The 57,671-nt window shown below is 32.1% G+C and carries 49 protein-coding genes (2 of these 49 running past the window's edge); 15 read left to right on the forward strand and 34 right to left on the reverse strand.

Translation table 11 applies throughout. The features are described from left to right. The 6 genes from rplD to rpsL all read right to left on the reverse strand — a co-directional run. Nucleotides 1–88, reverse strand: partial view of a 50S ribosomal protein L4 gene (gene rplD, locus BT107_RS07620; RefSeq protein WP_072303195.1) — the 5' portion only. Its footprint begins 542 nt before the window's first position; only the first 88 of its 630 coding nucleotides appear in the window; its start codon is at nucleotides 86–88; its stop codon lies off the left edge, out of view. Further along, nucleotides 88–705 carry a 50S ribosomal protein L3 gene (gene rplC, locus BT107_RS07625; protein ID WP_072303196.1) on the reverse strand — a complete coding sequence of 206 codons (618 nt, stop codon included), beginning with the start codon at nucleotides 703–705 and terminating at the stop codon, nucleotides 88–90. The genes rplD and rplC overlap by 1 nt, the downstream gene beginning before the upstream one ends. Before the next feature lie 160 nt (nucleotides 706–865). Continuing rightward, nucleotides 866–1,171 carry a 30S ribosomal protein S10 gene (gene rpsJ / locus BT107_RS07630; RefSeq protein ID WP_013621711.1) on the reverse strand — a complete coding sequence of 102 codons (306 nt, stop codon included), beginning with the start codon at nucleotides 1,169–1,171 and terminating at the stop codon, nucleotides 866–868. A gap of 10 nt (nucleotides 1,172–1,181) precedes the next feature. Next, on the reverse strand, nucleotides 1,182–3,314 hold the full coding sequence (gene fusA, locus BT107_RS07635; RefSeq protein ID WP_072303197.1) for an elongation factor G: 2,133 nt from the start codon (nucleotides 3,312–3,314) through the stop codon (nucleotides 1,182–1,184). 2 nt (nucleotides 3,315–3,316) lie between these two features. Then, nucleotides 3,317–3,793 (reverse strand): 30S ribosomal protein S7, encoded by a 477-nt coding sequence (gene rpsG, locus BT107_RS07640; protein ID WP_072303198.1) that lies wholly within the window; start codon nucleotides 3,791–3,793, stop codon nucleotides 3,317–3,319. Nucleotides 3,794–3,819: 26 nt separating this feature from the next. Further along, nucleotides 3,820–4,194, reverse strand: coding sequence for a 30S ribosomal protein S12 (gene rpsL / locus BT107_RS07645; protein ID WP_013621708.1), 375 nt, complete (start codon nucleotides 4,192–4,194; stop codon nucleotides 3,820–3,822). Between the two features lie 304 nt (nucleotides 4,195–4,498). On the opposite strand from rpsL, the gene BT107_RS07650 reads away from it, so the two are divergent. The 5 genes from BT107_RS07650 (at nucleotide 4,499) to rlmB (ending at nucleotide 15,135) form a co-directional block, all read left to right on the forward strand. After that, a complete protein-coding gene (locus BT107_RS07650) occupies nucleotides 4,499–7,729 on the forward strand; it encodes a SusC/RagA family TonB-linked outer membrane protein (RefSeq protein WP_072303199.1) in 3,231 nt (1,076 codons plus the stop codon). A 10-nt stretch (nucleotides 7,730–7,739) separates the two neighbouring features. Next, complete coding sequence (locus BT107_RS07655; protein ID WP_072303200.1) at nucleotides 7,740–9,164, forward strand: SusD/RagB family nutrient-binding outer membrane lipoprotein; 1,425 nt, start codon at nucleotides 7,740–7,742, stop codon at nucleotides 9,162–9,164. A gap of 381 nt (nucleotides 9,165–9,545) precedes the next feature. Next, nucleotides 9,546–12,839 (forward strand): SusC/RagA family TonB-linked outer membrane protein, encoded by a 3,294-nt coding sequence (locus BT107_RS07660; protein WP_072303201.1) that lies wholly within the window; start codon nucleotides 9,546–9,548, stop codon nucleotides 12,837–12,839. Nucleotides 12,840–12,852: 13 nt separating this feature from the next. Next, nucleotides 12,853–14,325, forward strand: a complete 1,473-nt coding sequence (locus BT107_RS07665; protein ID WP_072303202.1) for a SusD/RagB family nutrient-binding outer membrane lipoprotein — start codon at nucleotides 12,853–12,855, stop codon at nucleotides 14,323–14,325. Between the two features lie 72 nt (nucleotides 14,326–14,397). After that, nucleotides 14,398–15,135, forward strand: a complete 738-nt coding sequence (gene rlmB, locus BT107_RS07670; RefSeq protein WP_072303203.1) for a 23S rRNA (guanosine(2251)-2'-O)-methyltransferase RlmB — start codon at nucleotides 14,398–14,400, stop codon at nucleotides 15,133–15,135. A 3-nt stretch (nucleotides 15,136–15,138) separates the two neighbouring features. Here rlmB and BT107_RS07675 read toward each other — a convergent pair whose 3' ends face one another. Beyond that, nucleotides 15,139–15,885, reverse strand: a complete 747-nt coding sequence (locus tag BT107_RS07675; RefSeq protein WP_072303204.1) for a rhomboid family intramembrane serine protease — start codon at nucleotides 15,883–15,885, stop codon at nucleotides 15,139–15,141. Nucleotides 15,886–15,974: 89 nt separating this feature from the next. Between BT107_RS07675 and BT107_RS07680 the strand changes: the two genes are divergently transcribed. Further along, complete coding sequence (locus BT107_RS07680; RefSeq protein ID WP_072303205.1) at nucleotides 15,975–17,252, forward strand: replication-associated recombination protein A; 1,278 nt, start codon at nucleotides 15,975–15,977, stop codon at nucleotides 17,250–17,252. On the opposite strand, the gene BT107_RS07685 is transcribed toward BT107_RS07680, so the two are convergent. From BT107_RS07685 to radC, 6 genes are read right to left on the reverse strand one after another with little or no spacing between them, the layout of a single operon-like run. Next, nucleotides 17,249–18,037, reverse strand: coding sequence for a hypothetical protein (locus BT107_RS07685; protein WP_072303206.1), 789 nt, complete (start codon nucleotides 18,035–18,037; stop codon nucleotides 17,249–17,251). The genes BT107_RS07680 and BT107_RS07685 overlap by 4 nt on opposite strands. Before the next feature lie 9 nt (nucleotides 18,038–18,046). Next, nucleotides 18,047–19,474 (reverse strand): DUF5723 family protein, encoded by a 1,428-nt coding sequence (locus BT107_RS07690; RefSeq protein WP_072303207.1) that lies wholly within the window; start codon nucleotides 19,472–19,474, stop codon nucleotides 18,047–18,049. Continuing rightward, on the reverse strand, nucleotides 19,471–20,022 hold the full coding sequence (locus BT107_RS07695; protein WP_072303208.1) for a hypothetical protein: 552 nt from the start codon (nucleotides 20,020–20,022) through the stop codon (nucleotides 19,471–19,473). The genes BT107_RS07690 and BT107_RS07695 overlap by 4 nt, the downstream gene beginning before the upstream one ends. A 38-nt stretch (nucleotides 20,023–20,060) precedes the next feature. After that, nucleotides 20,061–20,750: a YjjG family noncanonical pyrimidine nucleotidase gene (locus BT107_RS07700; RefSeq protein ID WP_072303209.1), complete on the reverse strand. Its 690-nt coding sequence runs from the start codon at nucleotides 20,748–20,750 to the stop codon at nucleotides 20,061–20,063. Further along, entirely contained in the window at nucleotides 20,743–22,038 is a 1,296-nt protein-coding gene (locus tag BT107_RS07705) for a polysaccharide deacetylase family protein (protein WP_072303210.1), read from the reverse strand. Before BT107_RS07705 ends, BT107_RS07700 begins: the two co-directional genes overlap by 8 nt. Nucleotides 22,039–22,086: 48 nt before the next feature. Continuing rightward, entirely contained in the window at nucleotides 22,087–22,785 is a 699-nt protein-coding gene (radC, locus tag BT107_RS07710) for a RadC family protein (RefSeq protein WP_072303211.1), read from the reverse strand. A gap of 74 nt (nucleotides 22,786–22,859) precedes the next feature. Between radC and BT107_RS07715 the strand changes: the two genes are divergently transcribed. Together BT107_RS07715 and BT107_RS07720 are read left to right on the forward strand one after the other, a co-directional pair. Continuing rightward, nucleotides 22,860–23,153, forward strand: a complete 294-nt coding sequence (locus BT107_RS07715; RefSeq protein WP_072303212.1) for a hypothetical protein — start codon at nucleotides 22,860–22,862, stop codon at nucleotides 23,151–23,153. 6 nt (nucleotides 23,154–23,159) lie between these two features. Beyond that, entirely contained in the window at nucleotides 23,160–25,652 is a 2,493-nt protein-coding gene (locus BT107_RS07720) for an Hsp70 family protein (protein ID WP_072303213.1), read from the forward strand. A 75-nt stretch (nucleotides 25,653–25,727) separates the two neighbouring features. On the opposite strand, the gene BT107_RS07725 is transcribed toward BT107_RS07720, so the two are convergent. Both BT107_RS07725 and BT107_RS07730 read right to left on the reverse strand, forming a co-directional pair. Further along, nucleotides 25,728–27,833: a hypothetical protein gene (locus BT107_RS07725; RefSeq protein ID WP_139254296.1), complete on the reverse strand. Its 2,106-nt coding sequence runs from the start codon at nucleotides 27,831–27,833 to the stop codon at nucleotides 25,728–25,730. A 70-nt stretch (nucleotides 27,834–27,903) separates the two neighbouring features. Then, entirely contained in the window at nucleotides 27,904–29,262 is a 1,359-nt protein-coding gene (locus BT107_RS07730) for a UDP-N-acetylmuramate--L-alanine ligase (protein WP_072303215.1), read from the reverse strand. Nucleotides 29,263–29,514: 252 nt separating this feature from the next. Here BT107_RS07730 and BT107_RS07735 point away from each other — a divergent pair, with 252 nt between their 5' ends. Together BT107_RS07735 and cls are read left to right on the forward strand one after the other, a co-directional pair. Then, a complete protein-coding gene (locus BT107_RS07735; protein WP_072303216.1) occupies nucleotides 29,515–35,565 on the forward strand; it encodes an alpha-2-macroglobulin family protein in 6,051 nt (2,016 codons plus the stop codon). 49 nt (nucleotides 35,566–35,614) lie between these two features. Then, complete coding sequence (cls, locus tag BT107_RS07740) at nucleotides 35,615–37,072, forward strand: cardiolipin synthase (RefSeq protein WP_072303217.1); 1,458 nt, start codon at nucleotides 35,615–35,617, stop codon at nucleotides 37,070–37,072. Nucleotides 37,073–37,243: 171 nt separating this feature from the next. Here the strand turns inward: cls and BT107_RS07745 are convergent, their stop codons facing one another. From BT107_RS07745 to BT107_RS07765, 7 genes are all read right to left on the reverse strand, one after another. After that, nucleotides 37,244–37,993, reverse strand: coding sequence for a LytR/AlgR family response regulator transcription factor (locus BT107_RS07745; RefSeq protein ID WP_072303218.1), 750 nt, complete (start codon nucleotides 37,991–37,993; stop codon nucleotides 37,244–37,246). Further along, nucleotides 37,990–39,078 (reverse strand): sensor histidine kinase, encoded by a 1,089-nt coding sequence (locus BT107_RS07750; protein ID WP_072303219.1) that lies wholly within the window; start codon nucleotides 39,076–39,078, stop codon nucleotides 37,990–37,992. Before BT107_RS07750 ends, BT107_RS07745 begins: the two co-directional genes overlap by 4 nt. 148 nt (nucleotides 39,079–39,226) lie before the next feature. Continuing rightward, nucleotides 39,227–39,361, reverse strand: a complete 135-nt coding sequence (locus BT107_RS17730; protein ID WP_280173624.1) for a hypothetical protein — start codon at nucleotides 39,359–39,361, stop codon at nucleotides 39,227–39,229. 187 nt (nucleotides 39,362–39,548) lie between these two features. Next, the gene (locus BT107_RS17520) at nucleotides 39,549–39,686 is read right to left on the reverse strand and encodes a hypothetical protein (RefSeq protein WP_170854719.1); all 138 of its coding nucleotides are present in this window, start codon (nucleotides 39,684–39,686) and stop codon (nucleotides 39,549–39,551) included. A gap of 185 nt (nucleotides 39,687–39,871) precedes the next feature. Continuing rightward, a complete protein-coding gene (locus BT107_RS07755; protein WP_072303220.1) occupies nucleotides 39,872–40,399 on the reverse strand; it encodes a DUF4136 domain-containing protein in 528 nt (175 codons plus the stop codon). Between the two features lie 115 nt (nucleotides 40,400–40,514). Further along, the gene (obgE, locus tag BT107_RS07760) at nucleotides 40,515–41,516 is read right to left on the reverse strand and encodes a GTPase ObgE (protein ID WP_072303221.1); all 1,002 of its coding nucleotides are present in this window, start codon (nucleotides 41,514–41,516) and stop codon (nucleotides 40,515–40,517) included. Nucleotides 41,517–41,554: 38 nt separating this feature from the next. After that, the gene (locus tag BT107_RS07765; protein WP_072303222.1) at nucleotides 41,555–42,667 is read right to left on the reverse strand and encodes an adenylate kinase; all 1,113 of its coding nucleotides are present in this window, start codon (nucleotides 42,665–42,667) and stop codon (nucleotides 41,555–41,557) included. A gap of 128 nt (nucleotides 42,668–42,795) precedes the next feature. Between BT107_RS07765 and BT107_RS07770 the strand changes: the two genes are divergently transcribed. The 3 genes from BT107_RS07770 to BT107_RS07780 are packed head-to-tail and all read left to right on the forward strand — an operon-like array spanning nucleotide 42,796 to nucleotide 46,514. Next, nucleotides 42,796–43,950 carry a 5-(carboxyamino)imidazole ribonucleotide synthase gene (locus tag BT107_RS07770; RefSeq protein ID WP_072303223.1) on the forward strand — a complete coding sequence of 385 codons (1,155 nt, stop codon included), beginning with the start codon at nucleotides 42,796–42,798 and terminating at the stop codon, nucleotides 43,948–43,950. Between the two features lie 2 nt (nucleotides 43,951–43,952). After that, nucleotides 43,953–44,441, forward strand: a complete 489-nt coding sequence (gene purE / locus BT107_RS07775; RefSeq protein WP_072303224.1) for a 5-(carboxyamino)imidazole ribonucleotide mutase — start codon at nucleotides 43,953–43,955, stop codon at nucleotides 44,439–44,441. Nucleotides 44,442–44,498: 57 nt separating this feature from the next. Then, complete coding sequence (locus BT107_RS07780; RefSeq protein ID WP_072303225.1) at nucleotides 44,499–46,514, forward strand: M3 family metallopeptidase; 2,016 nt, start codon at nucleotides 44,499–44,501, stop codon at nucleotides 46,512–46,514. Nucleotides 46,515–46,600: 86 nt separating this feature from the next. Here the strand turns inward: BT107_RS07780 and BT107_RS07785 are convergent, their stop codons facing one another. After that, nucleotides 46,601–47,185, reverse strand: a complete 585-nt coding sequence (locus BT107_RS07785) for a DUF4494 domain-containing protein (RefSeq protein ID WP_072303226.1) — start codon at nucleotides 47,183–47,185, stop codon at nucleotides 46,601–46,603. 343 nt (nucleotides 47,186–47,528) lie between these two features. On the opposite strand from BT107_RS07785, the gene BT107_RS07790 reads away from it, so the two are divergent. Both BT107_RS07790 and BT107_RS07795 read left to right on the forward strand, forming a co-directional pair. Further along, the gene (locus BT107_RS07790) at nucleotides 47,529–48,545 is read left to right on the forward strand and encodes an LLM class flavin-dependent oxidoreductase (protein ID WP_072303782.1); all 1,017 of its coding nucleotides are present in this window, start codon (nucleotides 47,529–47,531) and stop codon (nucleotides 48,543–48,545) included. A 128-nt stretch (nucleotides 48,546–48,673) separates the two neighbouring features. Continuing rightward, a complete protein-coding gene (locus BT107_RS07795; protein ID WP_072303227.1) occupies nucleotides 48,674–49,258 on the forward strand; it encodes a hypothetical protein in 585 nt (194 codons plus the stop codon). 83 nt (nucleotides 49,259–49,341) lie between these two features. On the opposite strand, the gene BT107_RS07800 is transcribed toward BT107_RS07795, so the two are convergent. The 11 genes from BT107_RS07800 to BT107_RS07850 form a co-directional block, all read right to left on the reverse strand. Beyond that, nucleotides 49,342–51,081: a leucine-rich repeat domain-containing protein gene (locus tag BT107_RS07800; RefSeq protein ID WP_072303228.1), complete on the reverse strand. Its 1,740-nt coding sequence runs from the start codon at nucleotides 51,079–51,081 to the stop codon at nucleotides 49,342–49,344. Between the two features lie 31 nt (nucleotides 51,082–51,112). After that, entirely contained in the window at nucleotides 51,113–51,991 is an 879-nt protein-coding gene (locus BT107_RS07805) for a hypothetical protein (RefSeq protein WP_072303229.1), read from the reverse strand. A gap of 31 nt (nucleotides 51,992–52,022) precedes the next feature. After that, complete coding sequence (locus BT107_RS07810; RefSeq protein WP_072303230.1) at nucleotides 52,023–52,421, reverse strand: hypothetical protein; 399 nt, start codon at nucleotides 52,419–52,421, stop codon at nucleotides 52,023–52,025. A 19-nt stretch (nucleotides 52,422–52,440) separates the two neighbouring features. After that, the gene (locus BT107_RS07815; protein ID WP_072303231.1) at nucleotides 52,441–52,953 is read right to left on the reverse strand and encodes a hypothetical protein; all 513 of its coding nucleotides are present in this window, start codon (nucleotides 52,951–52,953) and stop codon (nucleotides 52,441–52,443) included. Nucleotides 52,954–52,967: 14 nt separating this feature from the next. Continuing rightward, nucleotides 52,968–53,486, reverse strand: a complete 519-nt coding sequence (locus tag BT107_RS07820; RefSeq protein WP_072303232.1) for a hypothetical protein — start codon at nucleotides 53,484–53,486, stop codon at nucleotides 52,968–52,970. A gap of 114 nt (nucleotides 53,487–53,600) precedes the next feature. Continuing rightward, nucleotides 53,601–54,104: an endonuclease V gene (locus BT107_RS07825; protein WP_072303233.1), complete on the reverse strand. Its 504-nt coding sequence runs from the start codon at nucleotides 54,102–54,104 to the stop codon at nucleotides 53,601–53,603. A gap of 4 nt (nucleotides 54,105–54,108) precedes the next feature. After that, on the reverse strand, nucleotides 54,109–54,903 hold the full coding sequence (locus BT107_RS07830) for an alpha-ketoglutarate-dependent dioxygenase AlkB (protein ID WP_072303234.1): 795 nt from the start codon (nucleotides 54,901–54,903) through the stop codon (nucleotides 54,109–54,111). Nucleotides 54,904–54,911: 8 nt separating this feature from the next. Continuing rightward, a complete protein-coding gene (locus BT107_RS07835) occupies nucleotides 54,912–56,144 on the reverse strand; it encodes a hypothetical protein (protein WP_072303235.1) in 1,233 nt (410 codons plus the stop codon). Between the two features lie 42 nt (nucleotides 56,145–56,186). Further along, the gene (locus tag BT107_RS07840; RefSeq protein WP_072303236.1) at nucleotides 56,187–56,696 is read right to left on the reverse strand and encodes a hypothetical protein; all 510 of its coding nucleotides are present in this window, start codon (nucleotides 56,694–56,696) and stop codon (nucleotides 56,187–56,189) included. A gap of 28 nt (nucleotides 56,697–56,724) precedes the next feature. Next, nucleotides 56,725–57,426, reverse strand: coding sequence for an SH3 domain-containing protein (locus BT107_RS07845; RefSeq protein ID WP_139254297.1), 702 nt, complete (start codon nucleotides 57,424–57,426; stop codon nucleotides 56,725–56,727). An 87-nt stretch (nucleotides 57,427–57,513) separates the two neighbouring features. After that, nucleotides 57,514–57,671, reverse strand: partial view of a DUF1444 domain-containing protein gene (locus BT107_RS07850; protein WP_072303238.1) — the 3' end only. It continues 463 nt past the right edge of the window; the window shows 158 of its 621 coding nt (coding positions 464–621); the start codon falls outside the window, past its right edge; it ends in the stop codon at nucleotides 57,514–57,516.

Below are 57,671 nucleotides of genomic sequence, written 5' to 3' on the forward strand. Positions count from 1 at the left end.
TATTAGGCTCTATTGCGAATACTGAATCAGAAAGGTCTACCTTTCTACCCGTATCTTTTCCTTTACTATCTAAAACTGCTACTTTCATTACTTCTGAATAGTTACGTAAGCGTTTTTATGACCAGGAACACAACCTTTTACTACTAAAAGATTTTTTTCTGGAACTACTTTATAAACTCTAAGGTTTTGAACAGTGACTCTTTCACCACCCATTCTACCTGCCATCTTCATACCTTTAAAAACTCTTGCAGGATAAGAAGCAGCACCAATAGAACCCGGAGCTCTTAATCTATTATGCTGACCATGCGTAGCCTGACCAACACCAGCAAAGCCGTGTCTTTTTACCACACCTTGAAAACCTTTACCTTTAGACGTACCAGCTACATCTACAAATTCACCTTCTTTAAACTGATCTACACCTACTGTATCACCAAGTTTAAACTCACCATCAAAACCTTGAAATTCAACGACTTTCTTTTTAGGAGAAGTACCTGCCTTTTTAAAATGACCCGTTTGAGCCTTATTAGCACGCTTTTCTGCCTTGTCATCGAAACCAAGTTGAAGAGCACTATACCCATCAACTTCTTCAGTTCTGACTTGGGTAACAACACATGGCCCAGCTTCGATTACTGTACATGGAATATTCTTTCCATTTTCATCAAAGATGCTGGTCATGCCAATCTTTCTTCCAATTAACCCAGACATATTTATTAATTATTAATTATTAATTACTTATTTGTTATTTCACTTTATGACAAAAAAACAGGGTCAAAAATAACTCAACCCTGAATTTATTTTTTCCGTCTTTCCCTCGCGAAACGCTCAGGACATGTCATCTACTCCACACAGGAGCAGACAGAGATACTTAAACCTTAATCTCTACTTCTACACCACTTGGCAACTCTAATTTCATTAGAGCATCAATAGTCTTCGAAGAAGAACTGTAAATATCAAGTAATCTTTTATAAGAACTTAACTGAAACTGCTCTCTAGATTTTTTATTTACGTGCGGAGAACGCAATACTGTAAATATTTTCTTGTGAGTAGGTAACGGAATTGGTCCTGTAATTACCGCTCCAGTAGTCTTAACAGTCTTAACAATCTTCTCAGCAGATTTATCCACTAAATTATGATCGTAAGATTTTAATTTTATTCTAATTTTTTGACTCATTTTCGTTAATTTAAGAGGTTGCTCCTTTTGCTGACTTAATTACTTCTTCAGATATATTAGATGGAGTTTCTGCATAGTGAGAAAATTCCATTGTAGATGTTGCTCTACCAGAAGACAATGTTCTTAATGATGTAACATACCCAAACATTTCTGATAAAGGAACTTCACCCTTAACAACCTTAGCGCCAGCTCTATCATCCATACTACTGATAACACCCCTTCTTCTATTAAGGTCACCCACTATATCACCCATATTTTCCTCTGGAGTTAATACCTCCATTTTCATTATAGGCTCCATTATTACAGCTCCAGCAGCCTTACCAGCAGCTTTATAACCCATTTTTGCAGCTAACTCAAAAGATAATGCATCAGAATCCACAGGGTGAAAAGATCCATCCTTAAGAACCACTTTCATTGTGTCCATTTCATAACCTGCCAAAGGACCATTCTTCATAGCAATATCAAATCCTTTCTGAACAGCTGGTATAAATTCTTTTGGAATACGACCACCTTTAATTTCATCAACAAACTGAAGACCTTCTCCTTCGAAATCAGAATCCGCAGGACCCATCTCAAATACAATATCTCCAAATTTACCACGACCACCAGATTGCTTCTTATAAGTTTCTCTGTGAGATGCAGTTTTCGTTAATGCTTCTTTATATTCAACTTGAGGCTCACCTTCGTTAACTTCAACTTTAAATTCTCTTCTTAAACGATCCACAATAATATCTAAGTGAAGCTCACCCATTCCAGAAATAATAGTCTGCCCTGAAGCTTCATCTGTTTTTACCTGGAAAGTTGGATCTTCTTCAGCTAATTTAGCCAAAGCCATACCTAACTTATCTACATCCGCTTTAGTTTTAGGCTCTACCGCAATACCAATTACCGGATCAGGGAAGTCCATACTCTCTAAAACAATAGGATGTTTTTCATCAGACATAGTATCACCTGTCTTAATATCCTTAAAACCTACCGCAGCTCCAATATCACCTGCTTCGATATAATCGATAGCATTTTGCTTATTAGAATGCATTTGATAAATACGAGAAATACGCTCTTTTTTACCAGATCTATTATTTAATATATAAGAACCAGCATCTAAACGACCTGAATATGTTCTAAAAAATGCCAAACGACCTACAAATGGATCAGTTGCAATCTTAAATGCTAATGCAGCAAATGGCTCCTTTACATCCGGCTTACGAGTTTCCTCTTCACCTGAATCAGGATTTACACCTACAATATCATCCTTATCCACTGGAGAAGGTAAATACCTACAAACAGCATCTAATAAAAACTGAACTCCTTTATTCTTAAAAGAAGAACCACAGATCATTGGTATAATAGCACGATCCATAACAGCAGCTCTTAATGCAGCATGCACTTCGTCCTCCGTAATAGAATCTTCATCCTCAAAGAATTTCTCCATAAGGTTTTCATCATACTCAGCAACAGCCTCAATCAATGCAGCTCTATACTCACGTACTTCAGCTTTCATCTCTTCAGGAATATCAACAACATCAAAAGTAGCACCAAAGCCCTCTTCATGCCATACAATAGCTCTGTTCTTCGCCAAATCAACTATACCTCTAAAATCAGCCTCATCACCTATTGGCAATACAATTGGAACTGCATTAGAACCCAGCATAGTTTTAACCTGCTTACAAACCATTAAAAAGTTTGATCCTTGACGGTCCATTTTATTAACAAAACCAATACGAGGTACCTTATAATTATCAGCTAATCTCCAGTTAGTTTCTGACTGAGGCTCAACACCATCAACAGCACTAAATAAGAAAACCAAACCATCTAAAACACGTAAAGATCTATTTACCTCTACAGTAAAATCCACGTGACCTGGAGTATCTATAATATTAAAATGATATCCCTTTGCATCTTCTGTAGGCTGACCGTTTTCCATTGGAAACTGCCAAGTACAAGTTGTTGCTGCAGAAGTAATTGTAATACCTCTCTCCTGCTCTTGCTCCATCCAGTCCATAGTAGCAGCACCATCATGCACTTCTCCTATTTTATGACTAACACCCGTATAAAACAAAATACGCTCTGTCGTTGTTGTTTTACCAGCATCAATGTGCGCAGCAATACCAATATTTCTTGTATATCTTAAATCTCTACTCATATCTAGAATCTAAAATGTGAGAATGCTTTATTCGCTTCAGCCATCTTGTGAGTATCAACTCTCTTCTTAACCGCAGCACCTTCTTCTTTAGCCGCAGCTAAAACTTCAGCAGCCAATTTCTGAGCCATTGATTTTTCATTTCTCTTACGAGAATAACTAATCAACCACTTCATAGCAGTAGAAATTTTACGATCCGGTCTAATTTGCATTGGAATCTGAAAAGTAGCTCCACCAACTCTCCTACTACGCACTTCTACGTGAGGCATAACATTAGATAATGCTTCTTTCCATAATTCTAAAGCTGACTTCTCCTCATCAGTATTTTTTTCTTCCACAATTGCAATTGCATCATAGAAAACCTTAAAGGCAACAGATTTTTTACCATCCCACATCATCATATTAACGAAACGTGTCACTAATTGATCATTAAATTTTGGATCTGGTAAAAGAGGCCTTTTTTTCGCCTGTTTTTTTCTCATTTCTTCTCTTTGTAAGTGTTAGTTAATTACTTCTTAGGGCGTTTTGCTCCATACTTAGATCTACGCTGAGTTCTCCCAGCAACGCCTGCCGTATCTAAAGCACCTCTAACGATGTGGTACCTAACACCTGGTAAATCCTTTACTCTTCCGCCTCTTACTAATACTATCGAGTGCTCTTGTAAATTGTGACCCTCTCCTGGGATGTAAGCATTTACTTCTTTTCCATTTGTTAACCTAACTCTTGCTACTTTACGCATTGCAGAGTTTGGTTTCTTTGGAGTAGTTGTGTAAACACGTGTACAAACCCCTCTTCTTTGAGGACACGAATCCAAAGCAGCCGATTTACTCTTCTTAGTAATTGAGACCCTTCCTTTTCGTACTAATTGTGAAATTGTTGGCATACTATATTTATATGTATATAAATTTTTTCCCTTCTTTTAAGGGCCGCAAATGTAGTAATTATTTATTAAACTTCAAATAGTTACACATTAATTTTCTCTTTTTATATAAATCTACAAATTAAAAGCAAAAAAAATGCAGTGCATTTTTTTTTAACATTCACTTAAAAATACCAATTATTAAGTATAAAGTAACACTTGTTAACCTTAGTATTTTCAATTGATACTTAAAATAATACCTTTATTATTTTTTTAATTAACATTATTTTTTGATTTTTGGCAGCGACTAATTCAAATTTTAAAAAAAATGAAAACAAAACAAAGAGGAATCTTAACGCTACTCCTAGCGTTTATTGTGCACTTAACATTTGCACAACAAAAAACGATTTCTGGTACAGTTACCGATCAAGACGGTATACCGTTACCAGGAGTAAACATCCTTGTTAAAGGAACAACTAACGGTACTCAGACAGACTTTGACGGGAAATATGCCATTTCAGCAGCAAGCGGTCAAGTACTTTTATTTACCTATTTAGGTCAAACACAAACTTCACGCAATGTTAGCAGCCAAAATGTTATTAACGTACAAATGCAAGAAGATGCAGAAGCTCTAGAAGAGGTAATTGTTACCGGACTTGGTATAAGTAAAAAAGAGAAGGCAATTGGCTATGCTGTTCAAAAAGTAACTGGAGAGAGTATTGACAACGCTAAAGAAGTCAACATTGTAAACTCATTACAAGGTAAAGTGGCCGGTGTACAAATACAAGGCAGCTCCTCAACACTTGGCGGGTCCTCAAGAATAACTATTAGAGGTTCAAACTCTTTCTTAGGAAACAACCAACCATTATTTGTTATTGACGGGGTTCCTGTTAGCAACCAAAGTTACTCCGACTCTGGACAAGAGAGAGGTTTTGGTGGAGGTAATTATGATTATGGTAACTCTGCATCAGATATAGACCCTTCTAGCATTAAGACTATGTCCGTACTTAAAGGTGCTGCAGCAACATCAATATATGGATCTAGAGGTGCAAACGGTGTAATTTTAATTACAACAAAAAATGGATCAGAAAAAAAAGGTCTTGGAATAACTTTTGACAGTAGTATTACAATTGACGAAGTTAGAAACTTAATCCCTCACCAAAGAATGTACGGTGGCGGATCATCATATCCTACTACTAGTGGTTTTAATGAATTTACTCAAGACGGTGTTGCTTACCTAGCTCCTAACTATGGCAAAGATGGTTCCTGGGGACCGAAATTTGATTCAAATGTAAATGTAAGACATTGGGATTCTTGGGATCCAGGTGCAAGTAATTACAAAGAAACTAGACCATGGGTTGCTCCGGATAATACTTATGAATCATTTTTTAACTCTGGTATTACTTTAATGAACAGTGTTTCTTTAAGTGGAGCTAACGATAAAGGTTCTTTTAGATTAGGATATTCTAATGTAGATCAAACTGGTACCACTCCTAATGGTGCATTACAGAGAAATACAGTAAACATAAACACTACTTATAATTTAACTGATAAATTAAAAGCAGGGTTAACAATGAGTTACATCAAAACTGATGCACAAAACAGAAACATTACAGGTTATAGTAATGGTAACCCACTACAGGGTTTTACTCAATGGTGGCAAACTCAATTAGATGTTAAAAGATTACAGAATCAACAAAACACTTCAGAAGGTAACCAATACACATGGAACCCAAAAGGTATTATTACAGATGCTTCTGGAAACTTAACATCTTTTGATCCTAATCCAAATTATTTTGATAATCCATCTTGGGTTAGAAATAACTTTACGCAAGAAGATACTAGGAATAGAGTTTTTGGAAACGCCAACTTTAGTTACGCAATAAATAAAAACTTAAGTTTGTCTTCTCAATTTGGAACAGACATATCTCAATTTAGTCTAATGGAAGGAATTCCTTTTAGATCAGTAGATCAATCTAAATATGTTGAAACGGAAAGAAAGTTTCAAGAAAATAACTTTGAAGTTAGATTAAACTACCAAAAAGATTTTTCTGAAAACTTTACTTTTAGCGGTATCTTAGGAGCTAACAGAATGAGACAATTTACTAAAAGGATTACTGCTGCCACATCAGGAGGTTTAGTTGTGGATGGCTTTTACAATATTAGTAACTCTAGTGCAGCTGCAAATACTGATACATTTGAAGCTAACAAAGGTATTAACAGTATATTTGGATCTACTTCTTTTGGGTTTAAAGATATGTTATTCTTAGATTTATCTGCTAGAAATGATTGGTCTTCAACATTACCAAAGAAGAATAACAGCTATTTTTATCCAGCAGCTTCTTTAAGTTTTGCTTTATCTGAATTAGACTTCATCAAAGGAAGTAATGTGGTAAACTTTGTTAAACTTAGAGCTAGTATAGCACAAGCTGGTAATGATGCTGACGCATACAGATTATCAGATGTTTACTCTCCAATAACACCTAACTTTGGAAGTTTTCCTATGTACAATGTACCTAATTCACAACAAAACCCTGATCTAGTTAATGAGCTAACTACTGAAACAGAATTTGGTATTTTGGTTAAGTTATTTAACAGTAGGCTAAGCATTGATGCTTCTTACTATGATAGATTAACAGAAGATCAAATATTTAATGTACCAACATCTTCTTCTATTGGTTATACTTCTAAATTGTTAAATGCAGGTAGTATGAAAAACTCTGGTTTTGAATTTCAAATTAGTGGTACTCCAATACAAACTAAAAACTTTAGGTGGGATATTGGTTTAAACCTTACACAACAGAAAAACGAAGTTGTTGAGTTGTTAAAAGATGAGAATGGTGAAACATTAGTAGAGAGTATTAATATGGGTGGAACTTGGGCTGCCGATTTAAGAATACAAGAAGGTAAACCTTATATGGCTCTTTATGGTCAAGATTATATCTACGCTGATAACGGAAGTAAAGTTGTTGGTGATGATGGAGCTTACCTATTTACAGATGATAGAGTCTATTTAGGCTCTGCAATTGCTGACTGGGTTGGTGGTATTAGCACATCTTTTACTTATAAAAACTTTACATTATCTGGTTTAATAGATTTCCAAGAAGGCGGAATTATTCACTCTTCTTCATTACAATGGGCTAAATACTCAGGTATGTCTCCAGAAACTGTAGCATTCAATGGAGAAAGCGACACAAGAGCTAATGGCATGATTTTACCAGGTGTAACAACAACAGGTGCTGAGAATACAACTAGAATAGACCCTCAAACTTACTACCAGACATACTGGAATAGAGCTGCGCCAAATGTATATGATGCTAGCTTTATTAAATTTAGAGACTTAAGATTAAGTTACTCATTACCTGCTAAAATATTAAAAGACATCCCTTTTACAAGTGTTAATCTTAGTGTTTTTGGTAGAAACTTAGCTATCATCTCTGCAGATGTACCGTACATTGACCCACAAGTTATAACAGGCTCTGGAAATGTACAAGGATTGGAGAACGCGCAAGTACCTCCAACTAGATCATTTGGTGTTAATTTATCTGCTAAATTTTAAATTTAAAAACATGAAAAAAAATAAAATATTTACGTTATTACTTTCTGCGACAATGTTCTGCGCATGTGATAATGGACTTGAAGAATTAAATATTGACCCGAACAATGCGGTTATAGTTAGCCCTTCTACCCTACTTACTACTGCTGAATACACTTTTTACAACAGTTTAGCAGGCACAGGAATTAACGCTGGTTGGGGTATGTTAATGACTCAGCAATGGTCAGAAAATGAGTACACCGAAGACAGTAGGTACAATCAGACAATTACCGCTTTTGATGGTACATGGTCTGCTATGTACGCATCTGTACTAAAGGAATTAGATTCAGCTAAGGATTTAGTAGATTTACAGGATGTTTCTGATGAAATAAAAACTAACAAGAAAAACATATTAGACGTTATGTCTTCTCAGGTTTTTACTTTCTTATCTGATGGGTTTGGAGCTGTTCCTTATACAGAAGCTATTAATAGTGATTTTAATTTACCAACATATGATTCTCAAGAAACCATATACCTGGGTGTATTAGAATCTCTAGAGCAAGCAAGCAATACTTTTAACACAGGCTCACCTTCTTTTAATTCTGGTGATGTAGTTTATGGAGGTAACGTAGAAAATTGGATTAAATTAACTAATTCATTAATGCTTAAATACGCTATTCGCTTATCTGATATAGACTTAGCAACGGCTACAAAATATGCAACTATTGCTTCTGCTAATTTAATATCTAGTAATGCTGAGAATGCATTATTTACCTTTGACTCTGCTCCAGATAGATCAAATCCATTATGGAGAAATGTTAACATTAATAACAGAGATGACTATGCTGTTTCTGAATATTTAGTTACAACATTAACAGACTTAGGAGATCCTAGATTAGATGTTTATGCTAAGCCTGCATCAGCGGGAAGTATTGTTGGTATGCCTTACGGTTTAAGCGATAATGACGCTACTATTTTGAAGCCAACTACATCTAGACCAAGTGATTTAGTGAGATCAGCAACTTCTTCACACTTAATTATGTCTTATAGTGAGGTTCAGTTTTTATTAGCTGAAGCATATCAAAGAGGTATTTTAACTGGAGATGCAGAAACTGCATATAATAATGCTGTAACAGCTTCAATGAATTACTGGGGAATTGACGATGCGGCAGCTATCTCTGATTATTTAACTAATAATGCATATGATACAGCTAACTGGAAAGAATCAATTGGTATTCAAAAATGGGTTTCATTATACGTAAAAGGTTTTGAAGCTTGGAATGAGTGGAGAAGATTGGACTACCCTCAATTAAGTGCACCTGCAGCAGCATTTATTAACACTATTCCTGTACGTATGCCTTACCCTTTATCCGAAACGACATCAAATTCAGCATCATTAAATGCAGTATCTTCTAATCCTGCAGATATGACAGAAAAAGTATGGTGGGATGTAAATTAAAAAGCTTTTTATTATAAAGAAATTAAACCTGCAAATTTAAATTTGCAGGTTTTTTTTGCTTTATAACAAAATAAAAAAAAATAGCATATTCTTCTATTTTTAACACAAAACAAGTAACCATTATACGTAAAACTTCATTTACATAAATTCTTAGTAACCTAAAAACAAAATGCATATACATATGTTAATTTTGACAACTACATATGTGCATTAATAATTAACTATATTAAACTATTAATAACCGTTTGCTACTTTTGATATTAATTCTTCAACAGAATTAGCTTTTTTCTCACATTTTTGTTAAAATAAATAGAAAATTAGTTTGCTTATTAACATAATTTTTTGACTTTTGGTATCGACTAATTCAAATACTACAAAAAAATGAAAACAAAACAAAGAGGAATCTTAACGCTACTGTTAGCGTTTATTGTGCATTTAACATTTGCACAACAAAAAACGATTTCTGGTATAGTTTCCGATCAAGACGGAATACCACTACCAGGAGTAAACATCCTAGTTAAAGGGACACAGACAGGGACACAGACAGGTTTTGATGGAGAGTATTCCATTTCTGCTTCTAAAGGTCAAGTTTTATTGTTTACTTATTTAGGTCAAAAATCAAGTTCTCGTACAATTGGTGATGAAAACACTATTAACGTACAAATGGAAGAGGATGCAGAAGCTCTTCAAGAAGTGGTAGTAACTGCTCTTGGTATTAAAAGAGAAGAAAGAACTCTTACATATGCATCACAAGAAGTAAAAGGTGAAAACCTAAACATTACTGAGGATGTAAATATTAAGTCTGCTATTGCAGGTAAAGTTGCAGGTGTTCAAATACAAGGTCAATCTGGATCTAAACTTGGACAATCTGGTAAAATTAGAATTAGAGGAGGTATATCATTAACGTCAGATTCAGATCCATTATATGTAATTGATGGCACACCTACGACTGATCCCAACAGTGTTGATATGGGTAACGTAGAATCTTTAAACGTTCTTAAAGGCCCAAATGCAACTGCATTGTACGGACAAAGAGCAGCTTCAGGTGTTGTTGTAATTACTACGAAAAGAGGTAAAAAAGGCCAAGGTTTAGGAGTTGAAATTTCTAGCTCTATAACATTTGATAATGTTGCTTATTTACCAAATTACCAAAATATGTATGGTCAAGGTTATTCAGGAGAGTCTGAATTTTCAACTTTTGACTACGCAGGAGGAAACAGATTAAATGGGGCTGCATATCCAACTTGGATGCAAGTATTTGATGGTAAAAGATATTTTGCAGGAGATGCTTACGCTGATGAAAGTTGGGGTCCTAAATTTGATGGACAAGGACATGTGCCATGGTACAACTACTATCCAGATAGCCCAACATTTGGAGAAGAAGTACCATATGTAGGCCAGCCTGATAATATAAAAGATGCTTTTGACACTGGTATTAGCCAAAAAAACTCTATTTCCCTAAGTGGTAGTGGTGACAATTATAGAGCCAGAATAGCTTATACAAATATCAAGCAAAATGGTATTGTTCCAAATTCAGATTTCACAAAGAATTTTATTAGCACAAGTTTAGATTTTGATTTATCTGACAAATTAACAGCTGGTGTAAATATTAATTATACTGTTGATAATATTTCTGGTGATTTTGATGATGGTTATGGAAACCAAACTTCAGGATCATTAAACAGCTGGTTTAACAGAAACCTTGATATGAATAAGGTTAGAGAATTTAAAGATTTAAAAACACCAAGAGGTTTTGCTACTTCATGGAACAACTGGGGATTAGACTATTTTGCATACGCAGAAGAAGCTTATGAGAGAACAGGTAATGAAGTTTTATTACAATATCAAAAACCCGCTTTTTGGTTTAATCAATTTTCTTATCTAGAACAATATGAAGCAACAAATAGCACACATAGATTATTAGGTGATATTCATTTTAGCTACCAGTTAACAGAAAATTTAGATATTAGTGCAAAGGCTTCTAGGAATGAACGTAAGTACAAAAGAGACTTTTTTGTTCCTTATTCTTTAGAGTTTGCTGCTGCACCAGATTTATACAATCCATGGGTTAATTCTTTTGGTAAAGATTATATTACTTCTACTGAGGACAATTACAATATATTATTGAAATATACAAAAGACTTTGGGAAAATTGATTTAACAGCTTTTGTGGGTGGTAACATATTGAAAGATAACTACTATCGTTTTCAAAATGATATGGCAACAGATAACTTCCAAAACGGTGGATTAATTTTGCCAGATGTATATACATATAGTAATTCTAGAGAAGTTTTAACAGCTTATACTTATGAGTCTGAAAAGCAAGTTAATAGTATCTATGGTAATATGTCTCTTGGGTATGATAATATGGCTTATTTAGATGTTTCTGTAAGAAGAGATTGGAGTTCATCTCTACCTTCTGGTAATAATGGTTATACTTACCCTTCTATTGGTGGTTCTTTTATCCTGTCTGAATTATGGGACAACAAAGGAGCTGTAACTTTTGCTAAATTAAGAGGTAGCTGGGCACAAGTAGGTGATGATGTAAATGCATTAGCTCTGAACCCTACATACCCATTAGGATCTAACTTATATAATGGTCAGATTTTAATGTACACTCCAACACAGTTAGTGTCTGATGGGATTGAGCCTGCTATAAACACATCTCAAGAAATTGGTGTTGACTTAAAATTTATAGAGAACAGAATTGGCCTAAGTGCTACATATTATACTGAGAATCGTAAAAATGAAATTATACCTGTATCATTATCTACTGGAACAGGATATTCAACTCTATTAACTAACGCCGGAGAATCTGAAAGAAAAGGTATAGAGCTTACCTTAAACGCAGATATAATTAGAACGGAAGATTTTAACTGGAGTATTACAGCTAACTATGCAAAAAATAGTTCTAAAATAATAAGTTTACCTGGGGATCTAAAAGCTATCAATGGTGCTGGCGGAAGTGATGCTTATGGATTTGTAAATGTTGTACATGAACTAGGTGGTGAATGGGGACAACTTAGAGGAACTGGTTATAAGTTAGACGACGCTGGAAATAGAGTAATTAATAGTGATGGCTTGTACGTTGTTGAAACAGATCAATACTTTGGTTCTATATTACCAGATTTCACAGGTGGTTTATTAACTAATTTTTCATATAAAAATATAAGCTTAGCTGCTTCTTTTGATTTTCAAAAAGGTGGTAAATTCTTTTCTCTATCAGAGATGTGGGGTACTTATTCTGGTTTGCTAGACGATACTGTTGAACTTAATGACAATGGTGTAAATCAAAGAGATGCAATTGCAGATGGAGGTGGTGTACATGTTACAGGCGTAGAAGCTGATGGAACTCCAGTGGATACTTACGTAGAAGCACAAACTTATTGGAATCAGTTTCAACCTAACAGATTAGCAACTCCTTTTATACATGACGCAGATTACATTAAACTTAGAGATCTAAGTTTAACATACAGTTTACCTAATAAATTATTAGAAAAGACAGCTTTACAAAGTGTTAGCATTAGTGCTGTAGGGCGTAACTTATGGTTAATATCTGTTGCAGATAATAATAAACACGGTTGGGATCCTTCAGAACTTTCTCAATCTTACGGAGAAAATGCTCAATTACCAGGAACTAGAAGTTATGGTTTAAACCTAAAATTAACATTCTAATTTAAAGAATATTATGAAAAAATTTAAAATTATACTATCAGCCTTACTAATTTTTGGGGCGTATAGTTGTGATACCGTTGATTTCGGTGATACAGATGAAAACGTTAATGGTCCAATTGAATACAACTCAGGCGCACTACTAGCAGCTGCACAGAGAAGGCTTGCAACTACAGGAGGTAGACAATATAAGTCTGTACCTACTCTATATGTTCAATACCAATCTCAGCCTGCATATCAGGATGAATCTAGATATGGAGAAACTCCATATACCTGGACTAGCTTTTATGTACAAACTCTTTCTAATCTACAAGAAATAGTTAATCAAGCAAATGATCCAGAAATTAGTACTTCTGTTTCTTTTTTGCTAAATGGATCTGCTAATAACCAATTAGGTTTAGCTAAAATAATGAAGGCGATAATCTTTAGAAGAGTTACTGACTCTTACGGAGATATTCCTTATACTGAAGCTTTAAATCCTGAAATTCAATCTCCAAAATATGATACTCAAGAATTTATATATAAAGATTTAATTAATGAATTAAAAGTTGGAAGAGATTTATTAGATGCAACAGAAGTAGGTCCTACTGGGGATTTAATTTACGATGGAGATGTTAGTAAATGGAAAAAATTTGCAAACTCTAGCATTTTATCATTATCAATTCAATTATCTAACAAATACCCTGGAGTATCAGAATTTGCTGCTACAGAATTTAATAGTGCTTTGAGTAATGCTGCAGGAGTAATAGAAACTGTACAAGACGAAGCTTGGTTTACACATTTAAATGCTTCAACGTTTGAAAACCCTTATTCCGGCTTTAGAGCTGCAGATTATGCACTTTCTGAATTTTTTGTAAATGCTTTACAGGGAGATGGTGGTGATTTTTCATCTACTAATCCTGATAGTAGATTACAAATATTTGCTGATGATGCAACATTAGAAGGATACCCATATGGATTGGAAAACAATCCTTCTGGTATTATTACTGCTAAAATGTCTTCTAATATTTCTGATGCAGGTGCACCTGCAGCTTGGATGACTGCTTCTTATACTTACCTTAACAGAGCAGATGCTGCTAATTTAGGTTGGACTACAGAAGACGCTGCGACTATGTTAGATATGGGTATTCAAAAATCTTATGAAACTTTATCTTCTCATTATGGTGTAGACATAACTGCTGATGCTGCTGCTTTTGCTGCTGCTAGAGTTAGTGATGCTACAAGTACCTCTATGGCACAAGTAATTGGAGAAGAAAAATGGGTTGCATTATACCCTGAAGGTTTTGAAGCTTGGTCAGAATGGAGAAGAACAGACTTCCCTATTTTAACAGCCTCTCCTGACCCTCTAAATTCATCTGGAGAAATAGCAACTAGATACTTATATCCTACATCTGAAATTAGTTTAAATGGAACTAGCTACAGTAGCGGTGTAAGTAATTTAAGTCCTGCAACTGATAATAATGACAGTAAAGTATGGTGGGATCAATAAAAATTGATTTTTATATTATTTAATATTTAAACCTGCGGATATTTCCGCAGGTTTTTTTTATACCTTTGCCAAATGGAAAAAACTACCCAAATTTATGGTATTAGAGCTATAATAGAAGCTATTAACGCCAATGAAGCTTTAGATAAAATTTTTGTTCAAAAAGGATTAAAAGGTGATCTTTTTAAGGAATTAGAAAATTTAGCTAGAAAAAAAGGAATTAATATTTCTTATGTTCCTGTAGAAAAGTTAAACAGGTTAACAAGAAGTAATCACCAAGGTGTAGTTGCCAACATATCTCCTATTACATTTTACAATTTTGAAGAATTAGTAGAAAGTGTAATTGCTACAAAAGAAAAACCATTGTTCCTTTTATTGGATCAATTATCTGATGTTCGTAATTTTGGTGCAATTATTAGAACTGCAGAATGTACTGGTGTAGATGGTATTATTATTCAGAAAAAAGGAGCTGCTCCTGTAACTGCAGATACAATTAAAACATCTGCCGGAGCTGCATTTAAAGTTCCTATTGCTAAAGTAAATCACCTAAAAGATGCTGTACATTATTTACAAGCATCTGGAGTAAAAATTATTGCTGCATCAGAAAAAACAACTGATACTATTTACGATGTTTCTTTTAAAGAATCCTGTGCTATTATTATGGGTTCTGAAGATATTGGTATTTCGCCATCAATCTTAAAAGCAGCAGACCACACGGCTAAATTACCTTTATTAGGAGATATTGAATCTCTAAACGTATCTGTAGCTTGTGGTGTGTTTTTATACGAAGCTGTTAGACAAAGATTAGGATAAGCCCTACTCTTCCTCTGCTTTTTTATAATGATAAGTATAGGTTACATCTATTGTAGTATTGGTATCTAAATCAGGGTTTTCTTCTGGTTTAGATTCAATAAAATTACCATTTTCATCAAAATGACTTAAAAACTCATCTGCTTCTTCATTATAATTATCTTCTTCCCAAGCGTATTTTTTAGGTTTAGGTATATCAGCTTTTAAAAAATAAGCAAAAAATAATCCTGTAAGAAATCCACCTAAATGTCCCTCCCAAGAAATTCCGTCTTTTATAGGAAGAATGTACCAAAGCATACTACCATAAACAAACACAACAAATAAAGACAAAGCAATTAATCTGTAGTGTTTAGCAAATACGCCTTTAAAAAAAATAAAGCTTGCTAATAAGTATATTACGCCACTAACGCCTATATGGTAAGACGGCCTACCAATTAACCAGGTAATTAGGCCAGATAAAAGTGTTCCATAAAATAGCACTTTAAAAGCTACTGGTTTATAAAAATAAACCAATGCAGTACTTAAAATAGCTAATGGTAAAGTGTTGCTATATAAATGTTTTAAAGACCCATGTATAAAAGGACTAAATAAAATTCCTTTTAAACCACTTAAAGTTCTAGGATACACTCCATAATTATTAAAATTGACTTTGCATTGTATTTCTACCAAAAACACTGTCCAAATTATAAGTACAGCTATTATTGGAACAAGTAGAACCGAATATGAGAATTTAAAGTAATTATTGTTTATCATTAACACTAATTTACTATAATAACGCAATGATTTAGCCAAAAAATATAAATCTGCTAAATTGTCATTTAGATTATTTTTATTTTTACATTATGAACGAGCCGTTAGCAGAAAGAGTAAGACCAAAATCATTATCAGAATATGTGAGTCAGACCCACTTAGTTGGAGAAAATGGCACACTAACGCACCAAATAAAAAGAGGAATACTACCTTCTTTAATTCTTTGGGGACCTCCTGGTACCGGAAAAACAACTTTAGCTACCATTATTGCAAATGAAATAGATAGGCCGTTCTACACGCTTAGTGCAATTAGTAGTGGTGTTAAGGATGTTAGAGAAGTTATTGAGAAAGCTAAAAAAGGTGGCGGACTATTCACTACTAAGAATCCTATTTTATTTATAGATGAAATTCATAGGTTTAGTAAGTCTCAGCAAGACTCTTTATTAGCGGCTGTAGAAAAAGGATGGGTTACATTAATTGGCGCAACTACAGAAAATCCAAGTTTTGAAGTAATACCTGCACTTTTAAGTAGATGTCAGGTTTATATTTTAAATCCTTTTGACAAGCACGATTTGGTTATGCTATTAGAACGTGCTATAAGACAGGATAAGTTACTACAAAGTAAAAAAATAGAACTTAAAGAAACCGAAGCCTTACTTAGACTTTCTGGTGGCGATGGTAGAAAATTATTAAACATTTTTGAGCTTGTAATTAATTCTGAAAACTCAGAAAGTGTAGTTGTTACAAACGATCTAGTACTAAGTAAAGTACAAAAAAACACTGTTTTATATGATAAAACTGGTGAACAACATTACGATATTATATCTGCCTTTATAAAATCTATTCGTGGTAGCGATCCTAACGGAGCCGTATACTGGTTGGCACGTATGATAGAAGGTGGTGAAGACGTAAAGTTTATTGCTCGTAGAATGCTTATTGCTGCATCGGAAGACATTGGTAATGCAAACCCAACTGCTTTGGTTATGGCAAACACTACTTTCCAAGCAGTTACAACAATTGGTTATCCAGAAGCTCGTATTATACTTAGTCAATGTGCTATTTATTTAGCAACTTCTGCAAAAAGTAATGCTAGCTACGCAGCAATTGGCAAAGCACAACAAGTAGTTAAGCAAACAGGGGATTTACCTGTGCCAATAGCCTTACGCAATGCACCAACTAAATTAATGAAAGACATAGGTTACGGTAAAGATTACCAATACGCACATAACTATGAAAATAATTTTGTAGCAGCAGAGTTCTTGCCTGATGAAATTACTGGAACATCTTTCTATGTCCCAGGAAATAACAGCCGAGAAAGAACCATTAAAGAATTCTTAAAAAACAGATGGAAAGATAAGTACGAGCTTTAGAATTTAATTTGTAATTCTTTAGACATTAGCTTATCTCCTTGGTAATATTCAAAAAACCATGTACCAGCTTTATTTATAACAACACCATTTAATGCATTGTTTGTAGCTATATAATAATCTTGAACTGTAGTTTTGTATATTTTATATTCAATTTTAGGAGTACTATCTACTAACTGAAAACCATTTGGAATTTCTTGTGCATATAACACACTTGAAGCAGCAACAACCTCTGCTTTAGCTGTACTGCTAGTTTGCTCTTGTTTTTCTTCTGAAGCAGAAACTACTTCTTTTTCTTCTACCTTATTAACATCGTTCTTAAAGCTTACAACAACAGGAGCTGCATTTTGTTTTTCCTCTTCTTTTGGCTGATAAGTGTAACTTATTGTATCAAAAGATTTAAAAGCATTTCTAATTGCCTCGCTATAAGATTTTTGATATTCTTTTTGTTTGCTTTTTGCTAATTTTGTTTCAAATACCTGATCCGAATTACAATCTTTTAATAGCAAACCAGCCTTTGTTGTAAACATACTAGACTCATCTTTTAAGTCTACTAATAAACCTAGGCATCTGTTAGATTTTAAGTCCTGTGGCAAGTCATCATCATAAACAACAGTGTATCCCTTTTTTGTAAATAAAAATTTAATTAAAGCACTTGTTCTGTATTGGTCTGCTTCTTTAAAAGCATTAAATTTTTTAGGAACAATAATATATTTGTATTCATTAAAATTTTGTGCTGAAAGGAAAAACGAACACATAAAAATTGCGCTAAAAAGAAACTTTTTCATAGGACTAACTTAATTTTTGCCCCAAGATATAACATTAATTCCTAACTGAAAAGATGCGTACTGTGAAGCCGCCACGTTTTTATAGCCAATTAAGTTATCTGCCATAGCATAGATATTTACAGGCCCTATGTTTAAGTTTGCTCCAAAGCCTACATTAGTAGCCGAAAATTTATCTACAGTATATGTCGTTTTTAAACTTACCGCTTTACCAAAATTTCTTTGATAAAATGCTGTAACTGCTGTTTGTGGTCCACGAGGTCTGTTAATTACATAAAGCTGTCCGCCAACAGCATTAGGAAAACCTAAACTACCTTTACTACCACCTGCTTTACAATCGCAATCTTGCACACTTCTATTTTGCTCTCCAAAATTGTAGCGTATAGATCCATAAAGCTTTGTAGGTCTAAAAGTTATATAAGATTTATTATTTTCTTCGTACGGTATAAGTCCATCTACATCATCAATTAAATTCTGCCAAAAATCTTGAGATGGATCTGCCAATGCGTCTGGTAAAATTACCTGAACACCTTCTACAGTTGCCTGTCCCTTTAAAGTATAATTTTTAACGTCGTTAGAATGAGATATAAAACCTAAATCTAAAATACTACCTGTTATTGTTGTATTTCTGTTTAATTGGTAAGTAAAACCTAAGTCTACTCCTACCCCTAAATCGCCACCTAACATACCCCTTTTAGCTAACAAACTGCCAACACCAGTACCATTATCATTAGCATCTTTTATACTATTTAAACCAGAGGTTTGCAACTCCATATCTGCAACTAAAGTAGATGCCAATAAATTATTTTCTCCTGGTGTAGTAACAAAATATCCTTCATTTTTTGTAGATCTAAATGAAAAAATACCTGAATACAATTTAGCTCTTGCTCCTACAATAAGATTACGATCTACCCTCTTATTTATTCCAAAATGAAAAACGTTTACCATTTCCCCTCTTGTTTTAAGATGAGACAAATTAAATCTTTGGTTTAGTCTATTTGCATTCCCCTCAAAACCTAGAATAGCATAATCCTTAAACCAATACCCAATAGCATCACCCTCTGTATAAATACCAAAAGAATAAAAATTATCTGGATTTTTTTTACTTCTGAATCCTACATTTAATATTTCTACTTGAAACGAACCACTAAGTTCATCTGTAGGTTTCATACCATAAAGAGCACGCTCTCTAATTTTATCGTTTATATCCAAGCCGTCGTTAGCAAAAAAATCGTTTACAGATGCGCCACTAGAACCTGCCTGAAAAGATGTTCCAGAAAGTAAAGGAACGCCAACATACATTCCTAAGCCTGTTTCTATACCTGGATTTAAAAGAATAGATTGTGGCACCTCCTTAAAATCGTACATAAGCTGCTTATTCTGAGCGTAACCTAAAAACGTACACACAAAAAGTAGTATTATAAAAAACCTATTTATCATCTTACACTAATTTTAAAATTAGCACTTGACCTAAAAATTAGTTTGGGATTAGCTTTACTAGATATGCTTGTGTCATCTCCAAGATTCTGCGCAGAAAGACGTAATGCAGACGTGTTTCTAATAATATCTAGGGGCCTTGCACTTGTACCTCCGTAAAATACCTCTACATCTGTAGTATTAACAGCCTCTGCTCCTATATTTAGTACTGTAGTATCTAGCACATTACCACCATCGTCTATTAGTTCTATAGTTACGATTACAGGTTTACTCGTTGTATTTTCTAGTTGATAAAAAATTGATCCTTCTATGACATTATCCGAAAAGTAATCGTCTTTAAAAGCATCAAAATTAAAATCGTTTGTATAAAACCCAGCTGGATCAGGATTACTGTTTATTACATCTTCTGTAGTTTCAAAATAAAATATACTGGCTTCTAAAGTTGGCTCTATCACAATATCATCAGCCTGATCAAAGTCTTGTTCTTCTATACAAGACACAAGAGATAGACATAGAAATAGAACACTAAATAAATAGTGGGGGATCTTCATTATCAAATGGTTGTGTTAATATGCGTAATTAAATAACTCTATAAATAGTTTTTTATTTCATCTAAAGAGTTAATTATAGCGCAATGATTATGTGTTGGCTCTTGATGAGCATTAAAATGTAAAGCGTGTAAGCCTACTAACTTAGCTCCTAAAATATCTGCCTCTAAACTATCTCCAATCATTAACGATTTATCTGCTTTAGTATTTGCTTTTTGCAGAGCAAGCTCAAAAATATATGGATTTGGCTTTTTAACTCCTGCCATTTCAGAATCTACAATTACATCAAAATAATTATCTATTTTAGAATTTCTTATTTTTTTATTCTGTACATCCTGAAAACCATTAGTGATAATATGCAATTTATAATTAGGCTTTAAATGTTCTAAAATTTCTATTGCACTAGGAAATAAATGATTAAATGAAGACAGGTGATTTATATACTCTGCTGCCAACAAATTAATTTCTTTATCGGTTGCATTATAATCTATAGTCTTAAATGTAGTCCGTAAACGTTGAAAACGCAGGTCTTCTTTAGATATTTTTTCTTCTCTAAAAAGCTTCCAATATTGATGGTTGATGGGAATATAGGCTGTTAAAAAATCTTCAACCTTTACTCCTATCTTATTTTCTTCTAAAATTTTTGTAAAAGTCAAAGCAGAATTCTTTTCAAAATCCCAAAGCGTATGATCTAAATCAAAAAAAACATCGGTAATTAATTCTTTATACATTGTATTTTTTTATAACATTTTCGTAAACTCTCATCCAATTAATTCGCTGCTTTTTACCAAGCAACTCATTAGAAAAAATAGTAATTAATTTACCGTTAACTTTTTTTAGCTCCTGGTAAACCGAATCTAACTTTATACTAATTTGCTTCTCATTTTTTAAAGAACCCAATGCATAATTATGCACCGCAAATGGATGTATTTTTATTGGTTGTTGTGACTCTAAATGAATATCATAAAAAGAAAATGGCGAACAAGTACCTGCTCTAAAACCAATACAATGTGTGTAACCCATTGTAAAATCTTCACTAAAATCTGCATCTACCAACTCTTTATAAGTTGTAGGTATCTCTACTCTATTATATCTAAAACGCACATATTTAATAGGTCTATTTACCACAGCTCCTAGCTTTCTTTTTTCTTCTTTAAGTATTTCTATGTTAGAAAAAGAATTGTAAGATGCTGCTAAAGAAACAACACTATAGTCTGCTACCGATTTTATTAAGTATCTAAATTTATTATTGCTTGTAGACACGTTTTTATCAAAAGTAGAATAGTCTGCAAACTGAAAAAAGAACATACTCTTTACATTATTCTTTTTATGTAAACTTATTAGATGATCAAAATTATTGTAAGGATCTTTTTTAGGATTAAACCACACAGAAACTCTCTGAAAAACGCGTTTAAACTTTAAGGTAACCAAATCTAACAGTAAACCACCAGCACTACGCAAAAGACCTCGGTGTGCGTAACAGTGAGATGTTGTAACATCTATTACAGATGTATATTTATATGTTTGCCTTTTATGTTCTAAATCTGGAAATTGTTCTAATAAAGCAGCTAAAAGTTTATACATCCAGATATCTACTACCGGCTTCTCTAAAAATTTATATTTGTACGCTAAACTCTCTTTTACAGGATATCTACCGTGAGCATCTTTTACGTGTGGTAAATATTCCTCGTACCTAGAAATAAGATAAAAACTGGCTGCAAAAACATCAAAAGGGATATTACTACGTTCCCCAGTAGCAAAAAAACAGGGAGTTCCATCCCAATCGCTAATATTAATCTCTAAATCGCTTATTCCTTGCTGATACAACAAATCGTTACTACGTATAAAAAACTCGTTTTGTAACGGTTGTTTACTATATGTAATTTTTGCCTCAGAATGCTTAATAAAATCTTCTACCTTGGTCGTTAAAGTAACTTCTATACCTAGAATTTTACCAAAAAGATGTTTCATTATATACGTGAAACGAGGCGTTATTTTATGTGTATAAATTAGTAACATTCTGGGGTTTATGTTTTTATATATTTATTTAAGTAGTAAAACAACTAACTAAAGCAAATTATCATCTGCAAAGCTAAAATATTCTCTTTGAGTAATGATAATATGGTCTAAAACTTTCATATCTAAAGCTTGTGCTGCTGTTTTAAGCTTCTGTGTTATTTGTTTATCTGCAGCACTAGGATTTAACCCTCCTGACGGATGATTGTGCGCCAAAATTAAACCTATTGCTCCTATTTCTAATGCTTGTTTTAAAACTAAACGAACATCTACTAGAGTTCCTGTAATACCACCTTTACTTAATTGTGCTTGGTGCAATACTTTGTTAGAATTGTTAAGGTACACAATCCAAAACTCTTCGTGTGGTAATTCTCCTAAGATGGGTTGCAACAAATTAAACACATCCTTACTACTCCCAATCTTTTCTATTTTAGCAACCTCTTCTCCCCTTCTACGTCTTCCCATTTCTAGAGCAGCTGCTATGGTTACTGCTTTTGCTTCTCCAATGCCCTTAAACTGCATAAGCTGGCCAATAGATAGTTTTCCTAACTGGTTTAAGTTGTTATTTACAGATGCTAAAATACGTTTAGATAATTCTACTGCACTCTCGTCTCTGCTACCAGAACCTATTAAAATTGCAACAAGTTCTGCATCAGATAAAACAGCTTTTCCCTTTTGCACTAATTTTTCTCTAGGCTTATCATCATTAGACCAATTTTTAATTGAAAAGGAGTTTGGTTGGTTTTGCATTTGTTAAAGATAATAATCTTTACTTACATACGTATTTCATCTTAAAAACGTTACATCTATAAACAGCTATTAAAATGAAGGAAATTCTTAATCAACTTTATGAAATTGAACAAAAAAGTATTAAAAACGAGATTACTTTATTTGATAGGAACTTAAAACGTTTGTTTCATGAGATTGAAGAACAAGGTTTTTTTATAAAAAATCCAATAGGTGAAAAATTCTCTGAATTAAGAACAGATATTGATGCTACCTTAATGAAGGACTTAGGACCTAAATCTAAAATTACAAAGGTTTTAAAACCTATAATTTATAAGAAAGAAGGAACTGAAGTTATAATTATACAAAGAGGTGTAGCTATAGTAGAATAAGAAAATATGAAGACAGTTAATTTTGGAATAGATTTAGGAACTACTAACAGTTTAATAGCAAAGTATGAAAATGGAGTACATGAGGTTTTTAAAAATCCAATAGGGCAAAAACAAACACTAGCGTCTGCTGTTGCCTTTAGAGGTAGTAGAATATTAGTTGGTGATAAAGCCAGAGATTTATTAGAGAAAGACCCTTTAAATGTTTTTACTTGTTTTAAACGAAAAATGGGAACCACAGACCGTTACTTTGCAAAAAGCATAGACAAGCACGTGTCTCCTGTAGAACTTAGCGCTTATGTATTAAAAGAACTTAAAAACTTTATACATACTGGCGAACAGATAGAAGAGGCTGTTATAACAATACCTTCTTCTTTTGACACCGTACAATCTAACGCTACAAAAACAGCTGGTCAAGAAGCTGGCTTTAAAGAAGTATATCTTTTACAAGAACCTATTGCTGCCAGTTTAGCTTTTGCTAATAAAAATAACCTTGAGTTAAACGAAACTAAAAAATGGCTTATTTATGACTTTGGTGGCGGAACTTTTGATGTTGCTCTATTGCAAATAAACGAAAGAGAAATGAACGTCTTAGATAACGAGGGCGACAATTTTTTAGGTGGTATGGACATAGACAATCTAATTATAGAGAAACTCTTAATTCCTAAATTAGAGCCAATTTTAAACGAAACTAAGCTTTGGGATCAGTTTAAAGAACCTAATAATCCGTTACAGAAATTATACTTTGAGCTTTTATTTAGAGCCGAAGAAACTAAAAAAGAACTCTCTAGGTTTGATGCTACAGAAATAGACATAGATTACGCAGAAAAAGATATTTACACAAGTATTGAAGTTACAAGAGCTGATTTTAATAATTTACTTGCTCCCTTAGTAGAGCATACTATTAACTTCTCTAAAAAAATACTTGACTCTAACAATCTTACAAGTGCTGATATAGAAAAAATTATAATGGTTGGTGGCAGCACACTTATACCTTATGTTAGAGAGCAAGTAGAAAAAAACTTGGCAATACCTATAGATACTAGTGTAGACCCTACAGCAGCGGTTGGTATTGGCGCTGCTTATTACGCAGGTTCTAAATTATCTAATCTTAAGCCTTCTGAACCAGAAAACAATACAATTAAAGCAGAAAAAGCAACAGACACAGAGCTTATCGTGGATTTAATTTATGAGAAAAACACCAAAGATTTAGAAGAGTTAATTGCGGTTGCTATTAATAAAAACATAAACGGTTATTACAGAATTACCAGAAAAGATGGTGGTTTTGACACCGGTCTTGTTGCTCTGGAAAATGGAATTAACATTTTTGTAGATTTACTACAAGGGCAAGTAAATACATTTAGTTTAAAAATATTTGACAACAATCAAACTATAATTTACACAAACGATACAATACACATTAATCAAGGAAAATATAATATTCAAGGTCAATTGCTACCTAATGATATTTGTTTAGAAATAGATGATGTACAATACAATGTAACAAGATTAGAATCTATTTTTAATAAAAATACAGTTTTACCTCTTAAAAAAACATTGTACAAATCGGCCTCTAAAACTATTCTCTTAGGTAGTGATGATAAGTTGCAGATTAATATTGTAGAAGGCGATGGTAACGGACTACCAAGTTCTGGCCTATCTATTGGCTACATAGAAATTTCTGGAAAAGAATTAGAACAAGATCTAATAAAAGGTACAGACATAGAGCTAAATATTTCAGTTTCTGAATCTAGAGATATAGCTGTAGATGTATTTTTAAGTAGTTGTGACCAAGAATTTAGCAACACTTTTAAACCCACGGAAAGATATATTAGCAGCTCTAAAATGGAAAACGAAATAAGAGTAGTTACCAACAAAATAGAACGAGAACTTGCAAAAAAAGACAATACAGATAATTACGAGCTGCTGCAAAAATTTAAAACCATAGAACACGCTTTAATAGAATTACAAATAGAGCTTAGTCTTTTAGTAGATAATGACGTTACAGATGCTAAATTTAAAATAGACAATCAAAAAAGAAGCTTAATACAACAGTACGATTTACTTACTAGACATAAAGATTTAGATAATGATATATCTGAATACAAATCTGAAGTATTAGCCGTAAAACATCATTTAAGTACTACAAATAGCGAATACTACCAAGATCAATTTAATAAGGTTATTGCTAACGAAAAAGCTTTTATAAACTCTGGTAACAAATATTTAATACGCTCTAAAATTGAAGAATTAAACGCAATTAGAAATGCTATGTTTACTGCTGATGACACAAACTTTATTGGCCCTTATATACACTACAAAACATTAGATAACTATCCAGATAAGAATAAAGCTGCTATGTTAATTGCTGAAGGCGATAAGGCTTTAGAAAACAGACAATACAATGTAGTAAAACAAATTGTTTACCAGCTTGCTAATATGTTACCTAATGAAAAACCAAAAACATCTTTTGGCAATCAGGACAAGACTGGCTTAAGTTAATCTTGATAATAGTACAAAGCAAAAAAGCGACTAAATAAATTTAGTCGCTTTTTTTTGATGCTAAAATTAATACTATTAAATTTTCTTTTCTTTATACTCTATATCTACAAAGGTTACACCAAAAAGATTAATATTTATTTGAGGTTCTACACCCAAATCCTCTATTAAAAAACCTTTATTAAAATACTCTTTACTTGTTTTAGATGTTGATTTAAAATACCCTCTTGGCTTAGTAAAATCATCTGAATTATAGGATCCTTTGTATTTATAAAAATCTGTTCCTATGTAAAAATAGAGTGTATCTCCATCAGGATGAAGATTAATAACCACAGAATCATCACTTTTTATATATGTTGCCTGGTCGCGTTCTAGCCCAAAATTAGTAGTAAACAAAAATAAATCTTCATCACTCTTATTAGTTACCTTAACCTCATAACCATTTAGCGTACTATTTGAAATACCTTTAAACAGATCTGGATAAGGATTTTCTCCAGTTTCAAAGGTAACAGCTCTCCATTTATCAAGACTTATATCCTGTGTTCCTTTAAATAAGGTTTTAAAAAATGGTTCTTTATCTTTTCTCCAAACACTGCTGTTTGGTTCGTATGCGTTTTCACTTGTACTATACATTATTTCAATCATAGTTTCTGGCACATCTTCTTCAATCTCTACTTCTGGCTCTAGAATCTTATGTTGTTCTATATGGTAATAAACATCTGTAAAAGAAATATCATTATCATAAACAATAATTTTAGGAGCAGATCCTATACTATCTATTATATATTTATTCTTCAAAAACACTAATTCATCTGCATTAACATCTTTAAAATACTTTTTGCCAGAACTCAACTTTGTAGACGATCCTGAAGTAATCCTTTTTACTCTTTCAGACCCTACAAAATCATCACCCATATAAAAAACCAATTCTTTAATATAGTCTTTATATAGAATATTTAAAGTATCGTTTGGTCTACTATAAGATGCAAAGTCAGCTTCCATACCGTTATAATGCTTAAAGAGTATAAAAGGTCTAGTTCTTTTATTATAAACCTTTATTAAATCGTTGCTTATAACTGGGTTGTTACTTTTAAAAGAACCTGTATAAGGTGTAAATCCGGATTTAATTATAACCTTATTTTCTGCTGAAATACTATCTGCCTCTGCTTTATGTATTAAATCTGAATAAAATGCTGTTTTATCATCTTCATAAGAAAACTCTAATGTTGGAAACTTATAATTTGGCGAACTGTATGTTGAGTAGTTAGACGATGAGGAGGAAGAGGAAGTAAAAATACGTCCTACCCTTACTAAAAATATCACAATACCAATAATAAGCCCTATCATTTTTAAGCCTGAAAAAGACGAATTAGAGCCTTTATCCATTTCACGGTTTGAGGATCTTGACTGTTCGGAACTAGAGCGAAGACTACCTACTTGGTTTGCTGCTTTAGCATAAAAATCTTTTGTTTCTTGACTAGCTACTTCTATTAATTTAAAATTACGAAAAGCTCTTTGTACAACAGAAAATTCTGAATATAGATTTTTAGTCCTATTATAGTAATCTATCATAGCACTAACATAGTCCATCTTTGACTTAGAAATAACCCCTAAAGAAACTGTATTTAATAAATAAATATAGGTTTTATAGGCTACCTCAGGGCACTTCATTATTAACTCACCATTTTCTGATATAGATACTTTTTCTGTAATTATATCTGCTTGTGACTTTATGTAGCGGTAATATGTAGTTAAAAGGTTGTCTGTAAAGAGCTCTTTATGAGACATAGCTTTTATAATGGTATCGTACTTTTTTAAAGCAAAATCTGCTTTAACCATTCTCATAAAATAAGCTTCAAAATAAGGCTCTAGAAACTCTTTTATGTTTGGTGTATCTGCCAAGATAACTGCATCTATAATAAATGTTTTTTCACCGCTATCTTTACCAGTAGTAATAAACTCTTTTAAATATTTATGCTTTTCTATAAAGTAAACAGACTTTTTTTGTTCTTGGCTAGATAGCTGTTTTACTATGCTGCTTACCTGTTCTGGATTATAAGCATTAGCACCAGATCGTAGTCTTTGTATTTTTAGTGTTTTCTCTAGCCTTATAATTCCTCGGCTATCCAAGTTCATAAGTTCGTCTAGAGATAATCCTAAAAGATTTACAGGGGAAATGTACATATATAAGTTTAGATACTTTTTAAACGAAAATATCTAAACTTTATGATGTATTTACTTAAAAATTAAAAAATTACCTTTCTACAACTTCTTTAAGTTCATTAAAGTCTAGACCTCCATAATTACCAGAACTCATTAATAACAAAACAGAATTGTTAAAATCTGATTTAAATAAATACTCTTTAAAAGCAACAGGGTTGGTATAAATCTTAAGATTAGATCTATTAAAAGCATTAGCTATTTGCTCTTCTGTTACTTCATCTAGTTGTTTAATTTTTACGGCGTCTGGAGAATAAAAAACAACAGCTTCATCTGCTGCATCCAAAGCCCCACTGTATTCTTTTAAAAATTCTGCGTTTAGACTGCTGTAAGTATGCAACTCTAAACAAGCAATTACTTTTCTAGAAGTGTACTGTTCTTTTACTGCTTTTGTAGTAGCTGCTACTTTGCTTGGCGAGTGTGCAAAATCTTTGTATGCCACACTAGTTTTACCTTGTGCAATTTTTTCTAATCTTTTAGAAGCTCCTTTAAAAGTACCAATTGCTTCGTAGAAATCATCTTCATCTATACCTATATTTTGGCAAATCCATTTGGCTCCTGCCAAATTACTTAAGTTGTGCTTACCAAAAACCTCTATTGGCATTGGCCCTTCTGGTGTCTCTAATAACGTTTCACCATCCTCTATTGTATATTCTGGTGTTTTATACTCTAACTTACGTATTGGGTTTTCAGATGCTTCTACAACTTTAACAACTTCTGGGTCTTCACTATTATATGTAATACTACCTCCTTTAACAATGCTATCTACAAATATTTTAAATTGCTCAACATAATTTTCAAACGTAGGAAAAACATTTATATGGTCCCAAGCAATACCACTTAACAAAGCAATATTTGGTTTGTATAAATGAAACTTAGGTCTTCTGTCTATTGGAGAAGACAAATACTCATCGCCCTCTAAAATAATAAAGTCATTTTCTTCTGTTAAATGCACCATTCTATCAAAACCATCTAACTGTGCACCTACCATAAAATCTACTTCTTTACCGTGGTAATTAAGCACGTGTAATATCATAGAAGTAATTGTTGTTTTACCGTGACTACCGCCAATAACAACTCTAGTTTTATTTTTACTTTGCTCGTATAAAAACTCAGGATAAGAATATATAGTTACTCCTAATTCTTGTGCTTTTAACAATTCTGGGTTGTCTGGCTTTGCGTGCATACCTAAAATAACCGCATCTAAATCTGCCGTTATCTTATCTGTAAACCAACCAAAAGATTCTGGTAATAATCCTTTTGCAGCCAACCTACCTTTAGATGGTTCAAAAATAACATCATCACTACCTGTTATTTTATATCCTTTATGTTCTAAGGCTAGTGCCAAATTGTGCATTGCGCTTCCGCCAATGGCGATAAAATGAATTTTCATACGTAAAATTATTGCTGTAAAGATAACAATACAAATAGGTTAAAAAAAAATAAACCCACAAGACAATTACACGGAAAACAGTCATATATAAACATAAAAATGGTATTACTTTTGTTTCATATAGAGGACTTTACTCACTCAAAAGGTAAGTTAACGCATTCTTAATTGCATGGGTGCTTAGTAAACCCCATTTTTGTTACTACATTTAACGCAAATTTAGATTTTTAACAGCAGACATATAACAGACAGATAATGAGAAAATTAACCTCTACTTTAGTTCTAATCTTATTCGCACAACTAGCAATGGCACAAGAAAACAACAGTTACGAGATGCTTTGGAAGACCGTAACAAAGCACGAGAATTCTTCTATGACTAAATCTGCGTTAGAAACAGCACAAGCAATTGCCGCTAAAGCAAAAAAAGAAAATAACTCTCCGCAAACTATTAAATCTCTCTTATATATTTCTAAGTATGCATTGACCTTAAAAGAAGATGCTGTATTATCTATAATAAATGATTTTAAAGATGAAATTGCTAAAAGTAACACACCAACTAAAAATGTTCTAGAAAGTTATTTAGCCAACTTATATTGGCAATATTACAACCAAAATAGATACCAGTTTTACAACAGAACAAATACAGAATCTAAGGTTGATAGTGTAGATTTTAGAACTTGGGATTTAACGACACTGTTTCACGAAATAGATATACATTTTACAGCTTCTCTTAAAAATAAGGAAGAATTACAAAAAGTAAAAATTTCTGAGTTTGATGCTATAATACATCAACAAAAAAATTCTGAAACATACAGACCTACCCTATTTGATGTTCTTGCACAGACTGCATTAGAATTTTATAAATCTGACGAAAATGGTATTACTAGACCATCTGAAAAGTTTGAGATAGACGACACCAATATGTTATGTACAGGTACAGATTTTATAGACTTACCAATTAGTGATACAGACAAAACATCTTTGCAATCTAAAGCTTTAAAAATTTACCAGTCTTTATTACAATTTCATAAGAATGATAAATCTCCTGAGGCCTTTATAGAAGTAGATTTAGAAAGATTAAATTTTGTTTATGGCAATGCTGTTTTTTCTAAAAAAGAGGAACATTTTTTAACTACTCTAAAAAAGATGTCAGATGTTTATAAAAACGATGCTGTCTCTGGAATTTACAATTACAATATCGCTAGGTTTTATAGCGCAATAGGAGATACATACAATCCTAAAGGAGAAACCCAAGAAAATCAATGGAAAAAAACTGAAGCCATAAAAATATGCGATGCCGTAGTATCTAAATTTCCTGAAAGCAGAGGTGCTTTAATGTGTAAAGATTTAAAAACGAGTATCCAAAGAAGCACACTTAATATTATTGCAGAAAGTTATATAGAAATTAATAAGCCATCTAAAATACTTGTTACCTATAAAAATATTGAAGAATTAAACTTTACAGCTTATAAAATCTCTACTAAAGAACTTAGTCAATTAGACGAATTATATCCTGAAGAGAAAAAGTTTGCCTTTATTAAAAAGCTTAAATCTATAAAAACTTGGAAATCTAAATTAAAGAATGAAAAAGATTACCAACAACATTCTACAGAACTAATTACACCTAATTTTAATGTTGGACAGCTATTAATACTTGCAGAGCCAACAAAGCTTACAAAATCATTTGCATACAACACCATACAAGTTACCAACTTAACTCTAATAGATACACAAACTGCCAACGAAGACTTTTTTCAGGTTGTAAATAGAGCAAACGGTAAACCAGTATCTAATGCAACGGTAAAACTAACCTACAACCCTAATTATAACGATAAAGAAAAAAAAGTAACATTTACATCTAATAGTTTAGGTATAATTAAACTACCAAAAATAAAAGATAGGTGGTACAATATTAAAGCTAATATTAGTCATAAAGATGATTATGCTTCTTTTGGTACTTACAATGTTTACCAGAAAAATAATAGAAATAACAACAGGGATAACAATGTTGCATTCTTATTTGCAGATCGTAGTATTTACAGACCAGGACAACCTGTATACTTTAAAGGTATTACATTAAATCAGCAAAATAATAAATCATCTGTTTTAGAAAATGCCAAAATAACAGTTACATTAAAAAATGTAAATTATGAAGCTGTAAAAACACTAGAGCTAACCACTAACGAATATGGTTCTTTTAACGGAGAATTTATACTGCCCAGCAATGGCTTAACTGGTAACTTTACTATAGAAGCTATCTCTACTACTCACAACATAAATAATACTATTTATTTCTCTGTAGAAGAATATAAGCGTCCAAAATTTACAACAACTTTTAAACCTGTTACAGAAACATATAAGGTTAACGATATGGTTACGGTTAACGGTACAGCAACAGCATTTGCTGGTAGTACTATTAGCGACGCTAAAGTTGTATACACAGTAAAAAGATTGGTTAGATACCCTAATTGGTATTATTGGAGATGGGCTTATGATGACAAAGCACAAGAAATTACACAAGGCGAAACAAAAACCGATGCAAATGGTAATTACAAGATAACGTTTAAAGCACAACCAGACAATAGTGCTAAAAAGGAAAACTTACCTGTTTTTAATTATGAAATTTCTGCTGATGTAACAGATATTAATGGAGAAACAAAAAGTACTAAAACTGTAGTAAGTGTTGGTTACCATAGTTTAAGCGCCTCTATTAATGTTGCTTCTACAATTAATAAAAGTAAAAAAGATAGCGTATTATATGTTAATACATATAATCTTAATGGTCAATTCTCGGCAGCTAAAGGCTTTTTAAAAATGTACAAATTGGTTGCTCCTAAAAACACAAAGCGTAGTCGTCCTTGGAGCGAACCAGATTACAAAATAGATGAGGACACTTTTAATACAAATTTTCCTCACGAAACATACAAAGACTTATCTCCTAGAGACTGGAATAAAGGAGAATTAGTCTGGAGTGGTACTTTTGATACAGAAAAATCCAATTTAATTGAGTTACCATCTATAAAAAAATGGACATCTGGTAAATACATTATAGAACTAGAAACCGAAGATAAATTTGGCTTAAAAGTAACAGATAAAGCTATTACTAGCTTATTTAGTCCAGCTGATAACACTACCGCAGACAAAGAACTTTTTGATATACAAATAGACAAAAATTCTTATAAGATTGGTGACAAAGTACAAGTAAAACTACTTTCTGCTGCAGCTCCCCTAAATATTACATTGTTTATAGAGAAAGGCAATAAAATAGTAGATACTAAATTAATAACACTTAACAATAGCGCTAAAACCATAACTATACCTGTTACTAAAGAAGATTTAGGTGGGTTTGCTATTAGTTACTCTTTTACTGCTTACAACTCTTTTGTTTTTGGAAGTAAGCAAATTAATGTGCCATACCCAAGTACTAGTTTACAAATAGAAACTCTAACCTTTAGAAATAAAATAGAACCGGGAACAGACGAGACTTGGGAGTTTAAAATTAAAGGACCTAAAGGAGAAAAAGTTGCTGCTGAAGTTTTAGCTAGTATGTACGATGCCTCTTTGGATGAATTTAGAAGTCACAGTTGGTACTTTAGTCCTATTTATCAGAATCACCACTACTCTAGTGTTCGTAGTAACGGCTATAGAGGTTTTTATAATGAATCTTATAGAGTTATTATTGATGAAGATTACACTTATTATTACAAAGGTCAAGGATACGATAGTTTTAACTGGTACAATTTAAGAATTGGCAACTCTTACTACAATCGTAGATCTCTTGCTAAAAGCTCTTCTTCTCCAATGTCTATGAGTATGAAAGAAGAATCTGGAGATTTAGATGACAGTATAGAAATGGATGAAGAAATTGTTGTCGTAGAAGAAATTGCTTCAGATGATGATATGAGCAGCCCAGTAGAGTCTAAAAAAGATAGCACACCTCCTGCCCCTCCTAAAAAAGAAAAAGAAGAAGTTAAGATTAGAAAAAACTTGCAAGAAACAGCTTTCTTTTTTCCTGACTTAAAAACAGATAAAGACGGTAATGTATCTTTTAGTTTTAATACTCCAGAAGCATTAACTAAATGGAACTTACAATTATTAGCACATACTAAAAACCTAGAAAGCGGAAGTAGCTACTTACAAACCGTTACTCAAAAAGAGTTAATGGTTATACCCAATGCACCTCGTTTTTTACGAGAAGGGGATCAGCTAATTTTTAGCACTAAAATTGCAAACATTACAGAGAAAAGTTTAACTGGTGCTGCAGAACTACAGCTTAAAGATGCTGTTACAGGAAAAGATATTGCCACAGATCTTATCACAGGTGATTTAGAACATAAATTTTCTGTAGATGCTAAAGGAAACACGCAGGTTTCTTGGACATTAGAGATTCCTAAAAACCTTCAGGCAGTACAATACACTGTTATAGCTAAAGCGGGTAAATTTAGTGATGGCGAGCAAAACTTGCTTCCTGTACTTACAAACAGAATGTTGGTTACAGAAACATTACCAATGTGGGTAAGAAGCAATCAAACTAAAAAATTCAGTTTAGATAAATTAAAAAATAATACATCTAAAACCTTAACAAACCATAAGCTTAGTTTAGAAATTACATCTAATCCTGCTTGGTATGCCGTACAAGCATTACCATATTTAATGGAGTATCCGCACGAGTGTAATGAGCAGTTATTTTCTAGATATTATGCAAATACATTGGCTAGCCATATTGCAAATAGCAACCCTAGAATACAAGAAGTATTTAAACAATGGGCAAATTCAGATGCGTTACTAAGTAATTTAGAAAAGAATCAAGAATTAAAATCGATCTTAATACAAGAAACACCTTGGTTAAGAGATGCACAGTCAGAAACTGAGCAGAAAAAACGCATAGCATTACTTTTTAACTTAAATAAGATGAAAAGTGAACAAGATAATGTTATCCGTAAATTACAAAACAGCCAAACAAACAAAGGTGGCTGGGCTTGGTTTAAAGGAGGAAAAGAAAACAGATACATTACACAGCATATTATTACTGGCTTTGGACATTTAGGAAAACTAAATGCTCTTAAAAAAAATGATAAAGATGTTGCCAAAATGATTGAAAAAGCAATTTCTTACTTAGATAAAGAATTTATAAGTGAGTACGAGTATATGAAAAAACACAGTAAAAATTTAAGTCATGACCACTTAAGTTATACTCAAATGCACTACTTGTATATGCGTAGTTTTTATTTAGATGTAAAAATTTCTAAAAAAACGCAAGAGATTATAGAGTACTATAAAGGACAGTCTAAAAAGTATTGGACAAAACGTAGCTTGTATAGTAAAGGTTTATTGGCGCTTTACTTATTTAGAATAGATGAAGATGCTACTGCCAAAAAGATTTTAAAATCTTTAAAACAGAATAGTATTACTTCTGATGAATTAGGAATGTACTGGAAAGAAAATACAAACTCTTGGTATTGGTACCAAGCGCCTATAGAAACTCAGTCTTTATTAATTGAAGCTTTTTCAGAGATTGAAAACGATACTGAAACAATAGACAACCTTAAAATTTGGTTACTTAAAAACAAGCAAACCAACCAATGGAAAACTACAAAAGCTACAACAGAGGCAGTTTACGCATTGTTATTACAAGGTAGCGATTGGCTTTCTGTTACAGATGCTGTAGAAGTTCTAGTTGGCAATAAGCAAATAGATCCTAGTAAATTAGAAAACGTTAAAGTAGAAGCCGGTACAGGATATTACAAAACATCTTGGAACGGAACAGAAATAGAGTCTGATATGGCCGATGTACAAATTACCAAAAAAGGAAATGGTATAGCTTGGGGTGCTTTATACTGGCAATATTTTGAAGATTTAGATAAAATAACATCTGCAAAAACTCCGCTTAAACTTTCTAAAAAGTTATTCTTAAAAAAGAATACTAGTACCGGTGAACAAATTTCTGAAATTACAGAAAGCACCAAATTGGTTGTAGGAGACTTGGTTAAAGTACGTATAGAATTAAAAGCAGACAGAGCTATGGAATTTGTACATATGAAAGATATGCGTGCTTCTGGTTTGGAACCTCTTAATGTAATATCTAGATACAAATGGCAAGATGGTTTAGGCTATTATGAGAGTACTAAAGATGCCAGCACAAACTTCTTTTTTGATTATTTACCAAAAGGTGTTTTTGTGTTCGAGTACGACTTAAGAGTTAACAACGCGGGTAATTTTAGTAATGGAATAACAACAATACAAAGTATGTATGCACCAGAATTTAGTAGCCATAGTGAAGGTGTACGTGTTTCTATTGATAAATAATAATATTTAAACAAATCTATTACTTATCTTAACAAGATATACCACTGCTATGAACTGGATTTTACTATCACAAATAATATACCTACCGTTGCTAACTTTTACGTGTATGCGTATAATTTATGACACTAGAGGCACAACAAAAACACTGGCTTACTTATTGGCGGCAGTGTTTTTGCCTTTTATAGGTATTATTGTCTATTTTTCTTTTGGTATAAATTACCGAAAACATAAAATGTATGCTAACAAATCGCTTTTAGACACTAAGCAAAAAGAGACATTACAAAAAGAGATTATAGCACACTCTAGAGAAATATTAGCCAATGGTAACGAACCTGTGCAAAGTAGGGCCGAATTGGTAAACCTATTGCTAAAAGATACTACTAGTCCGCTTACAAATAATAACAAAGTTGAACTACTCCTTAATGGAGAGAAAAAATTTCCTGAAGTTCTTAAAGCTATTGAAAATGCCAAACACCACATACATATAGAATATTATATTTTTAGGGATGATGAAATTGGCAACACCATAGAAAAACTACTTCTTAAAAAAGCTAAAGAAGGCGTTAAAATTAGATTTATTTATGATGATTACGGAAGCTCTGAAATTAGAAAAACGCTTAGTAATAGACTAAGAGAAGCTGGCATTGAAGCTGTTCCTTTTTATAAAATAAAATTAATAGCCTTTGCAAACAGGTTAAACTACCGTAACCACAGAAAAATTATTGTTATAGATGGTAAAATTGGTTTTGTAGGCGGAATTAACGTTAGTGACAACTATATAAATAAAGAAAACACGCCAGACAAAGTATACTGGAGAGATACTCACTTAAGAATTGAAGGTCCTGCTATTACATACTTGCAGTACCTTTTCTTATCTGATTGGAATTCTTGTTCTGAACAAAATTTACTGCTACAAAAAGATATGTATGCTTCTTTTGACTCTTTTACACATACAGATAATAAATTAGTGCAAATAGCAGCTAGTGGTCCAGACTCTAAATCACCAACTATTTTATACTCTATTCTACAGGCTATTTACCTAGCTAAAGAAGAAATCTTAATAACTACCCCTTATTTTATTCCGGGAGAAAGTATGTTAGATGCATTAAATATAGCTGCTATGAGTGGTTTAAACGTAAAACTACTTGTACCATATGAGTCAGATACAATGTTAACCAACGCAGCATCTAGAGCTTATTATAGAGAAATATTAAATGCAGGAGTAGAAATTTACAGATATAAAAAAGGTTTTGTACACGCTAAGACAATAGTAACAGATAAAAAAATTGCTATTGTTGGCACTGCAAATATGGACACAAGAAGTTATGAACTTAATTTTGAAGTAAACGCAATTGTTTACGATGAAGAAATTGCAAAAGAATTAAGCGAAGTATTTTATAACGACTTAAAAGATGCTGAAAAAATTGACAAACAATCTTGGATAGATAGACCTTGGTATATTAAACTTATAGATAAAATAGCCAAACTATTGTCTCCTATGCTATAATAATTCCTTTTTAAGCTATTCTCCTTAAATTATTTTGATTATCTCAATAATTAGATAACATCTAATATTATTGTAAAATAATATACATAAGTCTAATTTATAAGTAAATGCAAGGATGTATAAAAAGTAGTGATTTCTTTATAAAATTAATCATTACTTTTTAGCATCTTTTTAGATACTCATCTTATCTTTAAAAATATAAGATTGTCTTCTAGACACCTCTACTTCTTCACCAGTATTCATCGTTAATTTAAGTTTACCATTAAACCACGGTACAACGTTAGAAATATAGTTCACATTTATAATTTGTTGTCTGTTTACTCTAAAAAAGTTGTGATCTGGCAGTTTTTCTTCAACTTGATTTAAAGACTTGTATAGCATTGGTTTCTCACCCTTAAAATAAACGCGTGTATAGTTACCAACGATTTCAAAAAGAGAGATATCTCCTATTTTTACCAACCAACACTTATCGCCGTCCTTTATAAAAATCTGGCTACTCTCTGTTAGTTTTTCTTTAGCTTCAATAGTTTCATTTACCTCACTACTAGTAGATGTAGCACCTTCTAATTGTGCTTTTACCTTTTCTATAGCTTTTGCAAAACGCTTGCCATTTATTGGCTTTAAAATATAATCTAATGCATTGTACTCAAAAGACTTAATTGCGTACTCATCAAAAGCAGTAGTAAATACTGTAATTGGCACTTTATCTAACATTTCAAGAAGTTCAAATCCATCTTTTTCTGGCATATTAATATCCAAAAATAAAAGATCTGGTTGCGTTTCATTTATTAACCTATAACCTTCATCTACATTCTCTGCTTCACCAACAATTTCTATATCGCCGTGATTTTTTATCAATTCTTTTAGCTCATTTCTAGCTAATCTAGAATCTTCAACTATAACTGCTTTAATCATACTCATACCATTGGTATTTTAATATTTGCTACTACCTCATCTTCAATTTCACCTAAAGAAAACTCTGCCAAGTTCCCGTATAACAACCGTAGTCGCTGTTTTATATTTTTAAGACCTAATTGCGTAGAGCCTTTTACTATTTTTAATTTTCCTGTATTCCTTACTATAATATGTAAATAATCTTCGGTTCTATTTGTAATTAAAGTAATTGTTCCTCCCTTTATTAAATTTGCAATTCCGTGCTTTGCTGCATTTTCAACCAATAATTGTATTATCATTGGAGGTATAGATACAGAAAGTGAATTAGGATCTACTTCTTTTACAAATTCTAATCTATCTTCAAACTGAATTTTAGACAATGCAATGTAATTCTCTACCATATCTAATTCTTCTTCTAAGGCAATAGAGTTTACATCATTTTTAATAAGAGAATACCGTAGCATCTCAGATAGTTTTGTTAGCATATCTCTAGATTTACTAACATCTTCTAACATTAAACCTCTAATATTATTTAAACTATTAAACATAAAATGAGGGTTAATTTGCCCCTTTAAAGAGTTTAATTGCGATTCCTTTAAACTACCCTCTAACTTAAATTGTTTAAGCGTTATATTTTTATTGTAATCATAAGCTTTTATAACTAATACTATAAATAGCCATATTACAAACATTGCAGAGAAATACGGTATGTTGGCTATACGCATAAACATACTCATACGATCTATAAGTCTTGCTGTTGGCGAAAAGTCTGTAAATCCCTGTACTATATTAAGCATCGGCCATAAAATTACAGAGTACAAAATTTGTACTGAAATAAATAGCAATACTAAAGCAACAACATTTCGTTTTTTAAGATTACCAAATGCTATATGTTTTTCTATATAGTATAAAAGTATAAAAGACATTGCATATGCTAATAAGCCACATGCAATTCCTTCTGCTACCAAGTAACCTATATAACCATAGTATTTACTCTCATTTGCCACTTCTACTCCGTAAGAGACTTTGTCAAAAGTTAGTGTAGATAGTATTAAAACCAACCAGCCAATTAAAGCAAAGACCCAATATTTCCAGTTATTTATAAGTTTCATTTAATTTTTATTCTAATACATTAATACGCTAATAAAAGCTTTTTATACTTATGCTTAAGCGATAATGTTTAAAATTACGATAATCAATAATTCTGCTAGTAGTATCATAATGTGTTTTTTTTAAGTTGATGGTTGATTATTTATTTTATTAAAACCCTAAGTAGTACAGAAGTTTTCCAAAGATATACCCTAGTGCAAAAAGCAATGCAAGCGCTAAACAAGCAATTGTAATACTGTAAGAAATTGCATTTACTTTTTGAGTTTGAGTTGTTTGTTTCTGCATAACCGTTAGTTTTAAAATTGATGATTTTGATTGATGAACTATTTATAATTGAACTGTTGTTGATTGATTGATGATTTGTCTTTTGATTGATGATTCAAAAATAAAATAGTTTTAAGCTCTTTTTAGGTAATTTATGACGAGCGGTAGTATTTAAAACCTAAACGGTAATACGCTCTCATATTAAGTTTTACGATACAAATAGTTGCATTATAGCTCCTCCTAGTTTGTACCCTACATTATAAATAGGTGCTATTGCTAACATACCACAAATTAATACTGCTTTAATTTTTTCTGCTCTTTTGATAATTGCTATTTTATTTTTCATAATACAAGAATTTAAGTTGTTAATAATTGTTTGATTATGATGTAAATGTACAGCGCATTATCTCTTAAAAAATTCGTTTTATGACAAACGGTAATTTAAGAATAGTGAACGGTAATTTTGAAGAAATGAATTGAAACAGCCGTATTTAGGATACGTAACTAACTAGTTTGTAGCAGAAAAACTAATTATTCTTTTATTTTAGGAGGGTATTTGCTTAATGCTTTTTCTACTATTTGCTGTAGTTTTAACTCCTTTGCATCTGGAGTTTGGTTTTCTTTATAACCACTTACACTAACTGCTTGCCATACTAGTACATCTCTCTGCACATCTATAAAATCGAATGTAATTTCGCGTTCTAGTTTTGCTCCACCAATTGGTAAGCCTACAGATAAGCCTCCACCAATGTTGTTGCCTCCGCCACCTAAACCAACACCTACAGAATTTCCTGGTGCGCCTTTATAAACTTGTGTAGTAATATTAATGTATATTTCTGGCTCTTCAGCCATTTTAAAACCCTTATTACGCATTACAGACTCTATTGCGTTTAATAAGCGCTTTGTATCTAGGTCGTTTAAACCAGTTTCTAATTCTGTGTAAAAACCATATGTAGTATATGCGGTAAAATCTAACTCCTTATCGTAGTCATAATTTACACGTACAGTATTACAAGAAACTAAAAATAGAATTACAAGTATAGATACGTAGCTTTTCATCTGTATATTTTTTAATTTTATAAAACCTTTAAAACAAAGACTATACTATTATATAGTTCTGAATAAGGCTTTTAAAGTTATAAAAAGAAATAGTAAGACCCTACAATTAAACAATTTAATTGTTTAATTGCTGCCACAGCTTATCTTTTAATTCTTGTAAACCTTGTTGTGCAACAGATGAGATAAACATATAAGTAGCACCATCTAAATCTTTATCTAGTAGTACACTCATTTCTGCAATAAGCTCATCATCTAGCATATCACTCTTAGATATAACCACAAAACGTTCTTTATCTATTAGTTCTGGATTATATCTTTTAAGTTCATCTAGTAATATTCTGTATTCTTTTCCAATATCATCACTATCTGCCGGTATTAAGAATAACAATGTAGCATTACGCTCTATATGTCTTAAAAAGTAATGACCTAAGCCTTTACCCTCTGCAGCACCTTCTATAATACCTGGAATATCTGCCATTACAAAACTCTGAAAATCGCGATATTCTACAATTCCCAAGTTTGGTTTAAGCGTAGTAAACTCGTAATCTGCAATTTTAGGTTTTGCAGATGTTAATACAGAAAGTAATGTAGATTTTCCTGCATTAGGAAAACCAACTAAACCTACATCTGCTAACACTTTTAACTCAAGTGTTATTTGCATTTCTTCACCAATTTTACCTGGCTGCGCATATCTAGGAGTTTGGTTGGTACTCGTTTTAAAGTGCCAGTTACCACGGCCTCCTAAACCACCCTTTACAAGTATTACTTCTTCTCCATGTTCTGTAACCTCTAATACAATTTCGTTAGTTTCTGTATCTCTAACAACTGTACCTAACGGCACTTCCATGTACACATCTTGCCCGTCTGCTCCAGAACTACGTCCTTTACTACCGTGTTCTCCGTGACCAGCTTTAAAGTGTCTTTGTACTTTATAGTTTAGAAGTGTCCATAAATTTTTATTACCTCGTAAAATTATATGTCCTCCACGACCACCATCACCACCATCTGGCCCTCCTTTAGTAATGTACTTTTCTCTATGCAAATGCACAGAACCTTTACCTCCGTTACCAGAAGAAACCGTCATCTTTACATAGTCTACAAAATTACCTTCGGTCATTGTCTTGGGTTATGGTATTAATATAATTAAATTTTAGATTATTTTAAAGTATCTATTACTTTACTTAATCTAGTTGTAATATCTTTTATTTCTCCAATACCGTTTACAGTATGGAACTTTCCTTGTTTATCGTAATAAGCTTGTAGTGGAGCTGTTTTTTGGTTGTACTCATCAAACCTGTTACGAATTTTGCTTTCGTCTTGGTCATCAGATCTACCGCTAACTTTTCCTCTTTCTAATAAACGCTGAATTAAAACCTCATCATTAGCATCTAAAGCAATTGTTGCATCAATCTTCATATCTTTTGTAGATAGAAAATTATCCAATGCTTCTGCCTGTGCTGTTGTTCTTGGGAATCCATCAAAAATAAATCCACTTGCATCTGGATTTTTCTCTACTTCTTCCTTTAACATATTTATAGTTACTTCATCCGGGACTAGCTCTCCTTTATCTATAAAAGACTTTGCTAACACTCCTAATTCTGTACCGTTTTTTATATTGAAACGAAACACATCTCCTGTAGAAATATGTTTTAAATTGTACTGTTCTTTTAAAAAATTTGCCTGTGTGCCCTTGCCAGCTCCCGGTTTCCCGAATAGTACAAGATTTATCATATTATTTTGGTTTAGTTGATACACTTCTTTTAAATTACGCCCTAGTTCATTATAATCTAGTCCGTAACCTACAATAAATTTATTTGGAATTTCTATGCCTACATAATCTATATTATACTCACCACTGTATACAGATGGCTTGTAAAATAAAGTTGCTATTTTAAAGTCCTTTACATTGCTATTGCTAAACATGTGTACCAATTGTTTTAGCGTGCGGCCAGTATCTATAACATCTTCTATTATAATAACACTTCTACCTTCTATAGATGCATCAGACACATCTATTAGTGTCTCTACAATGCCTGTAGAAGATAATCCGCTGTAAGAACTTAATCTAACAAAAGAAACTTCGCAATTGTGCTCGTATGCTTTTAACAAATCTGCAACAAACATAAATGAACCATTAAGCACACCAATAAAAACCGGAGTCTCATCTTTATAGTCCTCGGCAATTTGGTCTGCAACTTTTTTAACCGCAGCTAAAATCTCTTGCTCGGTTAAATAAGGCCTAAAATATTTGTCGTGTAGCTTAATCAATTGAACGTTCTTTTATTAAAAGCGCAAATATACCATTTTGATTTCTCTTTTTAGGATATACAAGAGCAGTTTTAAGATTTAAGTGTATTTTTGTTACCAAGTTAACAATACTGCAAAAATTATAAAAAATGAACTTTTTTTCTTCAGATTTTAAACTTGGCATTTTAGGCGGCGGCCAATTAGGAAAAATGATGCTATACGAAACTCGTAAACTAGACATTTTTACTAAGGTTTTAGAGGCTACAGACGATGCACCTTCTAGAATTGCATGCAACGAATTTGTTAAAGGAGAACTTCTAAATTTTGATGATGTTTACAATTTTGGTAAAACAGTAGATGTACTTACCATTGAAATAGAAAATGTAAATCTCTCTGCGCTTGAAAAATTAGAAGACGAAGGAACAAAAGTATACCCACCAACAAGTGCTTTACGCATTATACACAACAAAGCAACTCAGAAATTATTCTATGTAGATAATAATATCCCTACTGCAGAGTTTCACAGGTTTGCTTACACTAGCGAAATTAAAGATAGTATAGAAAATGGTGGCTTATCATTTCCGTTTGTTTGGAAATGTGCACAATTTGGGTACGATGGACAAGGTGTAAAAGTTGTTCGTACTTTTTCAGATTTAGAAGGCTTACCTAATGTAGAGTGTATTGCTGAAGATATGGTGCCATTTAAAAATGAGCTTGCTGTAATTGTTGCCCGTAATAGTAAAGGTGAAGTTAAAACTTATCCTGTAGTAGAAATGGAGTTTCATCCAGAAGCCAACCAAGTAGAATATGTAATTTGTCCTGCAAGAATACCAGACGCTGTTGCACAAAAAGCGCAAGAAATTGCATTACAAGTAGCAGATAAAATAAAACACGTTGGTTTATTGGCTGTAGAAATGTTCCAAACCAATGAGGATGAAATTCTAGTAAACGAAGTTGCTCCTAGACCGCACAATAGCGGACATTACAGTATAGAAGCTAGCTATACAAACCAGTTTGAGCAACACATACGCGCAATTCTTGGATTGCCATTGGGTGATACAAAAAGTAAGGTAGCCGGAATTATGGTGAACCTTGTTGGTGCAGAAGGTTATACAGGTAATGTGGTATACCAAAATATGGAAGACATATTAAAACTAGAAGGTGTTACACCACATATTTACGGAAAAAAGGAAACGAGGCCTTTTCGTAAAATGGGACACGTAACTATAGTAAATAAAGACATAGATAAGGCCCGTGAAATAGCCGAACAAGTAAAAAATACAATTAAAGTAATAAGCGAATAATTATGAGCAAAGTAGCCGTAGTAATGGGAAGCACAAGTGATCTTCCTGTAATGCAAGACGCAATAGATATTTTAAAAGGTTTTGATATTGAAGTAGATGTAGATATAGTTTCTGCACATCGTACACCAGAAAAATTATTCGACTTTAGTAAAAACGCACACATAAATGGTTACTCTGTAATTATTGCAGGCGCAGGCGGAGCTGCTCATTTACCTGGTATGGTAGCATCAATGTCTCCGTTACCTGTAATTGGTGTTCCTGTAAAAAGTAGCAACTCTATAGATGGTTGGGATTCTGTATTATCTATTTTACAAATGCCTGGTGGAGTACCTGTTGCAACTGTTGCTTTAAACGGTGCAAAAAACGCTGGCATATTGGCAGCGCAAATTATTGGAGCATCTGACAAATGTGTTTTAGATAAAATAATTTTTTACAAAGAAGGATTAAAACAAAAAGTTATTGAAGGCGCTAAAACCGTAAACGGTAAATAGCAGAATTGTAAATCAATTTACAAACAATCTTCAATTATTAAAATAGTACTAAAATATATGAATCTACTTTTAACCCCTTTTGATACAGCACCTTTTTCTAAACTTAAAAACGAGCATTTTATGCCTGCTTTTAAACAGGCAATGACAGATGCAAGAGCAGAAATAGATGCTATTACAGAAAACACAGAAGCTCCTACTTTTGCGAATACTATTGAAGCTTTAGATTTTGCTGGTCAGCAGTTAGACCGAATTTCTAGTGTATTTTTCAATTTAAATTCAGCAGAAACTAATGAGGAAATTCAGAAAATAGCACAAGAAGTATCTCCTTTGCTTTCTGAATTTGGAAATGACATTACTTTAAACAAAGAGCTATTTAAAAGAGTTAAAGCTGTATTTAATCAGAAAGACAGTTTAGACTTAACAGTAGAACAACAAACACTTCTAGATAAAAGATATAAAGGGTTTAGCAGAAACGGCGCAAATTTAGCTGAAGATAAAAAGACTAGACTTAGAGAAATAGATGCAGAATCTGCTAAGTTAAAATTACAATTTGGAGAAAACGTATTGGCAGAAACCAATGCTTTTAAAATGCACTTAACTAATGAGGAAGATGTAGATGGTTTTCCAGAAGGAGAAAAAGAGGCAGCCGCACAAATGGCTAAATCTAAAGACTTAAACGGTTGGCTAATTACATTAGACTATCCTAGCTACATCCCTTTTATGAAGTATGCTAAAAACAGAGAGCTTCGTAAAAAACTATCATTAGCATTTGGCAGCAAATCTTTTAAAGGTGACAAATTAGACAACCAAGAAAACGTGTTAAAAATAGCAAAGCTACGTCACGAGCGTGCTAACTTGCTTGGTTATGCAACACACGCTAATTTTGTATTAGAAGAGCGTATGGCAGAAACGCCAGAAAAAGTACATGCTTTTTTAAATGAATTGTTAGAAAAAGCAAAACCAGCAGCTGAGCGTGAGTTTAAACAACTAGAAGATTTTGCAAAAGAATTAGACAGTATAGACCAATTACAAAAATGGGATGGTGCATACTACTCTGAAAAGCTAAAGCAAAAATTATTTAGCTTAGATGACGAAATACTAAAACCATACTTTAAACTTGAAAATGTAATTGCAGGTGTTTTTAAAGTAGCAGAGAAATTATTTGATTTACAATTTAAAGAAGTATTTACGATAGACAAATACCACGAAGATGTAAAAACATACGAGGTATTTGATGCTGATAATAATTTTGTTTCTTTATTTTATGCAGATTTTCACCCAAGACCAGGCAAACGTGGAGGTGCTTGGATGACATCGTTTAAATCACAATACATAAAAGACGGACAAAATGTACGTCCGCATATCTCTAACGTATGCAACTTTACAAAACCTACAGACACAAAACCATCATTATTAACTTTTAACGAGGTTACTACTTTGTTTCACGAGTTTGGTCACGGACTACACGGTATGCTAGCAAATACAACATACCCAAGTTTATCTGGCACATCTGTATATTGGGATTTTGTAGAATTACCTAGTCAAGTTTTAGAAAACTGGTGTTATGAAAAAGAAGCTTTAGAGCTTTTTGCAACACATTACCAAACAGGAGAAGTTATACCAATGGAGTTGGTACAAAAAATAAAAGAATCTGCAACTTTTCAAGAAGGTATGCAAACCTTACGTCAGTTAAGCTTTGGATTGTTAGATATGTCTTGGCACGGTGTAGACCCTACTTCTATTACAGACGTAAAAGCCCAAGAAGATAAAGCTTTTTCTGGCACAGATTTATATCCTAGCACAGCAGAAACTTGTATGAGCACTGCTTTTTCTCATATTTTTCAAGGAGGATATTCTTCTGGGTATTACAGTTATAAGTGGGCAGAAGTTTTAGATGCTGATGCGTTTGCTTATTTTAAAGAAGAAGGAATTTTTAATAAAGAAGTTGCTACTAAATTTAAAGATAATGTATTATCTAAAGGAGGTACAGAAAACCCAATGGTATTATACAAACGCTTTAGAGGTGCAGAACCTAAAGTTGAAGCTCTATTAGAAAGAGCCGGTTTATTGTAAATCTAAATAGTCTTAAAACACAAAACCAGGATAACAACTTAGTTTGTTATCCTGGTTTTATGTTTTCTTAAAAAGGTATCTACTCTCTATTCTTCTTCATCAAGATCTATATCTACAAGAACTGGTTCTGGCAACTCTTCTTCAGAAATTGCATCTACAGCTTCTTCTACCTCTTCAACTTCTGGTACAGAATCTTTAATTTCATTAAATTTATGTATACGATCTAATTCTCCTTCTTCTCCAGAGAAGTAAGGAAAAACATCCATAATAGGAGACTCCGTAATTGCAGGTATGGTATAATCACCCATAGTATCCTTCATTACAGCAACCGTATTATCGTATGCTTCTTTAACATCGTTAGCTTGTACTAACAAATACATATTTGTTTTACGTTCTTTTCCACTTTCTTCATCAAAAGCAATTAAAGAAACTTTACTTTTAAACCAACGATCTGTATTTTCAAACGGATGAATTTCCGCAAAGTTAGCAACCTTAATGTTTGTTATTTTAAACTCGTCACTAATGTAAGCTTTCATCTCCTCATTAATTCTAGTCTCTGCTTCTGTATAAGAAATAGCATCTACTAAATAAGGTTCTGTTGTTACTTTTTGAGCTCCAGTGTCGCTCATTTTTCTATATTTTACCTTGCATTCGTACCAAGTTGCGCTCATAATTTCTCTCTTTTTTGGGAAACCAAATATAGCCGATACATAAAAAATTAGAATACAATTACACAAATAGATATTCACAATTTAAATCTAAAATATATAGTACTCTTATTACAAGCAAGTTGACTCATTAAATTTTAATTACTTGCTTTTTTGTTTTACTAAAGTTGACTTAAATTAGTCACAACACATCATAAATAAGCACCCTTATTTATACCTAAATTGTACCTTTGTATCTAGTAATTTACACCTAATTAAACTTGTGTAATGATTAGAGCTTTAGCACGACAAATTAGGACACAAAAAGTTGTTGTTTTCTTTAAACAGCAGCAAAAAAATTAGAAAAATGTCATCAAAAAAAATAGCATATTCGGTTTTAGAATTAGCCATTGTATCTAAAGGCAGTTCTTTACAAACCACATTTAAAAATAGCGTAGACCTTGCCCAAAAAGCAGAAGAATTTGGATATAAACGTTTTTGGTTAGCAGAACATCATAATTCTATTACAATTGGTAGTTCTGCTACAGCTGTACTAATTGGGTACGTTGCAGAAGGCACAAAAACAATACGAATAGGTTCTGGCGGCATAATGCTACCCAACCATTCGCCATTAATTATAGCTGAGCAATTTGGCACACTAGGTTTGTTATACCCAAACCGTATAGATTTAGGTTTAGGTAGAGCACCTGGTACAGATCCGGAAACAGCACATGCTATACGAGCTACACATACACAAGCAGCACACTCTTTTCCTGAAGAAGTTGCCCAAATACAACAATACTTTTCTGTAGAGAATAAAAACTCTAAAGTAAGAGCTACTGTTGCAGAAGGTGTAGATGTGCCTTTATACATTTTAGGCTCTAGTACAGATAGTGCGCACTTGTCTTCTAAAAAAGGATTACCGTATGCTTTTGCAAGTCATTTTGCTACTGCAAAGCTACACGACGCACTTAAAATTTATAATGAAGAGTTTACACCGTCTAATTATTTAGATGCTCCATACACTATGGCAGGCGTAAATGTTATTGTGGCAGATACAGATGAAGAAGCTGAAAAAATATCTACCTCTTTATTAAAAATAATTGTTGGGTTGTTAACCAACCAAAGAGATTTTATGCTGCCCCCCGTAGAGATGACAGATGATTTACGCCAGATGTTTAAACACCCTGCTGTAGACCAAATGTTAAAATATTCTTTTATAGGGAGCAAAGCAACTGTAAAAAAGCAGGTAAAAGAATTTTTAGAACAAACACAAGTAGATGAACTTATAGCGGTAACTAATATTTACGATCACGCAGATAGGATTAAATCTTATAAATTATTTGCAGAAATAATGAATGAAATAAATAAGGAAAAGGAATAAAGGTAATTTTTGTTTTTTTGTTTTGTTTGAAAGCAATTTTTTAAATAGGTATTTCACGGTAAACAGTGTACACCTTTTTAGGAAGTTGCTTTACTTTTGTTCTAAATTATAAGAACCTAAGATAAAGAATGAAAAGTAGATTTTTATATTTTGCCACACTAGTACTTTTATCTTTACACAGTAATGCTCAAAACAAGAACATACTATTAGAGCAAACTATAAATGATATAGTTACTGCTTTTAAAGAGAAAGACTCTAATAGCATAAATAGTTTTATTTCTAAAGAAATAGGCGTAACAATAATTGTACGTTATGGTATTTTAGACAATTATATAACTCTAAACTCTATAGACTTTAATAACCCTACGCCAAGTTACTTACCATATCTGGAACCTTTTTCTAACAGCAAATTAAACTTTACAACACTACCAGATTTTAGCTGTGATACAGAGAATTGGTCTAAAAAAGGTTTGTATTGCGACACACTACTAATACCTACCCTTTTATCTAATACTATTACAAACTTAAAATATGAACTTTCTAACGACGAGTACCAAAAAGAATTAAAACGCGCTTGTACTTTAGAAAAGAATAGTTACCGAGTAATTTTGATAGACGAGAACGATGAAGATCTCATTTTTCACTTAACGTATATAAATAAAAAGTGGACTTTAACTGTAATAGACAGAGTAACATCTGACTGTAGCTCGTAAAAAATGAGAAACACTTATCAAACTAAAAAACAAAATACAGAACAGATTACCGTATAGGTATTAATTGCTAATTAAAAGAAAAATTAATATTCAATTACTTCTATATTCATTTCTTTTAACTGCGCCACCAATTTACTTGAAAAATTCATTGTATTGGTTGTTTTTAAGTTTGGCAAATACTTAATATCTTCAATAGACATTACATCATACCTATCATCCTCTCCATCCCAAAGAGGTGTTAATTGTCCGTATATTTCATCTCCACCATCTGGCAATAAATCAACAATATCTACTAACAACTCTAAAGGTATTGGTAGGTTTTTAAAATAATTAGCTACCTCTGGTATTATGTTATACCCTTCTTCTTCTATATCTATTTTACGACTTTGGTTGTTCTTTACAAAATTGCGCACATTAAACTTAGGAAATAAAACCTCATCTACATACATCAATTGATTCACAACCATTAATTTAAAGTTTAAATCTGCTTTAAACAAACATTTGCCCTTAGGTATTTCTGATAATTTATTTTGAACCTCCCTATTAAATAAAGCCTTGTTTTTCTGCTCTAACAACAGCACTTTATTTGGCACTTGTTTTAAAGTAACAGGTAAACTTTTAAATTGGTTCTTCCTTAAGTTTAACTCGCTTAAGTTGTTTAAATATGGTAAGTTCTGGGGTATTTCCATAAGCTGAGTATCTTCTAGATCTAAAACTTGCAATTGTTTCATTTTACACAGCCAAGAAGGTAATTTCACTAATGGGTTATTACTTAACTTAAGTACTTTAAGCCTTTTAAGAGTAACCAAACTTTCTGGTAATTCTGTTATTTCATTATTAGATAAATCTAACTCCTCTAGCTGATTTAAGTATTTTATTCTAGATGATATTCTTGATAAACCCGTATTAGATAGGTTTAAGGTTTTTAAGCCAGTAAGACTAACTAAAACTGACCAATGAGGATATTTATTACCTGAAAAATTTAAATATTTTAAGCTTTTAATTTGCTCTAATTTAGGAGGCAAACCTTCTATAGGCGTACTGTAATAATCGCCATCTCTAGACAATTTTAAAGAAACTAAATAAGGAAGTTTATGCAAGTTATTCATTAAATCTGGCGGAATAAAACTAACATTATTTAAAGATAGCTCATTTAAGTTTTTTAACTTTAAAATTCCGGGATACAAATCTTTTATTGTCTGGTTAGCAACTGCCAAACTTTTTAAATTGTGACAAGTAAAAATACGTTGTGGCAACTCAAAACCATAACCGTAATACAGCTTTTGTGTAGCAGGTCCAAAATCGTCCTCACTATTTAACTCCCAAATATCTGAAAATATTTTTCTTGAAGACCTCTTCAAAAAATGCATTACTTTTTTATGGTACTCATTTAGCTCCACTTTTTCGGCCAAAGGATTATCACTATTATGTCCGTCTAAGGTACAATACCCATAAATATGATCTCTCCCTAATCTGCCTAGCTCTTTCTTTAATTTTTTTCTTAAACCAAACCTATCTACTAATGCATCATGAGAATATCTTAATTCTTCTGTAGATCTTTTAAAAAGGGTTTTAGTCCCTGCTTTTAAAAATTTTTGAAACGTTAGCTCATCAAAAGCAACAGTCTGAATTAAGAACATGAACTCTCCTTTTTGTGCAGGATTATTTTTTGCTCTTGTAGGCGGCATAATTTGACAAATAGAATAAACTTCTCCGCCTTTTAAATCATCTTCTTTAAAAAAGATATCTCCAAACGGAGATACCTCCAAAACTTCTCTTTGTTTAAAGTCCTGAAATAATGCTTCTAAAATTAATTCTTCCAATGGTTAGTTGTGTTTTTTTAGCCTTGTAAAATTACTCTACCTCTAGTAGCGTTTCTGCTGTAATTTTTGCCTTACTATTTTTATCCCAAATTTTTATATGCCATTTTAAAGGATTTTCTAATGTTCCCTTAGTTAAAACTAAAGAGGCTTGTATAGACTGTGAGACCTGTGCTTGAGTTGCTTTTTGGTTTAAAAACATATCTGGTTGGTCTAGAATAACAGTGCCATTATAATCTTCTACAGTCATTGTCATCCCCAATTCTACAAAACCGTCTTTTGTAGTAAATCCCTTAAGGCCCTCAAATATAAACAACAATTTGTCATTAAACCCAACTTTTCTGTTGGTAATCACAGACTTATGGGTCGCAGACATGATATAACCCTCTGAATAGCCCAGTTTTTCGGAAGAAATTTTAATATTAGAATCTTTAATTAATTCTACTGGCATTTTAGAAACAAACACACCATCTCCTTTTAAATCACTAATTGTATAAATTAAATTGTACGTATCTCCAGATAAAATTGGATTTGCTAAAATTACCTGACCTTTTAATTGTCTTTTAATTGAACTTAAACCCGAAGCTGAGTTTGGTAATAAGTCTGAATTTGCAAAAACTGTATCTCCTTTTTTAGAAACCATAGCTACGGCCATTTTAGGAAAATATTTTCCGTCTTCTACTGTAAAACCATCTATGTCGTTAAATGTAGTTACAATTGTTTGACCGTAAGTATACTTGTCACTACTTGCTTCTTCATTATTTACGGTAATATCTACGCTAGATGCGCTAATACCATCTCCAGTGGTCTTTAAACCAGTAGCAAAATCTTTGTTTATAGATTTATTAAAATTACAAGATGTTGCTGCTACAATAGTACTTATTGCAAACAGGCGTATTATATTATTTTTCATATTGGTAGTATTTATATTATATATGTATTAATTAAATTGGGTATCCTCCAAAATTGTCTTTTACCAATACATTAAATTCTTTATGTACTTTTTTAAAGTCTAATTTTTGTTTTTCTGCTATCTCTTTTAAATTACCTCTTACCCTTAGCTGTTTGGTATAAAACACAATACCAAATAAAATTAATCCGCCTCCAAATAAACAGGCAACTACAAGCATTATCAACTTTATATTATTGTATTCTGAATAAGTGTATGTATTGCCCGCAATAAAAATGTTATAGAACAATACAATGGCACCTATAGCTAAAAAAATGTATTGCACATATTTAGTTGTTCCCATTAAAGCTATATACTCATTTAAAATAACTGTTAGTTTATCTTCTGGAATTTTGCTTAATTCTGGCAATATGTTTTCATTTGTTTCACTCATCTTTAATAATTTTTACATATTATTTAACAGACCATGCAGGCGCTAAAGAAATTAATTTTACGTCTTTATATAGCTTAGGTGTTACCTTAAATTTTATATTCTTATCTGCTTTAAAAATAAACTCATCTTCTTTTTCTATACCATTGTCTGTTAGCAATTCTATAGTATTGCTTTTAAAATAACTGTACGTACCATCTGTATTTAAACTAAAGCCTAAATCTGCAATATCTTTTATAGATGTATAACTCAGTTTAATTTTTGCGTTTAATTCATTATTCTTCACAAAAATCTCTTTAGAAATTAAAGTTACATTTTGCATAGAGGCAACTAAATCTGTTTTATTTTCAACAGCCTTTAACCCTTTAATTGCATTTTGTTCTTCCTCTTTTATAGTTGATAAATTATGCTGTTCTATTGTAATTGTCTTCTCTGTTACATCTAAAAACAATGTAACATCTGTACTTATTACAGGTATTTGCTCTTGTGTAAAAAAACATATTATTGCTAGTATTAAAGATTTTATTTCTACCATATATTTATTTTGTTTTAAGGTATAGAACCAATATCATTTAAAACCCAACGGTTATGTAACTTTACAAACTGAAAAGTATGCTGACCACCTTCATGTAAAAGCGTAGGCTTAGTTGTAGTTACCAAAACTTCCATATAACCTACACCCTCACTAACGTGGTATACATAAATAGTTTCACTTTCTATTAAAAGCCCAATAAAGTTATGTGTAAAAATTATATCGTAATCTTCTGCCAAAAATTTAGCAACAGGAATATAAATATCTTGCTCATAAATTTTAGCATACCAATCCTTATCATTATCTCTAGAAGAAGCCATTTTTTCTTGTTCTTCTAGTGTATTTTCCAGACAATAATAACAACGAATTTTTGGCGCTACTAATTGTTTAAACGCTATTGTATCTTTTGTTTTTAAGGCTGATAAAAAAGTGTCCCAAACCTTTTTTATATCTTTTGTAGAAACTTCTTTTTGTTTTTGTTGCGCAGAAACAAGGCTTACAAACAAAAACATTAAAACAACTTTATACTTTATCATAACAATTGTACATCAATTAATTGACCGCAATTTACTGCAATAGATTGTTATAAAACTCCCTCTTTTCAGGGGTATTGTTTTTTGAAAACTCTAAAACACAGAATAATAGTGCAATTACCTCTCTTTTGTCTTAGTATCTAAAATTTGTAATAAAGTTGGCATTCTGTAATTACCGTGCATAGATTTTACCAACTTATAAGCCTTATCTAAACTTATACCAATAGCAGAGATGTAAAGTGGTTTTATACTATCTCCTCTTAAAAGAGGCTTGCTATTAGTTTTATTTAAATGAAAACTAGATTTTGCAACACCTACAACAGGAATCTTTTGCTCTAAACTATTATACAAATAACCTCCCAAACCTAGCTTACCATCATCATCTAGTAAAACATAACTATCTACTATTATTAACTCCACATCTTCTAAGTTATACTGTTTAAGCAAACTTATAATACAAGGTAATTCTCTTTTATAAAATGCACCTGGCTCATAGTCCGGCACATCTTCAATAATTTCTTCCTTTATTTCAAGGACAGTATCATCTAACCAATTATTAAAGCTAACACCTACTGTTTTTGCTTTATTATCATAGTAATAAGTATCAAAGGCTAAAATCATAATATTAATTGTCTTTTTTTGGTTCTAATGTGTCTGCCATACTAAGGGTATAATTTAGTTTGGGATATAAGAAATTTACACCCTTATTCTCTTCTCCTCTTAGCTTAAAAAATTCTTTCTCTTGAGTTTCATTTGCCAATTCTACTATACTGCCATCTAAAAAATAGGGAATATTATTTTTAAACTGAATATATGTTTTTGAAGTTCTAAAAGTAATCCCTAACCATTTACAATCTTCCTGACTCTCTTCTTTACTTGATGATTCTTCTAGAATAATTTTATGCGAAAACTTTGCATTTGTTGCTGTTGAAAACAAGATAACAGAGTTGTGAGTTAGTTTTATTTCAGATTCTTCTTCAGTATTTTTGTTCTTAATTTTTAGTGTTCTTATGCTTTGCTCTCCTAAATTTTTATAGCAAGAAAAAAGAGCAATATAAGAACCTTCTTTTAAGTCTAAAGCCTGATCCGAGTGATACTTCATTTTTTTATAACTCTTACTGTACATCTCTATTAATGCATTATTAAAATGTAATGGAGCTGTAACTTTTAGATTACTACTTTCTACTGTATTCTCTATTTGTTCTACAAGATTGTGATGAGTTGATGAAAACTGAAACGCAGGCTCTTTATAATTTGTTGTAGTTCTAACAATAGGAATTCCTTTATCATTTACACAAACCAAGTTATTGCCTAGCCTACCTTTGCCTGTAGCTATAAATGAAACTGACTTAGACAAACTATTGAACAAATTATTTTTAATAGGAAGTGTTATTTTATAAAAACCCAATTGATCTTTCATAATTTAAACTAATAAATTGGTTTTTTATAGTCTCCAGAATTCATACTAAAGTGAACTTTACCATAATCTACAACCGTTTCTAATTTGTTCTCCTTATAGTAAGAGTCTCTTAAATTATCCATTGTAGCATTCGTCATTTCTTCCAACTTTACCAATTTACCTTTCTCTTTTATATATGTCTCTTTGTTTACATATAAAGCTTCTAGATTAGAACAACGAATTACATACCCCATTCTTACCGGTATTTTATCTACATTTAATACAGAAGGTCTTATTTCATGGGTATACAATCTGTTTGTAGAAAGCGGAATTAAAAATACTGAATTTGGATACAACGTAACACTAAACTCTTTTTCTAAAGAGTCATTACTCACTGTTTTTTTTAATTTAAAATGAAGTCTAGTTAACCCGCTAGATTTCTTATAACACCAGTCGAACCTATCTGTTTTTGAAGGCTCTAAATTCTCAAAATTTACGTTATCGTAAAAGGTACAAAAGGCAATAAGCCCTTCTTTAGGCATATCTTTAGTTTTATCTGAGTGTGCACCAATTTTTGCTTTAACGTCTTTTGCATTCACCTCATCTTTCTTTTTATTTTCGTAAATCTGAGCTAAAACGTGATTCAGTTCTGTTTCCTTTTCAAAATCGAATTTAACGGCTTCATTTAATGTATTTACTATAGCTGTATCTGTATTTCTAAAATTATCTGTTGGCCCAGTTAAATTAGTAGAACATCTTAACAAACGAAAATGAAATTGCTCCTTATTACGTTCCTTTTCGTCCTTAACAACCTTAGTTAAGTATATTCCTTTTCTTAAGGCTTTGGTATCTTTATTACCCTCTGTTAAATACTGAAAAGTGTGCTCTGCTTTTATTTTTGAAAAATAATTTTCACCAGTAAAAAGTTCTCTATAATACACTCCAGAATTATGGATATTTATAGGAACCTGACCTAATTTTACTATTTTAAAATTAGCTTTAATTAGCCCCTCATAATTAATAGAGAAATCGCTAATTACAAGAATACCGCGTTCTTCTTTTTCTATTTGTTTGATATCACCAATTGCATAAATTCTAAGCTCAGAATTATCATTAGGAATTTCTAACATATTTTTTACAACTGTACCACAAAAATTATCTACTAGATACTGTAAATCACCTGAAGCATTATTTATATTAGATAAGTTTATTAAAATATTTTTAGTTGTTGCTATTCTGTTCTCAAAGTTTAATGTATTCATTACTTAAAAAATCTAGTAGTTGTTCTTAATTTAAAAATTGATTTACTCATAAGCATACAAAATTCTTCTACCTCCTAAAATATTTTTGCTTCCTTTTTCAATTAAAATTAGCTTTTCTTTTTCAAAAATTCTTTCAATTTTAAAAATGGTATTGTTATCTACAATTGCTGTTCTATCTTCAGCTATTTTTATATTAAAATTACTTAGTTCTTCAAATGACTTAAATTTTAGATCGCCATTTAGTTGCTGCATAGAATAGGTTAATGGTCCTTCTGCCAAGTATCGCCAGTACTCTTTTAAACTTCCATTCTTGTTAAGTACATATTTACGTTCAATATCAAACTCAAATTCTTCTATTTTAAATGAACAATCGTGGTCCTTCATTTGTAAATATGGAACAACTTTGTTAGCGCAATTTACATTATTAGGACTTATTTCCTCATCTAAAACCCTATATTTTACAGTGATTTCTGAAGCCTTAGGAAGCTTTACCTTATGTTTGGCGCATCCTAAATTTAAAACAAGAAGCACTAATATTGCTATTTTTCTCATTACCTTTTTTAAAATTGAATAAAGTTCTTTACGGACAGTCTAGTAACGCTATTAAAAGCAGACCGTCTTGATTTTCAATAATTGCGATACTGCGTGTTATTCCTATGCCTTTAAAAATGTATTTGTTGTCTTTCTTTTCTATAAACTCAGGCATTAGAATAAAATTTCCTTTTAAAGTGATATCAATTTTAGGGTCATGCACTGGTAATTGGTGATAGACTTCATGTAATGTCATATACTTATATAGGTAAGTATTCTCAAAACAATCATTAAAATCTGTGTAGGTATGAATGATATGGTTATAGATTGTTATATCCTCTATAATTTCAAATGGCTTATTGTTAAATTTTTCAATTCTCTTATCCGTTGTTTTATGTATTATTTTTCCTTTAAAATTTGGAATCATAATATCATCGTAAATAGACTCTAATTGAGGTCTAAATGTTGTTAAGTCGGAACTATGAATAAACCCAGAATAGAATTGATTTTTCACTTTTATAAAATCCCCTTGAAGTTGTAAACCTTCACCAATGTGTATAGATTGTTTTGTTTCAACAATTTTCTCTGCAACAATTCTTTCTCCAACTGTAATGCGCGTTATCAATTTTGAACCTAACGAAGGTTTTTCATAAAGTTTAGCACCAAAAATATTGATGACAAAGAACGAATTCTTGTCACTTATTTCTTTTGAGGAATTACCCGTTGTAGTTTTAAGACCTGCGCTGTTCATTGTTTCAATGTTTTGAATTGAAGCCCTTGATATCATTATCTATTATGAATAAAAGACGTTGCCAAACTTACAACATAGCGTTTAGATTTATAGATATACGATTCCTTCACTATTACCACTTTTTATGTATAAAAGTATATTAGCGATATGCGCATTGTGGTTAGTTTTATCGTTCCAATTATGTCTATGTACGTATAAAAACATATCTAACAGCTCTTTGTCCGAATCTTTAGGAATAATAAGTA

It is taken from the genome of Cellulophaga fucicola (assembly GCF_900119145.1).
Lineage (GTDB): Bacteria > Bacteroidota > Bacteroidia > Flavobacteriales > Flavobacteriaceae > Cellulophaga > Cellulophaga fucicola.

Bases quoted from the DNA above. Each gene is read 5' to 3' on its own strand.
- rplC (WP_072303196.1), bottom strand. From the start codon at position 705: ATGTCTGGGTTAATTGGAAGAAAGATTGGCATGACCAGCATCTTTGAT.
- rpsJ (WP_013621711.1), bottom strand. From the start codon at position 1,171: ATGAGTCAAAAAATTAGAATAAAATTAAAATCTTACGATCATAATTTA.
- fusA (WP_072303197.1), bottom strand. From the start codon at position 3,314: ATGAGTAGAGATTTAAGATATACAAGAAATATTGGTATTGCTGCGCAC.
- rpsG (WP_072303198.1), bottom strand. From the start codon at position 3,793: ATGAGAAAAAAACAGGCGAAAAAAAGGCCTCTTTTACCAGATCCAAAA.
- rpsL (WP_013621708.1), bottom strand. From the start codon at position 4,194: ATGCCAACAATTTCACAATTAGTACGAAAAGGAAGGGTCTCAATTACT.
- BT107_RS07650 (WP_072303199.1), top strand. From the start codon at position 4,499: ATGAAAACAAAACAAAGAGGAATCTTAACGCTACTCCTAGCGTTTATT.
- BT107_RS07655 (WP_072303200.1), top strand. From the start codon at position 7,740: ATGAAAAAAAATAAAATATTTACGTTATTACTTTCTGCGACAATGTTC.
- BT107_RS07660 (WP_072303201.1), top strand. From the start codon at position 9,546: ATGAAAACAAAACAAAGAGGAATCTTAACGCTACTGTTAGCGTTTATT.
- BT107_RS07665 (WP_072303202.1), top strand. From the start codon at position 12,853: ATGAAAAAATTTAAAATTATACTATCAGCCTTACTAATTTTTGGGGCG.
- rlmB (WP_072303203.1), top strand. From the start codon at position 14,398: ATGGAAAAAACTACCCAAATTTATGGTATTAGAGCTATAATAGAAGCT.
- BT107_RS07675 (WP_072303204.1), bottom strand. From the start codon at position 15,885: ATGATAAACAATAATTACTTTAAATTCTCATATTCGGTTCTACTTGTT.
- BT107_RS07680 (WP_072303205.1), top strand. From the start codon at position 15,975: ATGAACGAGCCGTTAGCAGAAAGAGTAAGACCAAAATCATTATCAGAA.
- BT107_RS07685 (WP_072303206.1), bottom strand. From the start codon at position 18,037: ATGAAAAAGTTTCTTTTTAGCGCAATTTTTATGTGTTCGTTTTTCCTT.
- BT107_RS07690 (WP_072303207.1), bottom strand. From the start codon at position 19,474: ATGATAAATAGGTTTTTTATAATACTACTTTTTGTGTGTACGTTTTTA.
- BT107_RS07695 (WP_072303208.1), bottom strand. From the start codon at position 20,022: ATGAAGATCCCCCACTATTTATTTAGTGTTCTATTTCTATGTCTATCT.
- BT107_RS07700 (WP_072303209.1), bottom strand. From the start codon at position 20,750: ATGTATAAAGAATTAATTACCGATGTTTTTTTTGATTTAGATCATACG.
- BT107_RS07705 (WP_072303210.1), bottom strand. From the start codon at position 22,038: ATGTTACTAATTTATACACATAAAATAACGCCTCGTTTCACGTATATA.
- radC (WP_072303211.1), bottom strand. From the start codon at position 22,785: ATGCAAAACCAACCAAACTCCTTTTCAATTAAAAATTGGTCTAATGAT.
- BT107_RS07715 (WP_072303212.1), top strand. From the start codon at position 22,860: ATGAAGGAAATTCTTAATCAACTTTATGAAATTGAACAAAAAAGTATT.
- BT107_RS07720 (WP_072303213.1), top strand. From the start codon at position 23,160: ATGAAGACAGTTAATTTTGGAATAGATTTAGGAACTACTAACAGTTTA.
- BT107_RS07725 (WP_139254296.1), bottom strand. From the start codon at position 27,833: ATGTACATTTCCCCTGTAAATCTTTTAGGATTATCTCTAGACGAACTT.
- BT107_RS07730 (WP_072303215.1), bottom strand. From the start codon at position 29,262: ATGAAAATTCATTTTATCGCCATTGGCGGAAGCGCAATGCACAATTTG.
- BT107_RS07735 (WP_072303216.1), top strand. From the start codon at position 29,515: ATGAGAAAATTAACCTCTACTTTAGTTCTAATCTTATTCGCACAACTA.
- cls (WP_072303217.1), top strand. From the start codon at position 35,615: ATGAACTGGATTTTACTATCACAAATAATATACCTACCGTTGCTAACT.
- BT107_RS07745 (WP_072303218.1), bottom strand. From the start codon at position 37,993: ATGAGTATGATTAAAGCAGTTATAGTTGAAGATTCTAGATTAGCTAGA.
- BT107_RS07750 (WP_072303219.1), bottom strand. From the start codon at position 39,078: ATGAAACTTATAAATAACTGGAAATATTGGGTCTTTGCTTTAATTGGC.
- BT107_RS17730 (WP_280173624.1), bottom strand. From the start codon at position 39,361: ATGCAGAAACAAACAACTCAAACTCAAAAAGTAAATGCAATTTCTTAC.
- BT107_RS17520 (WP_170854719.1), bottom strand. From the start codon at position 39,686: ATGAAAAATAAAATAGCAATTATCAAAAGAGCAGAAAAAATTAAAGCA.
- BT107_RS07755 (WP_072303220.1), bottom strand. From the start codon at position 40,399: ATGAAAAGCTACGTATCTATACTTGTAATTCTATTTTTAGTTTCTTGT.
- obgE (WP_072303221.1), bottom strand. From the start codon at position 41,516: ATGACCGAAGGTAATTTTGTAGACTATGTAAAGATGACGGTTTCTTCT.
- BT107_RS07770 (WP_072303223.1), top strand. From the start codon at position 42,796: ATGAACTTTTTTTCTTCAGATTTTAAACTTGGCATTTTAGGCGGCGGC.
- purE (WP_072303224.1), top strand. From the start codon at position 43,953: ATGAGCAAAGTAGCCGTAGTAATGGGAAGCACAAGTGATCTTCCTGTA.
- BT107_RS07780 (WP_072303225.1), top strand. From the start codon at position 44,499: ATGAATCTACTTTTAACCCCTTTTGATACAGCACCTTTTTCTAAACTT.
- BT107_RS07785 (WP_072303226.1), bottom strand. From the start codon at position 47,185: ATGAGCGCAACTTGGTACGAATGCAAGGTAAAATATAGAAAAATGAGC.
- BT107_RS07790 (WP_072303782.1), top strand. From the start codon at position 47,529: ATGTCATCAAAAAAAATAGCATATTCGGTTTTAGAATTAGCCATTGTA.
- BT107_RS07795 (WP_072303227.1), top strand. From the start codon at position 48,674: ATGAAAAGTAGATTTTTATATTTTGCCACACTAGTACTTTTATCTTTA.
- BT107_RS07805 (WP_072303229.1), bottom strand. From the start codon at position 51,991: ATGAAAAATAATATAATACGCCTGTTTGCAATAAGTACTATTGTAGCA.
- BT107_RS07810 (WP_072303230.1), bottom strand. From the start codon at position 52,421: ATGAGTGAAACAAATGAAAACATATTGCCAGAATTAAGCAAAATTCCA.
- BT107_RS07815 (WP_072303231.1), bottom strand. From the start codon at position 52,953: ATGGTAGAAATAAAATCTTTAATACTAGCAATAATATGTTTTTTTACA.
- BT107_RS07820 (WP_072303232.1), bottom strand. From the start codon at position 53,486: ATGATAAAGTATAAAGTTGTTTTAATGTTTTTGTTTGTAAGCCTTGTT.
- BT107_RS07825 (WP_072303233.1), bottom strand. From the start codon at position 54,104: ATGATTTTAGCCTTTGATACTTATTACTATGATAATAAAGCAAAAACA.
- BT107_RS07830 (WP_072303234.1), bottom strand. From the start codon at position 54,903: ATGAAAGATCAATTGGGTTTTTATAAAATAACACTTCCTATTAAAAAT.
- BT107_RS07835 (WP_072303235.1), bottom strand. From the start codon at position 56,144: ATGAATACATTAAACTTTGAGAACAGAATAGCAACAACTAAAAATATT.
- BT107_RS07840 (WP_072303236.1), bottom strand. From the start codon at position 56,696: ATGAGAAAAATAGCAATATTAGTGCTTCTTGTTTTAAATTTAGGATGC.
- BT107_RS07845 (WP_139254297.1), bottom strand. From the start codon at position 57,426: ATGAACAGCGCAGGTCTTAAAACTACAACGGGTAATTCCTCAAAAGAA.